Origin of the sequence: Cytobacillus eiseniae, from assembly GCF_017874625.1 — a bacterium.
In the GTDB taxonomy this organism is placed as follows: Bacteria; Bacillota; Bacilli; order Bacillales; family Cytobacillaceae; genus Cytobacillus; species Cytobacillus eiseniae.
In genome coordinates this window covers 1-57671 of record NZ_JAGIKZ010000023.1, presented here as the reverse complement: position 1 = coordinate 57671, position 57671 = coordinate 1, and the positions used below count along the sequence as shown (strand labels likewise).

The window sequence follows — 57671 nt, the reverse complement described above, 5'->3', positions numbered from 1 at the left end:
ATGGAACTGAAGTCAACTTACTATGAGAACATATCCTAAAAACTTATTAACAATAAAGCCCCTCCTGTATACTACTAAATGTATTCTCAACTATTAATAAGAGGTAAAGCAAAAATTCGCTTTACCTCTTGGAATTATATTAACGATGACGCATTAGCGGGAACAATAATACATCTCTTATAGAAGGAGAATTTGTTAATAGCATAACAAGTCGGTCAACACCGATTCCTAGTCCACCTGTTGGAGGCATTCCATATTCTAGTGCTTCTATGAAATCATCATCCATCATATGAGCTTCATCATTGCCTTGCTCTCGCTCTTTAAGCTGCGCTTCAAAGCGCTGTCTTTGATCAATTGGATCATTCAGTTCTGTGAATGCATTTGCATGCTCACGAGCAACAATAAATAACTCGAATCGATCTGTAAATCTTGGGTCCTTATCATTTTTCTTAGCAAGTGGTGAAATTTCCACAGGGTGCCCGTAAATGAATGTAGGTTGGATTAATTTCTCTTCTACCTTTTGTTCAAAGAATTCATTAACGATATGGCCATAAAGCATGTGTTCTGTAATCTCCACTCCATGCTCTTTCGCTAATGCTTGAGCTTCTTCTTTGCTCATTTCTTTCCAGAAATCGACTCCTGTATATTCCTTTATTGCATCAACCATATGAAGTCTTTTCCATTCTGGTTTTAAATCTACTTCGTACTCCCCATATTGTACTGTAGTCGTTCCTAACACTTCTTGTGCAATATGTGCAATTAAATTTTCTGTCAAGCTCATGATGTCTCGATAATCTGCATAAGCTTCATATAGTTCAATCATTGTAAATTCAGGATTATGACGTGTAGAAACCCCTTCATTACGGAATACTCGGCCAATTTCATATACCTTTTCTAAACCGCCTACAATTAAGCGCTTTAAATGAAGCTCTATTGCTATACGCATGTATAGCTCCATATCTAAAGCATTATGATGAGTAACGAACGGACGTGCAGATGCTCCACCTGCAATTGAATGCATCATTGGTGTTTCAACTTCTAAATACCCTTTACTATCAAGGTAGCGACGCATTGATTGAATGATGCGACTGCGATCCACGAATGTTTTCTTGCTTTCTTCACTCATGATTAGATCTAAATAACGTTGGCGATATCGCTGTTCGACATCCTTTAAGCCATGGAATTTATCTGGCAGAGGTCTTAATGATTTTGTTAATAGTTCAAATTCCTGAACTTTAATCGAAAGTTCGCCAACTTTTGTTTTAAAAAGAATACCTGTGATCCCTACAATATCACCAAGATCTACAGAATCAAAAATTTCATAGCCTTCATCACCGATTGCATCTTTACGTACATAAATTTGAATTTGTCCAGATAAATCTTGGATATGAGCAAAACCTGCTTTTCCTTTTCCGCGCTTAGTCATAATTCGGCCAGCAAGACTCACTTGAATGTTTTTCTCTTCGATTTCCTCTTTTTCAAGTGCAGCATATTGTTCAGTCAGTTCCATTGACTGATGCGTTCGGTCAAATCGCTTTCCAAAAGGATCTAGCCCCTTCGCTTGAAGGCTGCTCATTTTTTCCCTTCTAACTAGTAATTGGTCATTTAATTCTTCATGACTCTGACTCACTTATATCATCTCCATTATTTTGTAAATCTTTATGTAAAGCAATTAAGAGGCGTAAATTTCTTCTACTATTTATTTTACACAAAGAGAACAACACAGACACCAAAAATATAATTAAATAGAATAAAAACTGCCAGTAAACCCACTGGCAGTTCTCTTACATATCAAAATTATTATAGAAAAAGAAATTTTCAATGTCAAACGAAAGCATTATCCAGCTAGAATTTGACTCCGCTCTTTCTCTTCAACATCCATTACAAAGGCATTTAATAATGTGACAAGGTCTTCTCTAGTATTACATTCATTCACTGCATTTCGTACTGTAGCATGACCACGAATTCCTTTTAAGTACCATGCAGCATGCTTGCGCATTTCACGAACAGCAATGTGTTCGTTTTTCAATTCAATCAAGCGATCTAAATGAAGAATACAAACAGCAATCTTCTCTCGTACATTCGGTTCATCCATAAGCTCGCCTGTCTCTAAATATTTAACTGTACGATAAATCATCCATGGATTTCCTAATGCTGCCCGGCCAATCATCACACCATCACAGTCTGTTTCTTCAAGCATTCGTTTTGCATCCTGAGGTGTGTGAACATCTCCATTTCCGATTAACGGAATATTGATGCTCTCCTTCACCTCACGAATAATATCCCAATTTGCAGTTCCTTCATACATTTGAACGCGTGTGCGCCCATGGAGTGAAATAGCTTTTCCTCCAGCTCGTTCCACTGCCTGTGCATTACGAACAGCATAAATATGATCTTCATCCCAGCCCATTCGCATTTTAACTGTAACAGGCTTCGTTACAACATCTGTTACCGCTGAAACCATTTCATAAATTTTATTCGGATCAAGGAGCCACTTCGCGCCTGCATCACATTTCGTGATCTTCGGAACAGGGCATCCCATATTAATATCAATAATATCTGCATTTGTATTTTGGTCAACGAATTTTGCTGCTTCTACCAATGTTTCCTTTTCACCGCCAAAGATTTGTAGACTAAGCGGTTTTTCTCTATCATCAATATAGAGCATATTCATTGTTTTTTCATTTTTTAAAAGGATTCCTTTGTCACTAACCATTTCGGCACATACTAAGCCAGCACCGAATTCTTTCACAGTTAGACGGAAGGCCGAGTTACATACACCTGCCATCGGAGCAAGAACCACTCGATTCTTCAACTCGATATCACCAATCTTAAACATCTTGCACCTCCTTTTCAAAAAAAAGCTATCTATTCCTTATTTTCCACAGGTGGTGTTAGATCTTCAATAGGAATATTTAACAAAAAGGAAACACGCTTTAAAAATTCAATGGACGGCATTCTGTTCCCTCTTTCAACTTCTCCAAGGATTGAAACAGAAACACCTAATTCCTTTGCAAAACTTTCTTGTGTAAACCCTTTTAGTTTCCGAAAAGCGCGAATACGTCTTCCCCATTTTTCCGCTTCCATACTCGTACTCCCTCTCTATCAGGTATCTCCTCTAAAATTGCTTCAAGAGGCGTCTCCATCGTCGGAAGCTTGATGCTAGGCTGAACCTCTAATAGAGGAATGAGGACAAAAGCTCTTTCATGCATCCGAGGATGAGGAACAAATAACTTCTCTGTTTTAATATTTTCTTGATTATACATCAAAATGTCAAGGTCTATTGTTCGCGGGCCCCAACGTATATCCCTTTTTCGCCCTAGCGTTTTCTCTATCTCCAGACATTTATCCAATAATTCAATTGGTTTTAATTCCGTTCTCACAAGTATGACCATATTTAGAAATGGTCCTTGATCCTCATATCCAACTGGATCTGTTTCATATATTGAAGAAGTATTTACCACATCTACTTCTAAAAGAGCATGCAATTCTTCGATTGCTTGTTGTAAATATTCATAGCGCTCCCCAATATTCGATCCAAGTGCAATATATGCTAAATTATTCATCTTTATCTACCCCTTGTTATTTCAACTGCAACGGATTCGTAATGACCTGGAATAGGAGGGTCAGGTTTCGTTACCTTTACTGTCACCTGGGAAATAGCAGAAAATCGATCGAGCATTTCCCCGGCAATCTTTTCTGCAACTGCTTCAACAAGTTTATATGGGCTTCCTTCTACAATCTCTTTGCAAACGAAATAGGTCTCTCCATAATTAATCGAATCTTCAAGCCGATCCGATTCTCCCGCTTGTTTTAAATCTGCCTCTACTGTTAAATCAATGATAAATCGTTGCCCTAGACGTGTTTCTTCTGGGAAAACGCCGTGGTACCCGTAAAAAGCCATTTTGTTTAAGATAATTTTATCCATGATAAACCCCTTTGCCTACTAATGCATCCATCATTTTTGCCATCCTTGCAATTTCTTTCACATCATGCACACGCATAATTTGGCATCCCTTTTGAATGCCATAACAAACAGTAGCCCCAGTACCCTCGAGTCGCTCCTCGACAGGCAAATCCAACACCCCGCCAATCATCGACTTCCGGGAGGTTCCTAGTAAAACCGGATAGCCTAGCGAAACAAGCTTATCTAGATCTCTCATCATCTCCAAATTATAGGTTAAATCTTTCGCAAAGCCGATCCCAGGGTCTAAAATAATATTCTCATCCTTAACCCCTTCCCGCTTCACGATTGAAATGCTTTCAAATAAATCATTTGCTACATCACGATAAAAAACCTCGTACTCTTCATTTGTTCGATTATGCATGAGGATAATAGGAACTTGAAGATCTCTCGCTACTTTTGCCATATAAGGGTCAGCCTTCGCACCCCAAATATCATTAATAATATGTGCGCCTGCCTCAATTGCCTGTTTCGCTACCTCTGCCTTGTATGTATCAATCGAGATAGGGATATTCACTTCCCTTGAAATGGCACAAATAATAGGAACGACTCTTTCAATCTCTTCTTCAACAGTGACTTTCATATAACCGGGCCTTGTAGACTCTCCGCCAATATCAATTATATCCGCCCCATCCTTGACCATTTGTACCGCACGCTCTACTGCCCGATCCACATGATTAAATTTCCCACCGTCTGAAAAGGAATCAGGCGTTATATTTAATATCCCCATTATTAACGTCTTATTGCTATAGTCTAATGAATGGGGTCCACAATGAATAATGCTAGACACACTCTCTTCCTCCTTAAAGTTCATTTCTACTCCACAAAGATTGACAACGCTCCCGGTAATCCAATTGAAGTTTATTGACTAGCTTGCCAGCAGCTCCCGGCATCTCTTTGCCATCAAATATCGATATCGGAACCATTTCTTGAATGGAATTTGTAATAAATACCTCATCCGCTTTCTTTACATCGTCAACTGTAAAGCAGCCTTCTTCAATCGTCATTCCTCTTCTGCTTGCAAGCTTCATAACTAATTTTCTTGTTATTCCATTTAAGATCCCTGTGTCAATTGAAGGGGTATAAAGGATATCTTGATTAATCCAAAATAAATTAGAGACTATTCCTTCCGCTACATATCCCTCTTTAGTTAAAAAAATGCCTTCACAGTCTGTACGATCGCCTAGCTCTCTTTTTGCTAATATATTATTCAAGTAATGATGTGATTTTAACCGTTCCATTCCTTCAGGTGTATTGCGTTTTAAATTTAACACGACCGCTTGTTTCTCTTGAATAGGATCCATTTTGGGCAACTGCTTGGCAAAGATAATCACATTCGGTTTACAATACGGATTTATTTGCAATCCAATTTCCCCTACCCCTGCAGATACATTCAGCCGAATATAGGCATCTTGTAATTGATTTTTCTCAAGAAGCAGATGGAGGATCTTCCTCATTTCTTCTCTCTCATAACGAAGCTTTATATTCAATACTTCCAGACTCGTATTTAACCGTTCTAAATGATCATCCAGTAAGAAAGGATGGCCATTATACACTCTAAATGTTTCAAAAAGACCAAGTCCATACAAATATCCATGATCAAAGGGTGAGATTGTTGCTTCTTCCTCTGAAATTACCTTTCCATTTATATACACGAACATTATCTTAACCCCTAGCTACTTCTTTGTTCACATAATAATTTAGGAAGTTCCTCAATAGTTCTTTCCCACCTATTGTCATAATGGACTCTGGATGAAATTGTACTCCCTCTATCGGCAGCTCCTTATGACGGATCGCCATAATTTCTCCTTCTTCCGTCCAAGCAGATACTTCTAAACACGATGGAAGAGTTTCCTTTTTTACGATCAATGAGTGATACCTTGTTGCAGGGAAAGGATTAGATAAGCCTTGGAAAATTGATTTTCCATCATGAAAGATTCTCGAGGTTTTTCCGTGCATTAACCGCTCAGCTTGAACGACTTCCCCACCAAACACCTGGGCAATCGATTGATGGCCGAGACAAACCCCGAATATAGGTGTCTCACCAGCAAATGACCGAATGGCCTCCAAACTTATTCCCGCTTCATTCGGACTGCAAGGGCCTGGAGACACCATTAAAAATCTTGGATTTACCTCACGTATTTCTTGAATTGAAATTTCATCATTTCTTTTTACGATTAATTCCTCTCCAAGCTCGCCCAAATATTGTACAAGATTATATGTGAAGGAATCATAGTTATCAATCATGAAGATCATTAGCAATCCCCTTTTCCTTGTTCGGCCATTTCCTTTGCCTTCCATAATGCAAAGGCCTTTTTCAACGACTCCTCGTATTCGTTTTTTGGGTTTGAATCAATAACAACTCCTGCACCCGCTTGTACATATGCCTTCCCATCCTTTACTAGCATCGTACGAATGATAATATTCAGCTCTAGATCTCCATTGAAATTGATCCACCCAAAGGAACCGGTATACGGCCCTCTAGTTACAGGCTCTAGCTCTTCAATAATTTCCATCGTCCTCACTTTAGGAGCCCCTGTTATCGTACCGCCTGGGAACACCGAATCAATTAAGTCAAATCCATCTTTACCTTCTGCCAGTTCGCCTCTTACATTTGAAACGATATGCATCACATGAGAGTATTTTTCGATGACCATAAATTCATCGACGCGGACTGTGCCATATTTACAAACTCGCCCTAGATCATTTCTTTCGAGATCGACAAGCATCACATGCTCCGCTCTTTCCTTCTCATTCTCAATCAATTCATTTGCAAGCTTTAGATCTTCCACTTCATCCTTGCCACGGGAGCGTGTTCCTGCAATCGGACGCGTACTTACTTCCGTTCCCTTTTTCTTAATTAATAATTCAGGGGAGGCACTAACAAGCTGATATTCAGGTGTGTGAATATACCCCATATACGGGGACGGATTAAGAGCCCTCAATTGTTCATATACATCCATCGCAGCAACTGAAATGGGCTGACTTTGACGTACAGATAAATTTACTTGAAATACATCTCCTTGTGAGATATATTGTTGCACTTGTCGAACAGCCTGAATGAATGCTTCTTCACTCATAGAAACTTCCCTTTGGCTATTCTTCTTTGAGGCGATCTCCTTTTTCTGTTCAGAAAAGTCCTTGAGCCACTGCTCTTTCCATTCGTCGACCCTGCTTCCTATTGCATCAATCGTTTCATTTTCATGATAAATCGACATCAGCCATAATTCCTTTTCCTGATGGTCAAATACGAACCATTCCTTAAAAGCTAGAAAATGAACATCTGGCATTTGTAGATCATCTTCTGCTAATTGAGGAAGACGCTCAATATAACGTGCATAGTCATAGCTAATCAATCCAATGACTCCCCCTTGAAAATCAGGGAGCTCTTTGTCTCGTTCTGTTTCATATTGACGAAGCCAATCTTTTAACAAATAGAGTGGATTGCCCTCAAGTCGTTCTTTCCCATTTCTATGTATAATTTCTAACTTGGAATTTTTACCGATTAGTACAGTTTCAGGTTCAAAACCAGCAATGCTATAACGCCCGCCACGTCCGCTTTCTAATAAAAGATGGTACGGCATCCCCTTTGACATATGACGATATTGTGTGAAAAAGCGTTGATAAGTAAAAGGAATCTTTTTCGCAAATATTTTATAATTAGCCAATAACTGTCACTCCTCATGGTTTCTCTTTTTTCATCATACATGAAGAATGTTCCGCTTTCATTTCAAATTGATTAAAAAATAAAAAAAGAGCAACAGCTTCATGCCATTGCTCGATCCGATTATTCTGTTTCAAACTGATACAACGCTGTACTTAAATAACGCTCGCCATTACTTGGCAGTACGGCAAGGACTTTCTTGCCCTTTCCAAGCTCCTTCGCTATCTCTAATGCTGCAAAAATAGCTGCACCTGATGAAATCCCACCAAGAATTCCTTCTTCTTTAGCCGCTCGGCGTGCATATTCAAAAGCCTGGTCATTCGTTACTGTAATCACTTCATCATAAATTTTTGTATTCAATACCTCTGGAACAAAGCCGGCCCCAATTCCTTGAATTTTGTGCGGACCTGGTTTTCCTCCTGAAAGAATAGGTGAGTCTGTTGGCTCCACTGCATAGATTTTTATATTTTCATATTTTTCGCGGAGGACAGTACCTGCTCCTGTGATCGTACCACCCGTACCGATTCCTGAAATGAAGGCATCCAGCTGGTCGCCCATTTGCTCAACAATTTCTTTTCCAGTTGTTTGGCGATGGATTTCTGGATTAGCGGGATTATTAAATTGCTGTGGCAAGAAGTAACCGTGCTCACTTGCAAGCTCAATAGCCTTTCGAATTGCACCATTCATCCCTTCTGCTCCTGGAGTAAGCACAAGTTCTGCTCCATATGCACGCAGGAGGTTACGTCGCTCCATACTCATCGTATCTGGCATAACTAAAATAGCATGATACCCTTTTGCAGCGGCGATCATCGCTAAGCCGATGCCTGTATTTCCGCTTGTTGGCTCAATAATTGTCGCGCCCTCTTTTAAATCTCCACTTTCTTCAGCAGCTTCAATCATCGCAAGCGCAATACGGTCTTTCACACTGCTGCCTGGATTCATGTATTCTAATTTTAAATATACATCTGCACTATTCTCATCAATCATGCGGTTAAGTTTCACAATCGGAGTCTGCCCTACTAGTTCTGCAATTGAATTTGCTATACGTGCCACTTGCCCCACCTCTTATTCCGAGTATTTTTATTGGTTTAATTAAAATTTACCAACTTTCATCCTAATTGTCAATTATTTTGGAACTGGGAATGTAAAATCTCCTACTCATCTATCATACTCATTTAAGCGGAGAAATTTCCATTCATTTTAAACGAAACGCTCTGTTAAAGCTGGATGGTGATTTTACAATGTTTTAAAAAATAAGCGGAGAAATTCCGGCTATATTGGGAAATACCTCTATTTCCTTAAAAATAAGCGGATTTTTTCCGCTTATTTAATCCAAATGAATGAATTTTGTCTAATTTAAAGCAGTTAAACGGAATTTCTCCGCTTATATTCACTTTTTAAGCTTTCTTTTTTATATTAACCGGAATTATTCCGCTTATATTATGCTTCTTCCGCTCTCTGGGCAGAAATCCTCCGTGAATGAATTCTCATACATACACGGACATCAACAGTGAATAATAACAGAGCTAAACGAAAAATAAGATCCTACTGAACGGAGCACTTGCACGAAGAGCAAAGGATTAATTTTGCCGCTAGGTCAGACCTTTAGCTTATAAAAAAACACGGACAAGTCCGTGTTTTCCCCAATTTCTATTGTGCCTCTAAATCCCCATAGAACCATTCCACATTTGCGTCACTCCAAAGAGGCTTTGCAGAGACAGGTGCTTCCATTTGCTCCACAGCAATTAATCTTCGAATCTCATCCTTAACTTCTTTAAAGGCATACTCCTTGCCCTTTATATACTCATGTAGTTGTACAATTGCATAAGTATCTTCAAGCTTGATCGGCTTACTCCATTTACCAGGCTTTATATTCTTAATTGTTTGGATAAATTCTTTTGAATAACGCTCACTATCTTCATTAACATACCCTGCATCTCCACCAAGGCTAGCTGTAAATTCATCGACTGAACGCTCCATTGCTAAAACAGCAAAATTAGAGCCTTGCTCCAATTCCTTAACTGTCTGCTCTGCCTCTTCTTTGGAATTGACAACGATTTTCGAAATATGATAAGAGTCAGGTAAGTTAAATTGACTCTCATTTTGCTCAAAATACTTTTTCAATTCTTCTTCAGAAACCTTAACATCCTTCGTGAGGAGTTCCTCTAGCATTAGGCTGTTTTTTATTTGCTGCTTCCATTTTTCTTCTTCTCCAGATTGATACCCCACGGAAGAACCATACATTGTTTTAATAACCATGAGCTCACGGTCAATTGCTTGATCCGAAATTTTAATCCCATACTTCTTGCCAGCTGTTTCGATAATCTTTTGATCCACTAACTCACTCAGTATCTCTTTGCCATACCTTGCTTCCATTTCATTCAGCCAATCTTGCCGCGTAATTTTTTCCTTCCCTACTTTTGCAACCACTTCATTAAAGCCTGTATTATCTTTAGAAAGGAATAGGGCCACAGTTAGGCAATTTAGTAAAATCAGACCAGCGATTACAATCCAAAGACTCTCTCTTTTTAACCTCTCCTTCTTCAACCTTTCCTCCCCCTACTAGCTGCAGGCATTCTCTTTATTTTGCTTCCTGCTTTATCGCCTCTAACTCTTCTCTCGAATATTGGTACATCTCATTACAGAAATGACATTGAGCCTCTGCTTTGCCATCTTGATCAATCATATCCTTTATTTCATCTTTTCCAAGACTGATGATGGCATCTCCAAATCTCTCCTTCGAACATGTACAAGTAAAGGATACTGGCAATTTCTCAAGGATTTTCACATTTTCTTTTCCTAAAAGTTCCATTAATATCTCTTCTGGCGTTAACCCCTGCTGGATTAACTTTGATATCGGCTCAATCTTTTGTAAGCGATTTTCAATATCAGTAATTGTTTCTTCCTCTGCTCCAGGCATTAGCTGTAAAATAAAGCCGCCTGCCGCTAGAATTGTATTATCTGGATTCACAAGTACACCTAAGCCGACAGAAGATGGCGTCTGCTCTGACGTAACAAAATAATAAGTAAAATCTTCACCTAATTCACCAGATATAATCGGCACTTGACCTGAAAAGTTTTCTCTCATCCCAATGTCTTTAATGACTGATAATGTCCCTGTTGTTCCAACCGCACGGCGGACATCAAGCTTGCCATGTTCATTTAAATCAAAATGAGTTTGTGGATTTGTTACATATCCACGAACCTCTCCCTTTGAATTGCTATCGATAAGAATTGGACCAATCGGGCCTCCACCTTCAATTTTAATCGTAAGTTTTTCTTCGCCCTTTAGCATCGCACCCATCATCACACCTGCAGACATTGCTCTTCCTAAAGCTGCAGAAGCAGTTGGCCATGTATGATGGCGGCGCTCTGCCTCACTAATTGTTTCCGTTGTTCGTACGGCATATGCACGGACTTGTCCATTATAAGCTAATGCCTTAACTAAATAATCATTCATTCTAATACCCCTTCCGATACTCATTTCTAAAAATCACCCTTATTGTAAGCCATCCATATTGCGTTTATATATAAGCTGTAATCCTTTCAAAGTAAGAAACGGATCAACAACATCAATAATCGTTGATTCATCAGCAATTAATTTTGCTAATCCACCTGTTGCAATAACAGTAGGGTTTCCCTTTGACCGATCCTTCATTCTTTTCACAATGCCTTCTACTTGACCTACATACCCAAACAATATCCCTGCCTGCATAGCAGAAACCGTATTTTTTCCGATAATATCATCTGGTCTTACAATTTCAATCCTCGGTAACTTTGCAGCTCGTGAGTATAGTGCTTCTGTCGAAATTCCGATCCCTGGTGCGATTGCACCACCCATGTATTGTTTATGCTCATTTACGTAGCAATAAGTAGTCGCTGTTCCGAAATCAACAATAACTAATGGACTGCCATAATCATGAATGGCTGCAATGGCATTAACAATCCGATCCGCACCTACTTCCCGCGGATTTTCATATTTTATATTTAATCCTGTTTTCATCCCAGGACCAACGATTAGCGGTTTCACGTGAAAGTACTTATGGCACATTCTTTCAAGAGCATTCATAATTGGTGGAACGACTGAAGAAATAATAATCCCATCAATACTAGAAAATTTAAGGTTTACATGATCAAATAATGATTTAATCAGCATTCCATATTCATCTTCTGTTTTACTTCGGTTCGTTTCGATTCTCCAATGATATTGCAGAATATCTCCTTCATATACACCTAAAACCATATTTGTATTCCCTATATCAAAAACAAATAGCAATATTCTCACCACTTTACTTAATAAGTTTGTTTCAGCATAAGATTATTTTTCACTGAAAACATCATAACATAAGTAAGTTATTCACGTGAATTCTTAATAACTTTCGGTAGCAATGGACATGCAAACAGTGAAGCAATCAGAATGCCCTTAAAGCTAAGGCTGTTTTCATCAATTATTCTAGTAATTAAGATACAGTTGGTAAAAGTTGATTTGCACGCTAGGTTGTTCCCTTTCTGCGGGGTCTTAGCTGTCCCACGCAACCCACAGGATATTGAATAGGCTTTTTGAATTCACACCGCACGAAGGAAATGCGAATGCCTTTTCGAGGAGTCTCGCACCTTCTGCTCCAATCAACCGACCTATTTGGTAAACCATTCATTCAAATATTTGATTCAAAAGCAACAATTTTTTAGAAAAGATCCCATTTTCCATGAAAAAAAGCGCTCATTTCTGAGCGCTTTTTCAAAAGGTTATTCTTTACGATCTTCTTCCGGCTCTGTCTTTTCGTCTTCTTTCGAAGGAGTTTCCTCTTCCGATGGAACAGATTGTTCTTCTTTATTGATGTTAATATTCACTTTCACATCATTAGAAGATTCTTCTGTTTTCACAGGACGTTCAGGTAATGTGCCGTGATCGACTAAATGTTTGATTTGTTCTGCATCAAGCGTTTCGATTTCTAGAAGCGTATTTGCAATTAAATCTAGCTTATCACGATTCTCTGTAAGAACCGTTCTTGCCTTTTCATAACAATCTTTGATAATACGCTGGATTTCTAAATCAATTTCATAAGCAATCGCATCCGAATAGTTTTGATCATTATTGAAATCTCTTCCTAGGAATACTTGACCACCTTGTGACTGACCGAACTGCAATGGACCTAATTTATCACTCATTCCAAACTCGGTAACCATTCTTCTAGCAATTCCTGTTGCACGCTGGAAGTCATTATGAGCACCCGTGCTCACTTCACCGAAAACAATTTCCTCAGCTACACGTCCACCTAGTAATCCAACAATTTTGTCAAGAAGCTCAGGCTTCGTCATAAAGAAACGGTCTTCTTTCGGAAGCATAACAGCATATCCGCCCGCTTGCCCACGAGGGACAATCGTTACTTTATGAACCATTTCCGCTTCTTCAAGAACTACACCAATCACTGTATGTCCTGCTTCATGGAAGGCAACAATATTTCTTTCCTTCTTAGAAATCACACGGCTTTTCTTCGCAGGACCAGCAATAACACGATCTGACGCTTCATCTAAATCTGTCATGTCTATCTTCTTCTTATCTCTACGGGCCGCAACAAGAGCTGCCTCATTCAATAAGTTTTCTAAGTCAGCACCCGAGAAACCAGGTGTGCGCTGTGCAATAGCTTTCAAGTTAACGTCTTCATCTAATGGCTTATTGCGTGCATGTACTTTAAGTACTGCTTCACGGCCAATTACATCTGGACGGTCAACCGTAATTTGACGGTCAAAACGACCTGGACGTAACAATGCAGGGTCTAAAATATCCGGACGGTTCGTTGCAGCAATGATAATAATTCCTTCATTAGCTCCAAATCCATCCATTTCAACTAGCAATTGGTTAAGTGTCTGTTCACGCTCATCGTGTCCACCACCAAGTCCAGCTCCACGCTGACGACCAACTGCATCAATTTCATCAATAAAAATAATACATGGTGCGTTTTTCTTCGCATTCTCGAACAAATCACGGACACGAGATGCACCGACACCGACAAACATCTCAACAAAGTCTGAACCACTAATAGAGAAAAATGGCACGCCTGCTTCTCCCGCTGCCGCACGAGCAAGTAATGTTTTCCCTGTACCTGGAGGCCCTACAAGAAGTACTCCCTTCGGAATCCTTGCACCTAACTCTGCAAACTTTCGTGGATCTTTCAAAAACTCAACGACTTCTACGAGTTCTTGCTTTTCTTCATCCGCTCCTGCTACATCTTTAAAACGGACTTTCTTTTTACTTTCATCATAAAGCTTCGCCTTACTTTTACCAAAGTTCATTACACGGCCGCCACCGCCTTGTGCTTGGTTTAGTAAGAAGAAGAATAAGATAAATATAATGATGAAAGGAATAATTGAAGTAAAGAATGTTACCCAGCCACTTGTTTCCTTCGCAGGAACAAATTCAACTTCTGCATCTTGAGTTGCTAAGGCATCAATACGACTAAGGATATTGTCACTATTAATCACATAAGTAATGAAATATTTCCCTTCTTCATAACCTTCAAGCTGACCCTTTACTACATACACGCCTCTTTCAGGCTGCATCGTGATGGATTTAATTTCCCCACTTTCAAGATGGCTGACAAATTTATCATAAGACACCGGTTCAGTTGGTTCATTATTTCCATTAAAAAAACTTACAACACCAATAATCACTAAAAATATCAATAAATAAAAGATGGTATTCCGGAAGATCCGATTCATCCTTTACCTCCTCCCACGGTAAACAAACTATAATGTATGGTATCATAGAAAAACGTGAAGATACAAGAAATTACTCTTGACAAAACTAAGTCTTTTCAATTATAGGACAAGTCATTTTTATAATAGCTCATCTAATAGGATTGACTTAATTATTATTACTATATACTTCTGGCTTAAGCACTCCAATATATGGGAGATTCCGGTACTTTTCTGCATAATCAAGTCCATAGCCGACAACAAAGGCATCAGGTACAATAAATCCTACATAATCTGCATGAATATTTGCTTTACGTCCTGTTGGCTTATCAAGCAATGTAACAATTTTGATGGACTTTGCCTTACGGTAACGGAATAACTCTACTAAGTAGCTTAATGTTAATCCACTATCGATAATATCCTCGATAATTAAAATATCTCTGCCTTCAACAGATGTATCAAGATCTTTAACAATCTTTACCTCTCCTGATGAAACCGTCGATTTTCCATAACTAGAAACATCCATGAAGTCCATTTCAAGATATGTATCCATTCTCTTTAGTAAATCGCCCATAAATGGCATTGCACCTTTTAATACACCGATTGCAAGAGGAAATTTATCTTTGTATTCCTCTGTAAGCTCAACAGCGAGCCCTTTAATTTTTTCTTGAATTTCTTCTTCTGTTATAAGAATTTCTTTCATATCATTTTTCATTATTCATGTGCCCCCTAGAAGATCATTGCCTTATGTACGATAATCGAATAAAACTAGAATCAGAATGCTGCCTTATTGAGTAATGAAATTTCTTCAACCCTGGTACCCATAAAATTTGGCCATTCCCATCAGTAACAATTGGCCAAATATTTCTCTCATGCAAAGGGATCTTCTTATCAATAAATAGATCCTTTACCTTTTTTGTACCTTGCATTCCTTTTAAAGTCATACGGTCTCCATCCTCCCTTGTTCGAATAACAAGTGGCAAGAGGATATCTTCGCTATTTAAAAGAAGGGTATCTGCGTGAGTGCTCCCTTCCTGGAGGTTTGTGAATTCCATCATGATACAACTACCATTGGGCAATTCAATTTTTCCAGGTTTGGACATTTCAAAACGATAGGATTGGACTTGTTGAAGACGAAAAAGAAAATGACATTTCTCGTAAGAACGCACAACATTCAAACCGTTCGGGAAATGAAGTGTTCCGGATGGGTGAGGATTACTCATTAATGCAATCACATTCTCAATATGTATAGCAGATAATGATGTAGGTTTTTCATTATAAAGATAGTTTAATATTAGTTGAATCCCTCTTCTTTGTAAAGGAATTGGCATTGCTTGAAAGTCGTTAATTTTGATAATTATTTCCCCAGGAGCTTTCTTATCCATTACTTTATTCATTTTTGCAATCGTTAATTCCTGCAAAAAGGCCTCATCCGTTTGAATTTCCTCACTAAATCTTTGGAAATGTTCATGAACAAGGGGGTTTTCACTTTTTAAAAAGGGAATAACATTCTTTCTAAATCGATTTCGGCTATAAATTTCCTTATCATTGCTCGGATCTCTTCTTGGATTCAATTCATGCTTTACACAATACGTCTCAATGTCCTTGCGACTTAAAGTTAAAAAAGGGCGTATAATTTGTCCATCATTAAATGGCCGCATCCAAGCAATTCCAGCCCTCGCCTCCCCTGCACTTCCTCTAGTTAGTCGCATAAGAATGGTTTCAATTTGGTCATCTCCATGATGTCCTAGAGCAAGATAGTCTGCCTGATACTTTGCCATCATTTCCTCATAAAACTGATATCTGCACTCTCTTGAAGCAATTTGTGCACTTTTTCCTGACTCTGCAATATAATTTGGAACATTGACTCTAGTCATTTCGAAGGGAATATCTCTTTCTTCACAAAACTTCTGAACAAATATCGCTTCATCAAAGGATTCTTCGCCCCTGAACATATGATCCACATGTACGGCAACTAGTGAAAGTTGATAGAATGGTCTCTTCCTCCATAAATAGTGAAGAAGAGCGAGTGAATCAGGTCCACCTGAAACCCCAACTAAAACTTGTTTATGATTTAATTCTATCCCTTTACGTTGTAAAAATTCGCTAACTTTCGCATCCAGCATATGCTTCAACCTCATTAACTTAAAAAGTAATCTTATCTTTCCCTATGAGCATAGCATAAATAAAACAAGATGAAGCTATTCATTTTTACATTTAAGTTAACTGTCCGTATAAATAAAAAACATAAAGCAGTGTAATTATCGTAAAAATGAAAAGTGTTTCTAAAACCCCGCTGCTTTTCCTTCTTTTTGGTTTGGTTTGTCGAGTTACTGCTGTTTTTTTCGCCCTAATTTGTGATTGGCCCTTTTGTGATAAGGAGGAAGGCGACTTTGCTGAGGTCAGACCTCTTTGCAGGATAGATGACCGCATTTCATTCGCATCGGCAAATTTCCCTGTTAGTGCATGCAATAAAATATCCTCATATTGCATTAACTCTGCTTTTTCCCGAATGGCAAGCCTAAGCTGCTTTAGGTCGCCAGTTGTTTTACTAAATCGCTGCGGATAGCTCATGTTAATTAAAATCATGGCGACAGCAAATAGATCATAGTTTGGATCTGCTTTCCTCGTTCCAAGCCCCCAATATCCACGGTCAAAAAACTCTGTGAACTCCTTAATCGCTCTCCCTTGAATGGTTGTGCCACCAACATCAATGCAGCGTATACGTGAGGGCGGCCCTGTCACTATTAAGTTATCTGGTTTAAGATCACCGAACACCCAGCCATTTTGGTGGAGCCTATGTAAATCACTTAAAAGCTGTAAAATGAGGACCTCAGTCCATGCATGCCCGTTCTTTTTAATAAATGTTAATAAATCAGGACCCTGAATATATTCCATCGCATAGAAGGATATTTGACTCCCTCTCTGAATCCAGTCATCGACATCAAGTAAAGAAGGCCCAAGGGCAGATCCCTGGACCTTTGCAAAAGATTTAAGGACATTTACCTCAGAAGTGATAGACATCCCATTATCACTCATTTTTAATGCAACCTGCTGCTTATTATTCTGAGCTAAATAAACAATGCCGTTTGCACCAAACCCTAATTCTTTCATTATCGTATATTGCTGATGATGCCATTTCCCCTCAATTACCGTGCCAGGACGAATATTAAACTGATTCTTCAAAGAATGATTCATCATCACGAGAAAATAAACTCCTTAGTGAGCGTTTCTTCTTAAAATATGTTAATGCCTCACGAATAGCAGGACCTGTTGGGGTGATACCACCTGTCGTTAATTTACTGAATACACTAGTTAATGAACCTAGATTTGGTGTCCAATCAAGAATTCTCTCTACATCCTTCTTCTTCCCAGGAAATACATATACAGAAAATTGATTATCACCTGAACGTGAATTTAAGCTTAACGATAAATCAAATAATGCTTCTTTCACAGTAGGAAGCTTTTGTTTCATACTTGAACTCGTATCCACTAATATGAGTACTTCAAGTTCCACTGTTTCACCAAGTTCATCGACGACTTCCATCACTTCTCCCCGCTGGTCTGGGGGAAGATCCTCCACTGATTTACTTCCGCCTAGAATTTGTTGGAGCTCGCGGTTTACCACACCTTGTAATGTTTGCGTCATTGCTTTTCTAGTTACCATTTGGACGGTTTGTGATAATTGCTTCGCATAAACAACTTGACTGACGCCCCCACCTGATAGTGCGATGCCTTCAATTTCATTCATGCCCTTTTCATCAATAACATCTTGTTCCATTACACCAATGACGTTTACCGTTACCCCTTGCTCCTTAGCGAGCGCCGCCATCGCAATGGGATCCTCCCCTCGGTTTGAGCAGCCATCCGTTATGAGTAAAATCTGCTTTAACGTTCCTGTTTTCATGATACTCCCCTCCATCTTTGAGTTGTTACCATTTTCGACCTGATGGAAAGGATTTATACATACTCTTTACTACATTTGGTTAAATTAACTAGTTAATCTTTTAGATAGATCCTGAACAGGAATACTAGACCACTTCGGTGTGTTATGTTTAATATTTGCCACAATGACTGTCATATCGTCCTCAATTGAGCCCGCTCTTGAACGAATGACTTCTTCCATAATTAAATCCGCAATTGATTGTGGGTCATCCGTTTTCAGCTCTAATATTTTTCTCTTCATCCATAAATCAAAATTCTCAACATGTCTAGGCCCTTCAAAAATCCCATCGCTCATCATAATTAATAAATCGCCTGCTTTTAGCTGTTCACTAACTACATCTACCTCAAAATCCTGCAAGATGCCCATCGGCAAATTACTCGCTTGAATTTTAATTACTTTATTCCCCCTCTTAATAAAGCTAGGTGTTGAGCCAATTTTCAAAAACTCCGCACTCGCATTTTGAAGATCAATCATCGCTAGATCTAAAGTAGAAAAAATTTCATCGGTTGTTCGTAAAGACAATACGGAATTAACTGATTTAATGGCTACTTTCTCTTCAATTCCTGATTGCAAAATCTGATGCAGCAATTGAAGCGTTTCCTTGCTTTCCACATGCGCTCTCTCCCCATTTCCCATCCCATCACTTATAGCAATGGCATATTTCCCGCATCCTAGTTCCATCGTTGAATAGCTATCCCCTGAAAGAAATCCCCCATCTTTGGCCGCATGGGCAACAGCACTTTCAACAGTAAATGCCTTGGATGATCGAAAAGTAAAATGACAGAAGCCATTTGGATAGGTTGAACATTCCTCAGAAATAACGACTATCGTCTCTCCTAGTATGTCGGATAGCATTGGGGCAATGAGCTTCTCACATTCCCCATGACCATTGCAATATGGAATGGTTATATCAATATCCACATTTCTTTGTTCTAAGCTATAAATTTCAACTTGTTCAATGTGAATCCCGAACTCTTGCAGCGCTTCAAGGATCAGCTCCTCTTGCTTATGGTGATTTTCCCTTTCCCGTTGAATTTCCTTCGCAAAATCTCCCATCACCTCGGATACACCTAATAATTGTTCTGCTACTAGTCTTCTGCTCTCCTGCACTTGTTTTTTCAATTTTTGATTCGCATGATAATAAGTTAGTTCCTGCTGAATTGTATCAGTTACCTTTTTAGCGCGTGTACAATGTTTTTCCCATTCTCTTGAAAGCTTGGTTGATAATTCTCCCTGATTGTAATCCATTTCATTCATAATCTCTTTCATATAATCATATGTTGTATCAAAGTTCCTTGCCCAGCAATGATCTTTCTTGAAACATGTTTGGCAAGTCTTCTCTGTGACATTGCTTAGAAAATAATCTAACTCTCTAGAGTCTTCATCATCCTCCCATTCAGATGGTTCATCATAGGATGAGAAGCTTTTCGAAAGTGCCTGAAAGACAGTAGAAAATTGGGCGACCCTTTGGGCTGTAACATCTCTGACCTTTCGCATATACTGCTGCTGTTCTGCCGCATGTTCAGCTGTACCTGGAATATATTTTGCAAGCTTTGTAAGAAGTGCATTCGGTGTAAGAATGAATAAAAGAATGGCTGCAGCTGTTTCTAATAAGGTTTTTGAAAGTGTGCCGTTCCCTTCTCCATACATCCCAATCAAAAGAGTAGCAATTAACAAACCTGCTGCAACACCGACTTTTCTTCCATCCTTTAGAAGACCGCCAAGCAAACCTGCAAAGGCGAGCAAGCTCATATGATAAAAGCTTGTGACATTCGCAAGACTGAAAATCAAACCTGTCAGCACTCCGACAGTTGATCCCATCGTTGCACCTGCAACGAAAGCAAAAAGAAGGACCAAATATCTCGACATAATATATTCAACAGATAAATCATATAATGACCAGCCAATTGTTCCCGTCATAACAGAGGCTAGCATAATGATTAAACAAACAATTTCTTCTGTCTTTAACGGCTGCCTTCGTTTACTATTTGACAATAACGGAAGGCTTTGAACAAAGATAAGCGTTAAAATAAAGCCTAAGCTCGCTTCTACTCCTGCCATCATCCCATCATATAAAGAAAGCTTAGTCGTTAAAATAACATCCTCTGCTATTTTTCCAGCAAGCAAGGTGAAAAACACGAAAAATGGCAAAGCCTTCATTTCATTCTTCAGCCATTTCTTAGCAATCCGAAAGGCAAATAGAAATAGAAAGATAATCGCAAAGACCGATCCTGCCTTTGTTAGTGAAATCGTTGCAGCACCGGCAATCAATCCGATCAAGGCAATAGGAGCCTTTTCCTTTCTAATAAAGTAAACGGCCGCAAAAAACGGGAGACTAAAAGGGGTGAGCTGAGCTAAAATTAAGGCTCGTCCAAGTAAAAAGCCAAGCAATAAAAGAAGGTAGCCCTTTTTCAGAAAAACAGTTTCCAACAATAGGTGAAATTTATTGATCCCTCTTGAGAGCTCCAATTTAGGTTTTTCTAAATTTACTTCTCCGAGCGGTTCAATTAAATTCCTTTCTACATTTGCCATGTATACTACACTCCCCATTTTTTATAGCCTATTATAAGTTTGAAACGAGAAAAAGTTTGTCAAAATAGTGGACAAGCTTCTTATTTTCGTTCGACTCATTCCTCTGAAATCCCCAAAAAGAAAACAAATTCCTTTAATTACTTTGCTTAAATGACATTCCAGAAGCAGAAGTAACTTCTACTTTGCTATAGAGCAAGGCAATAAAAATCTTATCAATCATTAAAAAAAGGACAAAAAAAGACAAGTCCGATTAAAGACTTGTCTTTGGCTATGGGAATAATAAACGGTAAACCCTGCTATATATAAATATATCAATTCTGCAGCAAGTTAACCTCGTCTAGCGCCTCTTCCCCCACGTTTTGATTCAGTATTGCGTTTTAAAGATGATAAACGATCTTCACTATCCTTTAAGAAACGAGCCATTTTAGATTCAAAGTTTTCTCTTGTAGGACGATTGTCGTTTGATCTACCTTGACGTGGACGTTGAGATTGTGAATGTCCCCTTGACTCTCTTCTGTCGCCTCTTTCAGGACGCTCCGTTCTTTCAGGACGGTCTTTTGCCTTTTTGATGGATAAACCAATCTTTCCATCCTTTTCGACATTAATGACTTTAACCTCAACCTCGTCACCGACTTTAAGGTGCTCATTAATATCCTTTACATAATTGTCTGCGACTTCACTAATGTGTACCAGACCTGTTGAGCCTTCCGGTAACTCCACAAACGCTCCGAAATTTGTAATACCTGTTACTTTACCTTGTAACTTGCTGCCCACTTCGATTGACATAAAAAGAAATTGCCTCCTTGAGTGATATAAAGTCAAACTTACTTTATATTATACAGAATAAGAAAAAAGAGTTCAATACAAGGTCTAATTAGTTACCTATTCCTTTTTCGACTTCTTTTCCTTTTTCTCTGGAATCGTAAAGATTACTTCATCGTTTTCAGAAAGGAAATAATCCTTCCTAGCTAGCTTTGCAATGTACTCATCGTCATTCAATTTAACAATTTCTTCTTCTAGGAAAACTTCCTTTTGTTTTAATTGAGCTAAATCTTGATCCAGCTGTTCCTTTACCATCCTTTTCTCATCTAACGTATTGGCTTGCGAAACGAGTGTTGAGATCATGAAAATAGAAAGAAAGAGTGCCCCAATAAAAAAGACCGTTAATCTTCTATATAGACGCTTTCTTTTACTGCTCCCTTTAATCTCAGCTGCTTCTTGCTGCTTTGCATAGCTCGTTTGGATCGTTGCTACTTTTCTCTTCTGGATGGCACCCACTTCGCACCCCTCCTTACTTTTTATCCTTTTTCCATTTTGATATTCCCTTAAGAATGTAATTCTTTATTTTTTTAGAATATCCTGCCAATCTATTAAAAATCTTTTCGATCATTTTTTTACTATTATTCGGCATTATTTTCCACATAATCCAAAGTACCCATTTAATAGGGAGAAATATAAGCTTCAATATATATAATACTATCTTTTGAAGCATCTTCAACAGTGACAAAAGAACCCTTCCGAAAAAAAATAAAAGCGCAATGAGTGCAACGACAAGACCATTAATGGGTTTGTAGATTAAATAATAAAATAACTTTTGCAAAAAACGCAGAAATCGGATGATCATTGATATTGTTATTTCCAGCAAACGTAAATAAATGTCTTTAAATAAACTTTGATATGCTGCAAATCCACATAAAAGGGCGATGAAAATATAGAATCTGAGTTCACCACGATTAACTAAAAATAAAATATAAAAAATCGCTAACCCTTGAACGATCCAGAAAAGGATATCATTCAAAAAAACGATTAAGCGATTTCGCTCCACTCGCTTTAAAAAACGATTATACGTATCAAGGGAAGCGCCAAATACACTTCCCATGCCAACCATGGCCAGCATGGTTATAAATTGAGTAGTTAATGTCATCGGAAAAGTTTGCTAAAGAACCCTTTAGCTTTATCTCCTTGTTGATCATCAAGATAAACAAGATCAAATATTTTCCCTTTAATCGAGACAACACCCTTATCTACATCCAAATTTTTCATTTGTAAATTCTGCCCTTTAATTGCTAAAAAGCCCATCACTGTGTCTAGCAAAAATTCCTCATTATCAAAGCTCTCCACTTGTTTTACCCCTGTAATATCCAAAAGCCTTCTGCTTCGCATAATGACATCATGTTCCTGGACAGTTGTCTTCGGTGTTGAATTCGTCTCATAATAATTGCTCATTGTACATCCCTCACATTCACATAGTACAAGCTTTTGTTTTGTACATGTTTATGAATGAAAAAGGTGAATTAGAACAAAGAAAAGCGAAAGAGAGATCAGTCTCTTACGCTTCTACATCTATCTTTTCCTCTTTTATAATCGTATACATAGAGGCCGCATCTTCTTTTTTTGTTGTTTCCTGCAAACGATCAATTTTTACTGTAACAAGCTTCTGCCCAAATCGAACAGCAAGCTCATCTCCTACTTTTACAGTTGTGCTTGCTTTTGCCTGCTGTCCATTAACGGATATCCTCCCTTGATCCGAAACTTCCTTTGCTAGTGTTCTTCTCTTAATTAATCTAGATACCTTTAAAAACTTGTCTAGTCTCATTCATCTCACTCCTATAACCCTTTTTCTTTTGCTTCATCCCAAAATTGGTCTAATTGTTCTAAAGCAAAGTCTTCAAATTTTTTCCCGCTCATTTTTACTTTTTTCTCTACATACGAAAAACGACGTCTGAACTTTTGGTTTGTCTGAAATAAAGCCTCTTCCGGATTAATCTGATAAAAGCGCGCAATATTGACAAAGGCAAAAAGAATGTCGCCGAATTCATTCAGCATTTGCTCACTTTTCATCTGTACCTCTTGCTCAAATTCGTTCATCTCTTCTTTTACTTTCTCCCAGGCAGGACCGACTTCCTTCCAATCAAAGCCAACTTTTGCTGCTTGTTTTTGAATTTCTGCAGCTGCCATCAAATTGGGGAGTGATTTTCCTACCTGATCGAGAAGGGATTCATCAGCTAACCCCTTTTCTTCATTTTTAATTTCCTGCCAATTTCTCAAGACATCTTCTTCTGTTTCTGCATTAACCTCTCCAAATACATGTGGGTGTCGACGGACCATCTTCTCGGACAGACCTTGAATGACATCTTCAATCGAGAAATAACCATCATCTTCCCCAATTTGCGCATGAAGGAGTACTTGAAGGAGAACATCCCCAAGCTCTTCAATCATATGATCGATATCTCCTTCATTGATTGCTTCAATTAGCTCATATGCTTCTTCAATTAAATATTTCTTTAATGATTCATGTGTTTGCTTTTTATCCCATGGACAGCCATTAGGTCCGCGGAGCTCAGCAATAATTCTACGTAAATGGGGAAAATTCTTATATAAAATACGGTCATCTGTCACTGGCGGGATATAAACAGAAGTAAGATTATTTAACTCCACTTCCCTGTCCAATTCATGTAATGGAACTTTTTTAATCTGCTCCATCTGGCTTCCCGCTGCCGTAACAATATATGTATCATAATCATAAGGAAGAATTTCCATGAGTGTAAGCTTCACTTCAGAAGCAATAAATGAATCATATACTTGTCCGATAATCAGATGATGCTTTACTTCAATTTCGTCCTTATTTAAGCAAGTGCCATCAAGTAGCTGAAATCCATCGATCGGATCCATTTTCAACGCTTGAAATAATGCATCAAGGAAACTTTGCCCACCAACTATTTCAATTGCTACCTCATTTTCTGCTGCTTGCTCAAGCAATAACTGCACTGTTTGCTCAGCAACGAGCGGATGACCAGGCACCGCATACGTGATCACTTCCCTTGATGCAGCTTCTATTAGAAAATTGCTTATTTCTTCATATACGGCTTGAAATTGCTCGTGTTTCTCATAAATAGCATCAAATGACGTAAAATTGATTCCTTCTTCAGCCAGTTCCTTCACGACTGGATGCTCCTTCGTTCGCAAATAAAGCCTTTCAGCATTTTTCATTGCGCGATAGACACCAAGCGGAAGCTGTTCCAAATCTCCAGCACCAAGCCCGAGAATACGTATCTTTTTCAATTCACCTTCATCTCCTTTTTCTTTTTGGCAGGAATAAGAGCAATTTACTTCCAAATGGCAACATCATAAGCTCTTCCTCCTTAAAGGTTCTTCCTTTTAATACGATCCATAAATAAGTAATACCTCCTATAACAACTGCACTGATTGCTTGAAACCCTGCAAACAAACGACCATACCCGTTATGCGGCAAATGCCCTGTTATGAATAAATAAACCTTTAAAACAATCATCATGACAATTGCTGCCACAATGACAATAAAAATAAACCGGATATTCATAAATCCCTTTTTCAAAAAGACCTTGAGCCTATAAAGTAAGACCATCATTATTACACATAAAGCAATCGCCGAAGCAATCGCCGCACCTAATGTACCAAATGGTGGAATAAGAATAATATTCAGCAAATATTTGAATCCAAACCCTAAAATAACCATCATGGCTGGAAAATAAATAATCCCTAACCCTTGAAGAATGGCCATCGTCGTTATAATAATGGAAGTAAATAAAATCAATAAACTTAACACACCAAGTACATTTGAACCATCGCTATTTTCAAATAGCATTGTGTTTGTCTGCTTCATAATACTCCATAAGCCGACTGTAGCACCTACGCCAATAAATAAGCCAATTTGAAGAGCTAGACGGATTTTGTCATGGATAAGCCCCTGTTTTTCTTTTAATTTTTCACTCGTAATCAATGGAACAAGGGATAAAGACATGGATGTGGCAACAACCATTCCTAATTGAATAAGTGGTTGTCCACGATCATATATCCCTTTCAATTCTTTAGCCTCTTCACTATCTAGACCTGTCGTAACAAGGACCGCATAAAGATTCAATGAATCAGCCAATTGCATAAGAATCAATAGCATGCTGCTAATACAAATAGCGAGCCCTTGAGTAAGAAGGGACTTTACAATCTTTCCGCTGTCTTTGAAATCCCCTAATTGAATCTTTGTAATCGGCCTTTCCTTCCCCATCCAATAATAAAGAAAGAGAATAAGTATAGAGACAATCCCGCCGATTACTGAGCCAAGCACTGCGCCACTTCCTACTATGTATAAATCATATCCCTGATGAATGAGAACAAAAGCGGCAAGGAAAATAAGTAATACCCTAACTAACTGTTCACCCACTTGCGAAACAGCTGTTGGAACCATATTGCCAACCCCTTGAAAATAGCCTCTAAACAGCGCAATAACGGGGATAATTAGAAAAGTGATGGATACCATTCTTAATAATGGAGCCAATTGGGGATCATTCATTTGAACGGCAAGCCATTCCGCTCCTAAATAAAGAAAGGCGAAACAGGAAAGACCAATTGCCATTAGCACCATTGTGCAAATGATAAAAAACGATTGAATGTCTTGCTTCCCCTTCTTCGCAATATGCTCCGTATACATTTTAGAAATAACAACAGGAAAGCCGCTTGTTGCTAATACGAAAGCCACACCATAAAACGGATAGACTTGTTGATAAATATAAAAGCCGACATCCCCAACCATATTTTGAAAAGGCACACGATAAATCGCACTTAATACTTTTATAATCAAGGCGGCTACAGTCAAAATAAGTGTGCCTTTTAAAAAGTCACTCGAACGCTTTTCGGGCCGCATAAGCCCAACTCCTCCCAAAAAAAACACAATTCAGCATAATTCAGCAGTATTATACCATAACACGAAAAAAGGCAGCATTTTGCTGCCTTTTTCAAAACGATTCTTCTGACATGATTGGATAAGCTTATGACTCCATTTGTCTTGCTAAGAAACTTGCCGCCGTTTCCACTGCCTTTTGTTCTACATCGCCTAATGAGCCTTCCTTTGCGTAAATAATAACTGCTCCTATTGGATCGCCATTTGCAATGATAGGTCCTATCGTATAGGCAGCTGTAGCCTCTGAATTCCCATCTACAAGAGCAATTTCACCTTGTTGATTCATAATGACAGAGCTGCGGTCCTCCATTGTTTTCTCAACTAATTCGCTGATGCTTTTATTTAGATAATCTTTTTTGGAGCCTCCAGCAACAGCAATGAACGTATCTCTGTCACAAATGAGTACAGGATTGCCGAGGCTATCATACAATGCTTCAGCATACTCTTTTGCAAAATCACTTAGCTCACTGATGGGTGAGTACTTCTTTAGAATGACTTCTCCATCGCGATCCACAAAAATTTCTAGTGGGTCCCCCTCACGAATACGTAATGTTCTACGTATTTCCTTAGGAATGACCACACGACCTAAATCATCGATTCGACGAACAATACCAGTTGCTTTCATCTAATGTTGCCTCACTTTCATCTGATGATTTTTGAAAAGCGGAAGTGCTTAAACTTCCTTTAGCAATGTTCCACCTTTGGGAGAAAATGAATGCATCGCCATGTTTGAACTTAGTATCTTTCATCTGGAAAGTTATATACACGTTCAACTATTTTTTCTCATGATTATAATGAATACCAAAATTGGATAAACATCCCATCTCTATCTTTTCAAATACCCTCAGTGAGACGAAATAAACCTTTTCTATTTCGATGCTTGGCCTTGTTCTTCCTTTTTTGACTCTTCTAGTCCACGGATCATTTCAAAGGCAATATTCAACCACTCATTTTGTTTGATCCCCTTAATATGGAGAACAATTTTTAGCTTTTTCCCTTCCATGCCTAGCCCAACTGTTCGTCCATATTTACTTGCCTTCTGGAAAATTTGCTGTCCATCAATATTTGCACTCATCTTTTCAGATAAAAGAATCAATACTTCATTTTTGGACTGCTTGATGATCTCAATCCCAATTTGTTCACCAATTACTTTCATTTCTGTCATTTGGAATAAATACGATACTTCATCTGGATATTCACCAAATCGATCAAGCATTTCTTCATTCAATTCTTCGATATCCTCTAATGACATTGCCCCTCTAAATCGCTTATACATTTCAATCTTCAGATGGCCATCAGCAATATACGTATCTGGAATATAGGCATCCACTTCAAGGTCTACTTCTATCCGCTGTTTTTTCTCTTCCTGTCTATTCTCTTTGCGTTCTTCAATCGCTTCTTTAAGCATTTGGGAATATAAATCAAATCCAACTGAATCAATGAAACCATGCTGCTCGGCACCTAATAGATTCCCAGCTCCCCTAATCGTTAAATCACGCATCGCAATTTTAAATCCAGATCCTAACTCTGTAAATTCCTTAATAGCTTGAAGTCGCTTTTCAGCCACTTCTGTGAGAACTTTATCTTTCCGATACGTGAAATAAGCATAGGCAACCCGATTCGAGCGGCCAACCCTTCCTCTTAGCTGATACAGCTGGGAAAGACCCATTTTATCAGCATCATGGACAATTAGAGTATTAACATTCGGAATATCTACACCTGTTTCAATAATCGTCGTACTTACAAGCACATCAAATTCACCCGCAAGGAAACCAAGCATCACAGATTCCAGTTCATTTTCTGTCATTTGCCCATGTGCATACGTAACTCTTGCATCTGGAACAAGCATCGAAATTTCCTCTGCCTTCCTCTCAATATCTTCTACTCGATTGTAGAGGAAATACACCTGTCCATCCCTAGCCAATTCCCGTTCAATTGCTTCACGAACCATGACACCGTTATATTCCATCACATATGTTTGAATTGGAAAGCGATTTTCTGGTGGTGTCTCAATAACCGATAAATCTCGTACTCCTAACATAGACATGTGAAGAGTTCTTGGAATTGGTGTCGCAGTCAGGGTTAATACATCCACATTAGTTTTTAGTTGTTTAATCTTTTCCTTATGTGTGACACCAAAGCGCTGCTCCTCATCCACGATTAATAATCCTAAATCACGATAAATGATATCCTTCGATAGCAGTCGGTGGGTACCTACTACTACATCCATTGTTCCAGCCTTTAATGCTTTAATCGTTTCCGTTTGCTGCTTTCTTGAACGGAATCGGCTTAATAGGCCAATTTCAATCGGGAAATCCTGAAAACGCTCTCTTAATGTTTCATAATGCTGCTGTGCAAGAATGGTCGTCGGAACAAGGATGGCAACCTGCTTGCCATCTGAAATTGCCTTAAAGGCTGCTCTTATCGCAACTTCTGTTTTCCCATATCCAACATCTCCACAAAGCAAACGGTCCATCGGCCGCTCCCTTTCCATATCCCGTTTAATCTCATGAATGGAACGGAGCTGATCTTCTGTCTCCTGATAAACAAAGGCAGCTTCGAATTCTCTCTGCATTTCACCATCAGGGCTAAACGCATACCCTTTGGCCGCTTCTCTCTCTGCATAAAGTTTAATCAGATCATCCGCTATATCCTGAACAGAGGATTCAACCTTTTTCTTTACCCGCTTCCAGTCGTTTCCGCCTAATTTATAAATCTTTGGTTCCTTTGATTCGGAGCCAACATATTTTTGAACAAGATCAATTTGGTCAACTGGGACATAGAGCTTATCACTGCCTTGGTAGCGAATATTGAGATAATCCTTATGCACCCCATTGATTTCTAGTGTTTCAATTCCTAAGTATTTTCCTACTCCATGGTTAACATGAACGACATAATCTCCTATTTTGAGCTCAGAATAATTCTTAATTCGTTCAGCATTTGATAGCTTTTGACGACGAGGTTTCTTTTTAGTTCGTTTATTAAATAGCTCTTCTTCAGTAATTACAACTAATTTCTGGGCTACGAGCTCAAATCCCGTATGCAGATTCCCATCAACAATTTGAATTTTTCCTCTATGCGGAGACTGTTTTTCATCTATTAAAGTAGCCTCTATTTCATAGTCTTCTAACACGCGTTGGAGCTTCTTTACACGTTCTTCTCCTGCCCCTAGAAAAACAACCGTATAATTTCCCTTTCGAAAGCGATCCAATTCCGCTTTCAGTACATTCATTTGACCATGGAAATTCTGCATTTGCTTGCATGTCACATTAATAATATTTTCTGGATTTGTATTTGGAACATGTCTTAAGAATAAGGACATATAAATAACGGACTGCCTTTTTTTACTCAAAAATTCCCGTAAATCATGGGATATTTTCACATCATGGATCATTTGTCCTTCACTTAATAGACTCGTATACCATTCTGCTTCTTCTTTTTCCAATGAATCATTCATTTCTTGAACGCGGCTAATTTCATCAATAAAAACTAATCCATTATCCGGAAGATAGTCTACTAAACTATTTCCTTCCTCATAGATAAAAGATAAATATTTGAATAATTGATCTGGTTTGCTGCCTGTTTTTAACTTTTCTAGCTCAAATCCAATATTTTGTGCAAGCAAAGTCTTCGTTTTTTCACTTTTTATTTTTTTTAAGCTCGCTGCCAAGCCCTGTTCAAGCTTTCGAATTAATTTGTCGAAATCCTCTGCTTGTAGCGGAAACTCTGTTGCAGGTCCGATCGTTACTTCAGATAATTTTTCCTTTGATCGCTGATCTTCCAATGAAAAAGAACGGACGGACTCTATCTCTGTATCAAATAACTCGATTCGAATAGGGTCTGTTTCCGTTAATGGATAGATATCAACAATTCCGCCTCTAACACTAAATTCACCTGGGGATGAGACCATCGACACACGTGTATAGCCCATTTGAATAAATTGGATAAATTGTTCTTCAAGTAGCTCTCCACCCACCTTCAAAGTCAATTGACATCGTTGCCAAAGCTCTGCAGGAGGAAGAACTTTTCGTAAACCAGCCATCGGTGCAATCAAGATGCCTTCTGCACTTTTGCTCCAATGGTTTAATACTTCAATTCTCTGTGCCTTTAATTCAGGACTAGCAACGCTAATCTCTGCAGCAATTAGCTCATTGGCTGGGTACAAAAAGACTTTCTTTTCCCCCGCCAAATTTACAATATCATCATATAGCTTCTGTGCTTGAAGGAGATTATGTGTAATAACAAGCATCGGCTTTTGTGTCTCTTCATAAACTGAAGCTAAAAATAATGTTCGTGCAGAACCCGATAAGCCAGATATTAGCTGTTCCTTCAGTCCCTCTTTAATGCCAGACAAGACCGACCTTACATCCTCTTCCTGACTTATCATCTGTTTAAGCCCTATCATGGCTACCCTCCTAATCGAAAAGCGTAAGCGCCTTGGTCATCGCCGTACAAACTGGAAGGACTCTTCCTTTCGATAAAGGAAACACGGTAAGCGTAAGCGAACCGATGTTGACTTATCGTAGGGAGGAGTACTGAAGTTTGGTAGGCGATAGGCGCTGAAGCTAGACAGTTATCTAATGCATATTTACTACACTATTATATTTCTTAAAAAGCTCAAGCGGCTTGGTCAGCCCCGACAAGCATAAGGCAAGCTGGCTAGAAGGTTGGTCTTTAACCTTCTGGACAGATTGACTTATGACCTCGAGGGGCTAGCCGCTGGAGCTAGACTGTTATCTAATTGCATATTTACTACACTTTATATTTCTGAAAAGCGTAAGCGCCTTAGCCATCCCCGTACAAACCGGAAGGACTCCCCCTCTAGATAAAGGAGACACGGTAAGCGAAAGCGATACCGTGCTTGACGCAATCGCTGCGGAGGAGTACTGAAGTTTGGCCGGCGATATCCGCTGGAGCTAGACTGTTATCTAATGCATATTTACAACACTTTATATTTCTTAAAAAGCGCAAGCGGCTTGATCAGCCCCGACAAGCTTCTCATAACTAGCGCCACCTTTATAATTAGGCTCTGTTATAACTAGGTGTTGATTTTACTGTGATTGGAAAATAGGCGGAGAAAATCCGGTTAAATTGGGAAATACCTGTATTTCCCTAAAAATAAGGGGAGTTTTTCCGCTTATTTGATCAAAATCGATGGATTTTGTCTAATTTAGAGTAGTTAAGCGGAGTTTCTCCGCTTATTTCTGCTTCTTTAGCAAGCTTTTTATGTAATAGGCGGAAATTCTCCGCCTATTACTACTTATACATGCATGAAAATCAACAGTAAATAATAACATGGCCTATAATCAAAAACAGAAAAACGCTTTGGATGGTCGTCCAAAGCCTGTTACTGAATTAGAAAATCATGTTGGTGAAAGTCAGGATTACGCTCCAGCAACTCCTGACAATCCTCACAAATTGCTTTCACCCTAAGATCTCCAGACTGATCATATGCAATCATTTCCTGTCGCTCTGTATGATTTAAAAGATGAAATCCTAAATTTTCCGTATTTATTGCTGTATCTTCAAGCGTCCCTATGTTCACACCACAATGACGGCAATGATAATGGATAGCCATGCCTGTCCCTCCCAGTATTACGGTTCATTGCCATTATTATGAACGAATTACACCGAACTTATTCATCAGAAGAACAGAGACATCAACTATAGCGACTCTTTAAAAATATATAAAAAATTATTGATTATATTCATTCATAATTTGCAAAAATGGTTTCGAAATCCAATCCTCACATGCATTTGCACATTTTTCGATCACTTCACCCATCGCTTCCTGTTCTTCCTTCGTGAATCGGCCTAATACATAATCAGGTACCTTCATGCCACTTGGAGGCCGATCAATCCCGACTCTTATTCTGTTAAACTCTTGTGTAGCTAAATGAGCAATAGTAGACTTTATTCCATTATGCCCACCTGCACTTCCTTTTTGCCGTAATCGAATTTTTCCGACAGGCAAATCTAGATCATCGTAAATAACGACAAGCTCTTCATCCTCTATCTGAAAGTAATCCATTATAGCAGCAATCGATTCGCCTGATAAATTCATATATGTAAGTGGCTTTAATAAAAATACTTTTTCTCTGTTTACTTGACCGACTCCGTATACTCCTTGAAACTTTGCTTGATTCAGAGGAATGTTTAATCGCTCAGCTAATCGGTCCACTACTTCAAATCCAATATTATGTCTAGTTTTTTCATATTGTTTTCCTGGATTACCAAGACCAACAACTAGTTTCATCTTCTCACCTCAATTTAAGAAAAGCATGGCACCTATAAGAAAAAAGGGGTGGACCAATGTTACTATCAGCCTAGCCCCTTTTTCCATTTACAAGGCATTTGCCTCTTTACACTTATTCTTCACTTGATTCCGTCTCTCGGCCTTCCTCGTTTTCAGGCGTTCCAGCCTCTTGCTCTTCCCCACTATTGATTTCCTCTTCTTGTTTAGGAGGAAGAATGGAAGCGATGACTTCTTCAGTGCCTTCATTTATTGTATACCCTTGATTTGATTGGATATCAGCAACTGTGATCGTTTCATTTACTTGAAGATTAGTTACATCAATATCAATCGACTGAGGAATTTGATCTGGAGTAGCAGTGATTGAAAGCTCATGCATGGATTGCTGCATCACACCGCCATCCTTCACACCAGCTGCATCGCCAATTAAATTAACACGTACACTTGCCGTAATATCCTTCGTCATATCTACAGCAAGCAGGTCCACATGTAAAACCTCATTTTTGATCGGGTCTGCTTGATAATCACTTAAAACGACATTATGCTTATTTCCACCAAGTTCTAATGAGATAACACCATTCCTACCTACTTTTCGGATAACCTTTGTGAAGTCAGCCTCGCTAAAATAGATGGATTTATTCTCTACCTTTGCTCCATAGACCACAGCGGGGATATTTCCACCCCTACGTAAACTGGTTAAAGCAGATCCTCGGAATTCTGTTCTTTCCTGTGCTTGTAATATAGCTGTCATCAATAGATCCCCTTTCTCATTTTAAATCTAGGACACTCTTTATAAAAAATGCCCTAAAACAGGGGAATCTAAACGTATGAAATAATGCAATTACAGGCTTGCTTTTTACGGCAAGCCTGCTTTATATATTAAAGCTATTAATCGAATAATGTACTTACTGACTGCTCCTCGTGTACACGAATGATTGCTTCGCCAATAAGTGGTGCAACAGATAGCTCAACAATTTTATCTGTTTTCTTTTCTTCTGGTAGCGCAATTGAATTTGTTACAACAAGTTCTTTAATATTTGAATTCTGAATTCGTTCAATTGCAGGACCAGATAGAACTGGATGCGTACAGCAAGCATATACTTCAGCTGCGCCATTTTCTACTAGTGCATTGGCAGCAAGTGTAATCGTACCAGCTGTATCAATGATATCATCGATTAAAATTGCCACTTTCCCATCAATATTACCGACGATATTCATTACTTCAGCAACATTTGGCTTTGGACGACGCTTATCAATAATCGCAATTGGTGCCTTAAGTCGCTCTGCCATTTTACGCGCACGCGTTACACCGCCATGGTCAGGAGAAACGATAACAACATCACCTTCAACTGCTTTGTTCTTAAAGTATTCAGATAGAATCGGCACACCCATTAAGTGATCAATTGGAATATCAAAGAATCCTTGAATTTGAGGTGCATGCAAATCAAGCGTAATTACACGAGTCGCTCCAGCTGTCTCAAGAAGATTTGCTGCTAATTTAGCAGTAATTGGCTCACGTGCTCTTGCCTTACGGTCTTGACGTGCATAACCATAATAAGGCATAACAATATTAATCGTTTTTGCAGATGCACGCTTTAAAGCATCAATCATAATTAATAGTTCCATTAAATGTTCATTCACTGGGGAACTTGTTGATTGAATAACGTAAACATCACACCCACGAATACTCTCTTCAATATTAATTTGAATCTCGCCATCACTAAAACGCTGAACAGAGCATTTTCCTAATTCTACACCAATTACACTTGCAATTTCTTTTGCTAAATCACGGTTTGAATTCAGACTGAAAACCTTTAAATTAGGATCTAGATATTGATTAGACATGTTGAGCCTCCATTACTTTATTTCTTACTATTCATTTTATCAATATAATTCTCTTTATTCACTTGTCTTGCTCTTGCTATTGATAGCGCTTTCCCTGGTACATCCTCAGTAATCGTTGAACCTGCAGCAACATATGCATTTTCTCCAATGGTCACTGGTGCAACAAGATTTGAATTACATCCGACAAAAACGCCATCCTCTATCTTTGTCAGGAATTTATTTTTCCCATCATAATTAACCGTTATTGTGCCACATCCAATATTTACATCACGGCCGACTTCTGCATCGCCGATATAACTTAAATGAGAAGCTTTGCTTCCTTCACCAAATGTAGACTTTTTCACTTCAACGAAGTTACCAATCTTCACATGACCGTGAATATCAGATTTTGGTCGAATATGTGCAAATGGACCAATCTGTACGTCTGAGCCAATTTGACTATCAAAAGCGGCTGATTGACGAATAACAGTGCCATCTCCTACTGTACAATCAACAATTTCACTATTAGGACCGATCGTACAATCTGTCCCGATCGACGTTTGACCAGATAGAATTGTTCCTGGGTAAAGAACTGTATCTATTCCAATTATAACATCTGGACCAATGTACGTATTCAATGGGTCAATAATCGTTACGCCATTTCTCATATGCTCTTCATTTGTCCGCTTTTTCATAAATTGCTCTGCTTCAGAGAGTGCTACACGATCATTCACACCAAGCGTCTCTTCAAACTCATCTGTTTGATAAGCTGTCACAATTTCTTGATCATTCTTCAAGATTTCAATCACGTCTGGCAAGTAATATTCACCTTGAACATTGTCATTTTTCACTCGATTAAGTGCATCGAATAAGGCTTTGTTATCAAAGCAGTACGTTCCACTGTTAATCTCCTGAATCGTACGCTCCTTTGCCGTTGCATCCTTATGTTCGACAATCTTTTCTACATGACCATCTGCATCTCTGACTATCCGCCCGTAACCAGTTGGATTATCAGCTATTACCGTTAGGACAGTCGCCTTCGCCTTCGTCTCTTCATGATGTTTAAAGAGCGCTTCCATTGTCTCATGCTTGATTAATGGTGTATCTCCACATACAACAATCGTCACTCCATCTTTTCCATCAAGCATTTCCTTTGCTTGCATAACAGCATGAGCGGTGCCTAGCTGTTCCTTCTGTAATGCATATCGAATTTGATCACCAAGTTGAGCTTTTACCTTTTCTGCTCCGTGCCCAATAATCGTAACAATTTCATCTATATTAAGCTTCGAAACTTGATCAACCACATGTTGAACCATTGGTTTTCCGCATACAGGATGAAGGACTTTATATAGTTTTGATTTCATTCTTGTCCCTTGGCCTGCAGCCAATATGACCGCATAACGATTAGACATAGACAGACCTCCACTCCAAAAAAATATCAAAGCCAACATAATTATACCCTTTTTATCCATTAAAAATATATCTTAAATACGCGCCTATTTCAAGGAAGGACTAAAAACTATTTATTTTTGTCAAATTCATGAACTTTTTTAAAAATTACGTTTATCGTATCGTTTTAGCGGGAATGGAAGATTGAGAGGTTAATAGGAAATAGGAAAAAGGAAGGGGCATTCAAACTGCGACAGTCATTCCTTTTGCAAATAAAGGAGTTAGAGAGTAGCATTCATTTTTTTGCATTCTATTAAAAAGAGCCATACTTCAGAAGTAGGCCCTTGCTGTTTATTATTTATTATTTTAGGAAGCTCCAGCTTCTTCAAATTCAACTTCTAATTCTCCTAAGCGGTGGTATTCTGATAATACAGCCTCCTGGATCTTGCCTCTTGTACCTGAATTAATCGGGTGGGCAATATCTCTAAATTCACCATCTGGAGTGCGTTTGCTTGGCATTGCAACAAACAAGCCGTTATTTCCATCAATGACACGAATATCGTGAACAACAAATTCATGATCCAAAGTGATGGATGCAATAGCCCTCATTCGGCCATCCGTATTAACACGGCGTAATCTTACGTCAGTTACTTCCATTCTGTTCACCACCTTTGCAAGAAGATACAAACCTAGTTTTATAAATTCAACATAATTCTTTTTATTCCTTCTTTATGATAAAAAATTTTTCGAATAATTCAGTTGATAGGAATAAGTTAATAGAATATCCTTCTATTCCCTCATCCATTATGACTATATTTTCTACTGAATATACTTTAAAAATGAAAATCCCCTTAAAAATGACTGCCATTTGGACTATTTTTAAAATTCCTTAATGATCACATCTAATCATGCCTTTAATTTTTCCACTTAATTTTATATGTGCCTTAAATCCATGGACAAAAAAAAGCCCGTTGCTAAAACGAGCTTGCTGCCTTCACTTATTTTACAAGAGCGATTACTTCGATCTCTACTAAAGCATTCTTTGGCAGTTTTGCCACTTCTACACATGAACGAGCTGGTTTATGTGTATGGAAATATTCCCCGTACACTTCATTTATCGAAGCGAAGTCATCCATGCTTTGAATAAATACAGTTGCTTTTACAACTGTTTCAAGGGATGCACCCGCTTCTTCAAGTACAGCTTGTAAGTTTTTGAAAACTTGATGGGTTTGAGCCTTTACATCCCCCTCAATCATAACGCCCTCAACTGTAAGTGGAATTTGCCCTGAGCTATAAAATAAATTATTTACAACAATTCCTTGCGAATATGGCCCTATTGCTGCTGGTGCCATATTTGTTTGAATGGTTTTCATCCTCACTTCACCCCTAGATTGATCGTTTAAAGTAATTTCCCTCGCTTACATTAATTTTCTTCTCTTTCACATCAACATCAGATAATCTTACCAATGATAAATACTCATCAACAAGTCGTTCCTCTGCCTTTTCCGCTTCAACTAACACGGCAATGCCAGCAACATATGCTTTAAATTCTTCAAGCATACTAACCATCCCATTAACCGTCCCACCAGCCTTCATGAAGTCATCAACGATTAATACTTTTGAACCCTCTTCTAAGCTTCGTTTAGACAGCAGCATCGTTTGGATTCTTTTTGTCGAACCCGATACATAATTAATACTAACAGTTGGGCCTTCGGTTACTTTGCTGTCCCGACGAACAATAACGACGGGAACATTTAAATAGTTAGCAACCGCGTAGGCTACTGGAATGCCCTTTGTTGCCACAGTCATCACAACATCAATAGGAACATTTGCATAGGCTGAAGCAAACAGACGTCCTACCTTCTGAACAATTGCCGGATCGCCCAGTATATCTGTCATATACAAATAGCCACCAGGCAACAGTCTCTCTGGATTTGCGATTAACTCACAAAGCTCATCAATGATTGGCCTTGCATCCCCCTCTGACACCTTCACATGGAACCTAACGCCTCCTGCTGCCCCTGGTATCGTCTGCAATGTACCAATATGCCTTTGTTCAAATGTCTCCTTGATAATAGCTAGATCCTCACTAATCGAAGACTTGGCTGAGCCATATCGTTCTGAGAAAAAGGTTAAAGAAACTAATTGACGTGGATGTTCTAGTAAATAATTCGTCATATCAATTAAACGTTCGCTTCGACGAAATTTCATCTTAGGACCCCCAAATAAATCCGAATAATTTAACGATAATATATCACTAATATACGGATTTAATCAAGTTTATGTCTTTCTCCAAGCATTCTAACAGCAAAAACCTGATCACAGAAACCTCGTAGCCCGTTATATATCCGTTGCATTCTTGAATCATGATGGACAAGTCCGAACACAGTTGGTCCACTGCCACTCATTAATACCGCATCCGCACCGAATCGTTTCATTTGATCTTTTATTTGGGCAACCTCTGGATGTAATGAAAAGGTTACATCTTCAAGAACATTGCCAACATAACTGCATACTCCTTCATAATCCCCATTTTCAATAGCTTCTATCATTGCCCTTGTATTCGGGTGTGTGATTCTATTTAATTGGAGTCTGCGATAAACATCTGCTGTCGAAACACCAATAAAGGGCTTTGCTAGTATAATCCAGCAGGTCGGTGCTGCTGGGAGCTCCTCTATTATTTCACCACGTCCTGTTGCAAGGGCTGTCCCACCGTAGACACAAAAAGAAACATCCGAACCTATTTCTGCGCCAATCTCAGCAAGCTCATCAATCGTTAATCCGAGATCCCATAACTGATTTAAACCTCTTAGAACAGCAGCTGCATCACTGCTTCCCCCCGCAAGGCCTGCTGCAACTGGGATGATCTTTTCAATCGTAATGGCTACTCCTTTATTTACTTTAAATCGTTCCTTCAAAAGATAAGCAGCCTGATAAGCAAGGTTGCGCTGATCATCTGGGACAAAACGATTATGCGAGATAATTTTGATTTCATCCTTCTCTATCAGTTGTAATTCGATGCGGTCCGCTAAATCAATCGTTGTCATAATCATTTCAACTTCATGAAAGCCATCCTCACGTTTATGTAATACATCTAATGATAAGTTAATTTTAGCCGGTGCCTTCACCAAAAGCTTCACATTTCCACCTACTTTATTTATTTCAACGTCTCCATTTTTTGTCCTATTTTACCACAAAACAACAAAAGTAAGACCTCTGAACTGATTTTCGTCACAAATTATTTATTTTGCGGAATCCTCAAGAAATAAAAATAGGATGAAAAATGCACTTATTAGTGAATATCACTGAACTTATAACGGGACTATTGGATCGAATGCTGATTGACTCTTAAGCTTCGGAAGTACAGATTAAAAACAATAATCTTTTTGAAAAGTGTTTATAAATTAAAGGCCGGAGGAATTTCCCCCGGCTTCCCGCAGTGTCTCCACAATCATTATTAATCAAGTGTAAAAGCATCAAAAGGTTATTTGCTTTGCAGATTTTGTTTAGCGATCTCAACCGCTCGTTTGACCATATTGCCGGCATCGCTCGCCTTAATGCCGCCCCAGCCCTCTTTTTGGACGACATCATAGAAGCCTAACTCCTTCGCTAGTTCCTCTTTAAACCCTTCTGACATAACCCCTCTTCTTCTTCCTATGATTAACATCCCCTTTCACACTGCAGTACCTATAGTATGAGACAAAAGGAGATTTTTTAATAAGGCTGTTTTTGTAAACATTGTTGCTAATTAAGATAAAGTTGGTCAACCACATCCACACAAACATTTGTTTCAAAAGCAAAAATCCTTTAGAATTGACCCTTTAATAAAAACGAATCACGGTTGTTAGTTTAAGCCCATAAAAAAGAACTGCTAGTCATTAGCAGTTCCAGGTAATAAAGTATCTATTAATTTAAAGCAATTTGTCCTGTTGTATCTTCGTAGAATGTAATTTGAACCGTTTCCGTTAAGACATCTGCATAGCTGTAAGATACGCGTTCAAACGCATTTTCTTCCTGATCTAATTCAATAACAAATACGGAAGGATATGTTTCGGCTAAAACACCAGAACGTTCAATCGTTTTTCTCCGTCCACCATTTGCCTTAAGCAAAAGCCTTTTCCCAAGGTTTGAATCAAGAGCTTTTTTGATATCATTTAATGTTTTTCCCATTCGGTCCACCTCACTATGTTAAGTATAACACATTGACACAACAGAGTCAAACAAAAACATAAATTATAACAGGAATCAAAAAACGTTGTCAATATATTTTCTTCTTCAATTTCTACTGTTTTTCAACATTTTTATTCTACCCCTACTCTTGAAGGATTATGTACTTGTTAAAATAACTGTATGAAACAATCAAAAAAGGAAATTCAAAAAAAATAAACCGTAAAAAAAATAAACGGCTTATTAATAATATTCATCATTTTGATCCTTATTATAGGGCATCCCTGTTCTTAATACCCCTCTTGTATCGATTCCTCCCAGTCCTTTTTCCCCTGTTAATGTATTTCTTAATACATCCCATACATTAATTCGTTCCATGAATGGAGTAAAGCTAATCTTCGCTACAATATAAACAGGATCTAGGGCATGAATATTCACTCTATAAGGCGAACTTGCAAAATTGGCACCTGCATGAATGATCGATTCAAAATGCGACTGACAGGCACCAGCAAAGATAACTAGCTGGTCTAAATGCGGAATCCTTTTCCTTGCCTCTTTGACCGTTTGTACAAAATGCTTGGAATGCCTATATGCATTAATATCGCCTTTCTTCCCTTTTGCCTTAGAATAAGCATCATGACCTGTTATTACTAAAATATCAGGTCTGTAATAATCAATAAGCTTGCCAATTTTCAAAGGCATTTCCTTTTCATCGCAATGAATACCAATAACCGGGACACCTATTTTCTCATATAAAGTTAAACACTTTTCTAAATAGGCTGGGTCGCCATCCAAATGGAGAACCCTACCTGGTATTTGAAAGTAATTAGATGATTTGCTATATCCATCTGTTGCTTCATACTCTTGTCTTTGTTTTAATAGGTCAACATCCTGGCGAAATAATTGCAGTGACTGTTCTTCCATCGAAACAAGTTCCTTCGTTACTCTCTCCCTTGTGGATTGACTTACGATCACCAAATCATCAATCGGGGCATCCGCTATTAAGCGCATATCCTCGCCATATAAAATAGCGATCTCTTTGCCATCCTCTTCCTTTTTATCAATTACTCGAAAGATAATATCACAATGATAAGAAACTCTACCGACAATATCCATGATGTTTATACTCACTTGCCACACTCCAATAAGCCCTTTTTACACTTTAGGCTATCTAATCGATTTCAGTTATCTTTTAAAATATGCATTTGTCCATCAATATGTGTGCAAATTAGCAAGTAGAACTGCCTTAGAGACTATCTTTATTCTCTTTTAAAAATGCTAAAGCACAAGTGCCCTAATCCCCGATCAACTAAAGTTTAATAGGCGATAGCACTTGTGCTTTATAAAAAGACCTGCATGATACAGACCTTATGAGAAACTCGTATAAAGATGATCACTTAAACGGGCAAATTCCTCCATTGATAAAGTTTCCCCTCTTCTTCCAGGGTCAATTTCTGTCTGTTCCAATGCAGAAAGAATCTCTTCCTTCCTCTTTTTGCCCTCAGGGAGCCCATTTGTTAAGTTGTTCAGCAATGTTTTCCTTCTTTGAGCAAAGCTAATTTTAATTAATTGAAAAAAGAACGCCTCATCTTTTACTAATACAGCTGGTTCTTTTCTCTTTGTTAAGCGAATAACAGCTGAATCTACATTAGGCTGAGGAACAAATACAGTTTTCGGGACAATCATCACTGTTTCTGCTTCAGTATAGTACTGAATCGCAATCGAAAGGGAGCCATAATCTTTTGTACCAGGCTTTGCCGCTATCCGATCAGCCACTTCTTTTTGAAGCATACAAACAATGCCTCTAATCGCTAGCTTTTCCTCAAGTAATTTCATTATAATCGGTGTTGTCACATAGTACGGGAGATTAGCAACAACCATGACATCCTCTATATCACTTAAGTCGTTTTCTATTACCTCTTTTACATTAGCCTTTAATACATCTTCATGGATTACTTTTGTATTCGGATAGGGTGCCAATGTTTCAGCTAAAATAGGCAGGAGCCGCTGATCAATTTCAAATGCAACGACCTTTTTGCTTCTTCTTGCAAGCTGTTCAGTTAACGCACCGATACCCGGACCAATTTCAATCGCCGCGGAATTTTCCGTTAGTTCTGCATGATCAACGATTCGTCGCAATATATTTGTATCAATTAAAAAATTTTGTCCTAAGCTTTTTTTAAAGGAGAACCCGTGTTTCTCTAGAATTGTCCGAGTCCTTATTGGAGTAGCAATATCTTTATGCATGTTCTTCCTCCTGACGGATTGATTGGATTGCCTCTGCAAATGCCTCTCTACTAATTTGGAACATCATTAGCCTCTTATGTAGCTGCTTTCCATTTGCAAACCCAATTTTCAGCAGCTTACCTAATTTCTCTCTTCTCTCGCGTGCCCCATCTCCACCGATCAAACCAGCAGTCAGCAAATCCTCATGTGTGATCTCCTCCACTACCTTCTCATGCATGATTTGGGCATCGCTTAATGCCTTTCTGATCGTTTCAGAAGATGCATGCTCAACCCCGACCCCTTTTCCATGCTTATGAAGTGCATCCACCTTTTCAATAAATGCATGTTTGCAGCCTGGGACATGCTCTTTAATCGTATTACGAATTTTTTGTCCAGGATAATCAGGGTCAGTAAGGACGATTACCCCTCTTGTCTTCTGAGCAAGCCTTATTTTTTCAATGGTTTCTTGATTAATTGCTGAACCGTTTGTTTCAATTGTATCAGCATCTAATGCCCTCTTAATTGCCGTGGTATCATCTTTTCCCTCGACAACGATAATTTCTTTAACTTTCATATTTCCTCCTTAGCCTGCTGAACCTCACCATAAGTAATGACTTATAATCCATATGTGAATGAATATTGTCGTCCATAAAAAAAAGAAATAAATTGATAAATATTTGAAACATTTCTGTAATGTGAATCGTCTATTTAAGTGAACAATAAATAATGATTTTTATTATATATGAAAAATCATAAAAAGAAAAAAATACAGAGGCCTTTTCGACCCCTGTATCTTAGAATACATCCATTTAATTTAGAATTCTTATTTTAACCGTTTTACGACCCCAACGGTAAGCTTCTGCTTTTGTTGCAAAGAATACATCTATTTTATTCCCTTTAATAGCAGATCCGGTATCAGCCGCAACCGCATATCCGTACCCTTCGACATACACCTTCGTTCCTAACGGGATGACTCTAGGGTCCACTGCAATTACTTTTACGTTTGGATTTGCCTTCAAGTTAATTCCAGTAGCAGTCTTTCCTGAGCAGCCATTACAAGAGGCAGTATAAGCAGTCGAAGAGACATAAACTTCTTTGCCGCCAGATTCATTACTACGGGATACAACCTGTTTAACAACCTTTGTTCCCACAGCAACGACCTTATCCGTCTTTTCCTTTACCTGCTTTTCACTGATTAGCTTTCTGGATACTTCTTTGCCATTTTCTAAAGTAACTTCATATTCTTTATTTAAAAGGCCATCTTTCCCTTTAGTAACGACCTTTTCTGTTCCTTTATTCAGTTGATCGTCTTTCTTTGTAACAACCGCAAATTGAATTGGTTCTTCCACTACATCGGTGACTTTTTCTACACGAATAACATTTATCATATCATTCTCTTTGACTTTTTCTTCAGCCCTTGGCTCAACACGATCTAATTCACCTAGTGTAATTCCTTGATCTTCTAAAAAGTCAGCGACCGTAGTCGAAGTTGACCATACTTGCTTCTCATTTCCACCATCTGACAATGTCAATGAAAAGGCTGTATTTATCTCTATTTCTAAATCATTTTTAATGGATTCTTCGAGATTTGGGTGAACTTTATCATGATCAGATAAAGATATCTTCTGCTCATTCAATAGCTCATTAACTGTTTCAGATACTGTCCAAATCGTTTTCTTCTCGTTGTCTTTGACAATATGAACCTGTTGTGCCGGTTTCCAAACAACTTCTAAATTGTTCTTCACCTTCGTGTCCTCAGAAGGGAACACATAGTCTTCTGAGTGTAAAGAAATATCTAACTCAGCGAATAGCTCGTTAACTGTTGCTGCATGTGTTTTAATATTTTTTACTTCTCCATCTAATGTAAGTGCAACTGTTTTTTTAGTAGTTTCAAAGATTAAGAAGCCGAAAGAAGCTGCAAAAACGATGAAACTCACAGTAATAATCGCTAATTTCTTCTTACTCAAAGACTTGGATAACAGGTTTTTCATGTTTGGGATTACGATGAAAAACGCCTCCTTTTCTCTCGGAGTGATTATATAGACAATCTTGAATACTGTCAACTCCTTAATCCTCAGATCGTCTCCTACTACTTGATCATACAATCGAACAACTAGATTTCTAATGAATCATCAAACTATTCATTTGAAATAGAATAACCAACCTCCTTCTCAAGCATATTCCCTATTATGCAAAAACTTCAAGAATAAGGAAAGAGAGACTTATCGACATGGTTATCCTATGAATGGAGGAAGAAATGTAGAACTTTTTAGAATTAGAAAATAATCGGACAAGCTCTCTAAAAAAACGACACGATTCCTTATCATTTTATGCCGAATAATTTATTTGCATTTGCTGTTGTTGCATGGGCTACTTCTTCTAAAGTAAGTCCTTTAATTTCTGCAATTTGTTCCGCAACTAATTTCACATAGCTAGGTTCATTTCTTTTCCCCCTATATGGATGAGGGGCTAAATAAGGGCAATCCGTTTCAATTAATAACTTCTCTAAAGGAATGGCCTCTGCTACTTCTTTTGGTTTTTTTGCATTTTTGAATGTGACAGGTCCACCTAAAGAAATATAGAAGTTCATATCTACACATTCCTTGGCAGTCTCTGGGCTTCCGCTAAAGCAATGCATGATCCCACCAACTTCCTCTGCTCCTTCTTCTTTTAGAATCTCAACAATGTCAGCAGTTGCCTCTCGGTTATGAATAACGATTGGCAGCTTCACTTTCTTTGCCAGTTGGATTTGCCTTCTAAATACTTCCTTTTGGATATCCTTTGGGGACTTGTCCCAATAATAATCCAATCCCATTTCGCCAATTGCTACTACCTTCGGATGGCTAGATAGCTCCTCAATCCATTGCAGATCCTCATCCTTCATATCAATTGCATCAACAGGATGCCAACCAATACTTGCATATATGCATTCATATCGATCCACTAATTCCATTGCCTTTTCAATGGTTGGACGGTCAAAGCCAACTACGACCATTCGGGAAATTCCTTCGTTTAATGCCCTATTTATTACTTCTTCTAAATCATCTGCAAATTGTTCCGCATTCAAATGTACGTGGGTGTCGAATAACATGGAATGAACTCCTTCTTTACAAATATTATATTTTGATTACATTATTAACTTTTTTATTATAAATAGGAAAAATGCTTATCTCATGGAAATGCTTTTCAAAAATAACATTGAGTATAACTTAAAATTATAATGAGATATCGAATTCCCACTCATAAATCCCTTCAAATATGGAATTAGCAAAGGAAATTTACTCAAGAAATAATTCTATAAAAGAAAAACATAGAAATGCCTGACGTTTAATGTTACACGTGAAACATTTCTATGTTATTCATCTGTTTTAAACAAATCGTTTTCGTTCAACTAAGCGATCGGACATTTACATTTGAACGTTTCGTCGATTCGCTTTTCTTTGTCCAGCTACAGCTCCTTGCCCCTCGAGGTCATAAGTCAGACTGGCCTGAAGGTTAAAGTGCCAACCTTCCTGCCAGTCCGCCTTATGCTTGTCGGGGCAAAACAGTCGCCTTCGCTTTTCTTTGTCTAGCTGCAGCTCCTTGCCCCTCGAGGTCATAAGTCAGACTGGCCTAAAGGTTAAAGTGCCAACCTTCCTGCCAGTCCGCCTTATGCTTGTCGGGGCAAAACAGTCGCCTTCGCTTTTCTTTGTCTAGCTGCAGCTCCTTGCCCCTCGAGGTCATAAGTCAGACTGGCCTGAAGGTTAAAGTGCCAACCTTCCTGCCAGTCCGCCTTATGCTTGTCGGGGCAAAACAGTCGCCTTCGCTTTTCTTATTTCACTCTCGATCCTAATGGTAGAGCTTCTGCAATTGTTGCAAGTGATAGTTCTCCATCTTTGCTGCCTGCTAGAATCATTCCTTCTGAAAGCTCTCCACGGAGTTTGACAGGCTTTAAATTGGTTACACAAACGACTTTTCGTCCAACTAAATCTTCTGGTTTATAAAACTTCGCAATGCCTGAGACCACTTGACGTTTTTCATAGCCAAGATCTAATTGCAGCTTCAAGAGCTTATCTGCCTTTTTTACTGGTTCAGCATGGATGACCTCTGCTACTCGAAGGTCTACCTTCATGAAGTCATCAATAGAAATTTCTTCATTTTCTGGCTTCTCTTCCACTTTTACTTCTTCAACCTTTGGAGCAGCGCCTTGCATTTTCAACTTGATATACTCCACTTCTTCCTTTAAATCTAAACGTGGAAAAATTGGATCGCCTTTTGCAATTTTTGTTGCCTCCGGAATTAGACCAAAGTTCTCGAGGCTTTCCCATGAGGTCAATTCTGCTTTATTGACATTTAGCTGTGTAAATATTTCAATTGGTGTTCTTGTTAGGAATGGCTGTAATAGAACAGCAATTCTTCTTAATGACTCTGCTAAATGGGACATTACATCGCCTAATTCACCAATTTTTTCTTCATCTTTTGCTAAAGTCCATGGCTGCGTCTCATCTATATATTTATTCGATTTACTTACTAATTGCCAAATGGCTGTTAATGCAACAGAGAACTCCATATTTTCCATTGCTTCTTCGTATTTAGTAAAGGTTTCTTTATTCACTTGAAGCAATTGCTGATGATATTCTCCATTTGACTCTCTATACGCAGGAATAACCCCATCGAAATACTTATCCACCATCGCTAATGTTCGATTTAATAAGTTTCCTAGGTCATTTGCTAAGTCAAAATTAATTCTTTCAACAAATCCCTCTGGTGTAAATACACCGTCAGAACCAAAAGGCACTTCACGCAATAAATAATAGCGCAATGCATCCAAACCATATCTGTCAATTAAGGTAACAGGATCCACTACATTTCCTTTTGATTTAGACATTTTTCCATCCTTCATTAATAACCAGCCATGACCGAATACTTTTTTCGGAAGTGGCAAATCAAGCGCCATCAACATAATTGGCCAATAAATGGTGTGGAAACGGATAATTTCCTTCCCTACTAAATGAACATCTGCAGGCCAGTATTTTGCATACTTTTCATCCTTTTCCGTCCCATACCCAAGTGCAGTAATATAATTAGATAAGGCATCAATCCAAACATAAACGACATGCTTAGGATTTCCAGGTACCTTGACACCCCAATCAAATGTCGTTCTTGAAACAGCAAGATCCTCTAATCCCGGCTTAATGAAGTTATTGATCATTTCGTTCTTGCGAGATTCTGGTTGAATAAAGGAAGGGTTTTCTTCATAATATTGAAGAAGTCTGTCTGCATATTTGCTTACCTTAAAAAAGTAAGACTCTTCCTTCACTTTATTTACCGCTCTGCCACAGTCAGGGCAATTCCCATCAACTAACTGACGTTCAGTAAAGAATGATTCGCATGGAGTACAATACCAGCCTTCATATTCTCCTAGATAAATATCTCCCTGATCGACTAATTGAGCAAAAATCTGTTCAACGATTTGCTTATGTCTACCTTCTGTTGTTCGAATAAAATCATCATACGAAATATCCATCTTTCTCCAAAGCTCTTGTATGCCGCTCACAATCTCGTCTACATAGCTTTGTGGAGTGACACCTTTTTCCTCTGCCTTCTCCTGAATCTTTTGGCCATGTTCATCCGTTCCAGTAAGGTACATTACATCATATCCACGCAGCCTTTTATATCGAGCCATTGCATCCCCTGCAACAGTAGTATAGGCATGCCCAATATGTAAATTCCCACTTGGATAATAAATGGGTGTCGTTAAATAGAATGTTTTTCTTTTTTCCACCACAGAATCCCTCTCCTTATTCATAAGACTATCCTTATTGATATTCAAATTTCTCTACCTATCAGCTTTACCGCTTATACCATCAAAATATACCTAAAATTTAGTATTTGTGCAACAAAATGCAGGTAAACGTATGGAAAATTAAAGGGGAATAATCAATAAATCAACTGAATAACCCTTATGTAACCATTTCCATTTAACGGAAAACCGCACCCTTGTTTATTACAAATATGTCAGTCATATAACAAAAATAGGTGTTATTAATCTAGGAAAATATTTCTATTTAAATCCAAAATAAAGTAATTGACGTTTTTGGGAATGGCTGGTATTATTGAGATACAAAGAATTTTGTCGAATTATGACGAATCTATAAGAAATACAAAATATAAATTTACTAATTTTAGGAGGACAAAGTTAATGAAATCTACTGGTATTGTTCGTAAAGTTGATGAACTTGGTCGCGTTGTTATCCCTATTGAATTAAGACGTACATTAGATATTGCAGAAAAAGATGCACTTGAAATCTATGTGGATGATGAAAGAATTATCCTTAAGAAATACAAACCAAATATGACTTGCCAAGTAACTGGTGAAGTTTCTGATGATAATATTACTTTAGCTAATGGCAAATTAATTGTTAGCCGCGAAGGTGCAGAACAATTACTACAAGAAATCCAAAATCGATTTGAATTAGTTTAATTCATTTATTCTCAACATGATTGACTTCTTTTTTAAGAAAAAGCTTCTCAACTTTTGAGAAGCTTTTTCTTATTCCTTAATATGAAAGGCATGATAAACCTCTCTTTTGGTTAAACCACGATCATTCGCCGTTTGCTTAATTGCATCCTTACTCGACATACCATTCAATGAAATGTAGTGATTGACATGTTCTTCGATCGATCGATCCAGCCACCAGGCTTCTTCGCCTTCATTCTGCTCGTCTTGGGATCCTTCAATGATTAAACAAAACTCTCCCCTTACTTCTTCCACTGTTGCCCAATGCAATACCTCTCTTACTGTTCCTCTAATGAATTCTTCATATTTCTTAGTCAATTCCCGACAAAGTACAATTTTCCTGTCACCCATTTGCTCCTCCATGAGTGAAAGCGTCTCTTTTAAACGATGTGGAGCTTCATAGAGAATCGTTGTTGCTGACATTTTTGAAAGGACTTCAAGCTCTTTTCTCTTTACTTTCTTTTGTCGATTTAAAAATCCATAAAAATAAAAAGGCTGTGGATTTAATCCTGAAGCAATAAGGGCAGTTAATGCCGCATTTGCTCCGGGAAGTGGAACCACCGTTAATTGTTCTTCCATTGCTGCAGCAACTAGTTCATAACCAGGGTCAGAGATTGTCGGCATACCAGCATCACTAACAAGTGCAATTTTTGCACCTGCATGTAATTTTTCGAGAAGCTTTTGTCCGCTCACGACCTTATTATGCTCATGATAACTTATGATTGGTGTTTCTATTTCAAAGTAATTGCAAAGCTTCTTCGTATTTCTTGTATCCTCAGCAGCAATGTAGTCTGCTTCCTTCATCATTCGTATTGCACGAAAGCTCATATCCTCCAGATTGCCAATTGGCGTAGGAACTAAATATAATATTCCCTTTTGTTCCTCATTGCTAAAGCTTTTTTGCTGCCACATATTCTCCACCTGTTTCCTTTATTAGAAAATTGTCCTTCTGCTTTCTTCCCCATTGTTTAAATGAATATTCTGCTCTCAATGCCTCGCCTTTCGTCTCAAAGGTCTTTGAATAGACTAACTTTACGGGGCCTCTTCCTCTCGTATACTTAGCCCCTTTTCCTTCATTATGAAGCTTTATTCGTCTTTCTAGATTATTCGTATACCCCGCATAAAGCGTGTGATCTTTGCAAAGCAGCACATAAAAAAAATGGCTATTTTCCATATAAAATTTCCTTAACCTCTTCGGTATATTCATTTTCTTCATTATATACAAATAGAGGGGGCAGGATTTTCAAATCTGGATGACCATCCTTCGTCGCTTCAATTAGTAAAGTATTTGCTTCCTTTCCTTTCTTCGGGTATACAAATTGAATCTTCTTCGGTTCTAGTTTATATTTACGCATAATGGTCACAATATCTAAAAGTCTTCCTGGTCGATGGACAAATGCTACCTTTCCACCTTGTCTGACTAATTGGCTAGATACTTGGATCGCATCCTCCAATGTACACATAATTTCATGTCGAGCAATAGCTAAGTATTCATTCTCATTCACTTCTTCTATAGAAGGGGTAGTGAAATAGGGGGGGTTGCATGTTACAACATCGTATTTTCCATAGCCTAATTTCTTTGGCATTTCCTTTATATCTCCATGTATCATATGTAACCGTTCAGAAAGAGCATTATACTCAATGCTTCTTATTGCCATATCATACAATCTTTCCTGAATTTCAACACCTGTTATCTGGCCCTTCGTTCTTGCACTCAGAAATAAAGGAATCACGCCATTTCCACTGCATAGATCAATGATCTTCCCTTTTTGTATCGGTACATAAACAAATTTTGCTAAAAGAACAGCATCAAGTGAAAAGGAAAAAACGGATGGACTTTGTATAATTCGTAATTCCTCTGCTAGCAAATAATCTAATCGTTCATCTCCCTTTAAAACATCCATGTACCTTCCTCCAAATAAAATAAAGTAACAACTTTCTTTAAAAAGACTATTTTCGTAAACATTTGATTTAAAAACAACAAACTTTTAGAAAGGCTGTTTTCGCAAACATTGTTGCTATTTTTCACATAATTAGGTAAGGGTTGATTTCCGCGTACGTGTCCTCCAATCAACCGACCTATTTGGTAAACCATTCATTCTAACAACTATTTTAAAGACAATAAACTTTTAGAAAAGAGTATTCTGAAAAGAACCTATCTAAAAAATAGCCCTCCTTTTCAGGAAGGCCATCACAATTATTTCTTATTTAAGAAGGACAAACAGAACAAGCAGTCTCCTTCTTTTCTCGGGCTTCCAAAATGGAGATTACAAATGTGGAAGCCTTCTTGATACAATCGAGCAAGGTTGTCATACCCTTCTCCGATATCAATTAGCTTAGGGGCAGGCTTTGCCTTCACGTTGGCTGATTGATTTTTTTCTCTCTGTTTTTTTTCAGCTTCATCAAGTAATTCTAAATGCTGCCTTAAATGATTATTTTCCAGCTTTAAAGAGTTATTCTCTTCAAGTATTTCTGCCAAATGCTGTTTCAACTCACCAAGCTGTTGATATAAATGTCCAATTTGCTCCTCCATACTACTTACTGAGTCAAAGATTTCTTTTTTATCCACGTATTCCACCTCGTTAATCTGTGGATTGAACTGATACAGCACCCTTTTTTAATATTTCATCATGCGTATATTCAAGTATGCGCTCCTGAGAGGTTACATTCACTTGAAGTACTCTTTCTAGAATATTTAATCCTACTACTTTGCCAGGACCATCAGGTGTTTCTACCCATTCACCTACATCTGGCAATTGCTCCTTAGCTGCTTCATATTCATCATTCTCGTACTTTAAGCAACACATAAGCCGCCCACATAGGCCTGATATTTTCGTTGGATTTAATGAAAGATTTTGATCCTTTGCCATCTTGATGGATACAGGATCAAAGTCACCTAGAAAGGTAGAGCAGCATAGCATCCTTCCACAAGGACCTATTCCACCTAACATTTTTGCTTCGTCTCTTACCCCGATCTGACGCAATTCAATCCTTGTCCTGAAAATAGCTGCTAAATCCTTTACTAGCTCCCGAAAATCGACTCTTCCATCAGCAGTAAAGAAGAAAATCACTTTATTACGATCAAATGTATATTCAACATCTACTAGCTTCATATCTAGTTGATGAGTATTTACTTTTTCAGAGCAAACTTCATATGCTTCCTTTGCCGCTTGCTTATTTTCCTCGACGATCATTCGATCCTTATGATCGGCAATTCGAAGAACTTTCTTTAGTGGAAGGACAACATCATGTTCATCGACCTTTTTAGGAGCAACGACAACCTTCCCATATTCAACCCCTCGAACTGTTTCAACAATAACAAAGTCATCCTTTGCAATCGTTAATCCGCCGGGATCAAAGTAATATATTTTGCCCGCTTTTTTAAAGCGCACTCCTACAACATCATACAAATGAGGACCCCTCCTGCAATTTCAATACAAGCTGTTCCATTAACAGCTGCGGATTCATATTTGCCTGCAATTTTCTTTTCGCTTCAAAAATTGCCGCCATTTGTTCTGATAGACTTTTGCTAGAGGATTGCAGAGCAAACTGCTCTAAACGTACCTTTTCACCTTGGTAGACAATCTGCTCTTGTTTGCCTAACTGAATATATAGTAAATCCTTAAAGATAAGTAATAATAGATCTAGTCCTTGATTAATTTGCTCTTTCTCTTTAAAGTGATAAAACCAATCATCTTGAAGAGTGACCATGGCTTCTAGTGGATTTTTTTTAATCACCTCATATAATTTTAACACTATTTTTTGCGCTTGTACAAACCAATCATTTCGACTATATTCGAGCGCCTCATCTAAATTATTGGTAAGCTGGGCAAGAATTGGCGCTAGATGTGTATCTACCCCACTTGATAGAAGTTTATCAATCATTTGATTAGGTGAAAGGGCATGAAATGAAATCGCTTGACAGCGAGAAAGTATTGTTGGGAGAATTTGCTGCAACTGTTCTGTCATCAAAATGGCAATCGTGTGAGGATGTGGCTCTTCAAGAAATTTCAACAAACTGTTTGCCGCATTGACTGTCATTCTGTCTGCATGGACAATCATATATATTTTCTTTTTGGATTCAACACCTGTTTTAGAAAACTCTTCTTGTAATAATTGAATTTGCGCTTTTTTAATCGATAATCCATCTGGTTCAATCATGTGGACGTCCGGATGATTTCCCTTATTAATTCTTTTACAGTTCACACAAGATTCACATGGAATGTACCCATTGTCAGGTGATAGGCATAAGATACTTTTTGCTAAGAGAATACTAGCCTCTCGTTTCCCCGTCCCCTTCATTCCTTCAAATAAATAAGCATGGGCAAGTCGTTCCTTTAATATGCTATTTTTAAACATTTTTAAAACGACAGGCTGTAACTCTTGAAGCTGTTCCCATGTTTTTGACAAAATCATCACCACTTATATCAATAAATTTATTAAAACTGAAGGAAATTTTCAATTGGCAATACAAATACAGTAGCGCCACCAACTGCAACCTCAACAGGATACGGCACATAGGAGTCAGCATTCCCACCCATAGGTGAAATTGGAGCAACAAGCTGATCTCTTGATTGACAGTTTTCTTTAATGATTTGCAGCGCCTTATCTATACGAATATCCTCCGTACCAATCATAAATGTCGTATTACCAGACTTCAGAAACCCTCCTGTACTTGCCAATTTAGTCGCACGAAAGTTGTGGTCTACCAATGCCTTTAATAATTTTTGGCTGTCTTGATCTTGAATAACCGCTATTATTAATTTCATATTTTCAACCCCTTCAATTTCTCAATATACTCTTCTTTCCATTATACCAATTAAAATCGGTTCAAACATAGAGAATTCATTGTTGAAAAATGGAAATCTATTTCATGATGACACTCTTTTTCTAATGCTCTTTGGCTGAGAACCTCAGCATATACCTATTAATACGAAAAAGTTACTTAACAAAAAGCATATATCCTCGTTCAATCCGTACATTGCCAAGTTTTTCTCTACACCTCCTAAAGAGCATTCAAAAAAGAAGCCTTAAAGAATAATTCTTTAAGGTTTTCTAATTTCCTTCTTTTGAATGATCTCTTTTAGCTTTCCTTCTGCCTCTGCACAAACATCATCTATTAGCTGTGATGCATCTATTTTATAAATTCGCTCTGGATAAAGATCCATTAATTTAATATAGCCTTCTCGAACAAGCTGATGGAACTTTAGGTCCTCCAAATCAAGCCGATTGATTTCTCTTTCATTATGCTTATTAATTCTTTCCAGTCCTAGTTCTGGCTCAATATCAAAATATAATGTTAGATGAGGCATCATATCCTTAATGGCAAAGCGATTGATCATATAAACCTCATCCATCCCTAATCCTCTAGCATACCCTTGATAGGCTAAGGAACTATCTATAAATCGATCGCATAATACAATATAGTCTTTTTCAAGTGCAGGAATGACCTTCTCAACGAGATGCTGTCTCCTTGCAGCTGCATACAATAATGCTTCTGTTCTAGCATCCATTTTGGTATTTTCCTTATCGAGAATCACACTGCGAATTTGTTCCGCAATCTCAATCCCGCCAGGCTCTCTCGTATGCAAAACACGATACCCTTCAGCCTCTAACCTTTGAGCAAGCATATGGATAACCGTTGTTTTCCCTGCTCCCTCAGGACCCTCCACAGTAATAAAAATTCCCTTGTTCATTTGTAAACCTCCAAGATGATCCAATTATAGTTATATTCATTTATGTTAAATATATGTCTATCTTTCCATGCTCAAAGTCCTCATCACCTTGAAACTTTGCTCCTGACTTTTTAAGCAATCGAATCGTTTCGATATCTTCCTTACTTATTAGCTCCCCGGGAAATAATAAAGGGATACCTGGCGGATATGGAATAATAAGCTGAGCACATACTTTCCCAACAGCATCTTCCAATGGAATGGTTCCTATCTGAAAAGTTGAACGATCTTTTATACTTATTGCTAGACTAGAAATATCAGGTTTTCTAAAAGTTGACTTTATTTTCGTCTTACCTACAATCTGATCTGGCTGTAAAGCTCTTTTAAACCGACTGATGATTTCTTTTATTGGATAGGTCATATCCTTTTTCAGCAATGGAAAAACTAATAGCACATTAAAGGGATCAGCCATTTCTGTATAAATCCCTTCCTTTTCTAATAACTTTTGAATATCATAGCCACTTAATGAAGTCGTAGATTGGATCGTTATTTTTAAAGGATCCCCACTGCCATTATTATAGGTTAGAACTTTTATTCCTTCTATTCCTTGAAGCTCCTGCCTAAATTTAAAGATTGTTTCTCTTAAAGCATCACCATCCTCCCTAGTAAATGAAGCCAAATACTCTCTTGCAATATCAAGTGAGGCCAGAATTGGATAAGAGGGGCTACTTGATTGCAATATTTGGAGGTGATTACTTAATTCATTTACAGAAAGAAATTGACTATTAAAATGGAGATATGCCCCCATCGTCATTGCTGGGAGTGTTTTATGGGCAGATTGAACAACAATATCTGCTTTTAAATGGACAGCAGACTGCGGAAATAGTTCTCCCCCGATAAAATGCGCCCCATGTGCTTCATCAATTAAAACAGGTATATTACTTTCATGAGCAAGTTCAATAATCCCCTCAATATCATCTGCCATTCCATAATAATTTGGATAGGTTAGAATGATTGCCTTTGCATGAGGATACCTTTCAATCGCTTGTTCTATTGTATGTACGGGTACTCCACCAGCAACTCCCCAATCCTCATCAAAAATTGGCCCTAAGAAAATCGGATGAGCTTTAACAAGTTGAATGCCATTCATAATCGATTTATGACAATTTCTCTGTACAAGGACCGTATCATTTTCCTTAAGTGCAGTCATAATCATCGCCAGGTTTCCAACTGTTGAACCATTTACTAAGAAGAAACTTTTTTCCACGCCATATAATTGAGTGAGAAGCCCTTCAGCCTCTTTAATAACCCCCTCTGGAGAATGAAGATCATCCAATCCATTAAGCTCTGTTGCATCAAGTCTAAGCATTTCCTTATAATAACTCTCTCCATCCGCTTGAATGAGTTCTCCATATTTATGTCCTGGCACATGAAATGATATTGGATTTTTCTCTGTATGCCTTTTTAATTGTTTAAATAAAGGTACGCTATTCTGATTCATTTTATCATCACCAAATCGTATTGTTCAGAGTCATATTTATTTTATCATTTAGCTTATAAAAAGGCATTCTTTCGCAAAATTCCTTTTTATATCAATCAGACAGCAAAGATTTCTTTATAGACATACAACCAATTGAAGTTTATATCATACATTAATAATTAAGCAGGCATTCTCATGGATGAATTTTCTAAAAATTGTATACAATATAACAGAACCGGACAGACTAGTTGTGTGGAGGTGGATTATTTGGGTATGCTCATGGCAAAGAAGAATATTGGGGAAGAGTGTGTCATTTGCGAGGAATCAAAAATAAAAGGAATACATCTATACACTGCTTTTATCTGTACTGACTGCGAAAGTGATTTAATTTCAACAGATATGAATAATCCTAAGTATAAATATTTTTTAAAACAATTAAGAAAAGTGACGAATCCAGAAATTTCATCTTAACGGGCTCCGCATGTGGAGTCTTTTTATTTTGGTCTTAGCTGCTATTTGCTTGTCATTCATAGCTGCTCTTATAAAGGTTCAAACCACCTGTGATAATGGGCGATTATCTCTACGCTGAATAAAGCCTTTGTTATTGGATATTCCATCATGCTTAATTGCTCTGTATCTATATCAGCTTGTATTTGATTACGTATATTCCCCTCTATCACTTTTATATTTCTTCTCACCCTATCTTTATCATATCCCCAGTCATAATCGAGAAAACGGGGTACTCTTCGTATATTCACTTACTCTTAAATAAGATATTATTTTCTTAAGTTGTACAACGAGCAAAAGTAAAATAAGGGGAGTTTTTCCGCTTAAATGCAAAATAAAGATCGAATTGGGGTGAATAAGCGGAATATTTCCGGTTATTCAGTGCAAAAGCGCTCTTTTTTGAACTTCCCGAGCCAATAGGCGGAGTTTTTCCGCTTATTTAGGCCTTTTTTATTAAAAATTTCAAAATAGGCGGAATTTTTCCGTCTATTTATCAACTCCGGTGCTCAACCTACTCTCCAACTGATAAGTGCGGACCTTCTTGATCCTAGATAAGGGGTTAGCTTCTTTCCATCCCTTCCCTAAATATTGATTATAATTAATTACACTGTTTACACCGTTTTTTCCATTACTTTTCATACAACTATGTGTGACCAATTGCTATTGCTTACTCGTTAAAACCTATGCCAAATCTGTAACTATTTTTGATAGTAAAAATAGTTAACCTTGTTCATACCAATAAACAGAAGCAAGCGGATTTATATGCTAATTCACTTGCTGAAGCACTTGTTCTTTTTCTTTTTACTTTTCTACCTCTGAACCGAACTACTTAGTATTTCTCCAATATCCTTTTTAATTTCTCCATATTTCTATACTTTAGGAAAAACACGATGTGAATTTTACAATTGCATGCTGATATTTTGGTTGACGAACTAAAAATCTGTGAGCACCAGAGGGGCCTTTTTTTAATACCACTCTAAAAAAATTTTAGAACCCTCGGCACATTTTACAACAAAAAAAGAGTACCAATCCGGTACTCTTTTTATTTGCCTAGCGACGTCCTACTCTCACAAGGGGACAGCCCCTAACTACCATCGGCGCTGAAGAGCTTAACTTCCGTGTTCGGGATGGGAACGGGT

The 57671-nt window shown here is 38.1% G+C and carries 56 protein-coding genes and 1 rRNA gene; 2 read left to right on the top strand and 55 right to left on the bottom strand.

What is annotated here, in order from left to right:
• Positions 1–139: 139 nt before the first annotated feature.
• The 45 genes from lysS to metG form a co-directional block, all read right to left on the bottom strand.
• Positions 140–1630: a lysine--tRNA ligase gene (lysS, locus tag J2Z40_RS15605; RefSeq protein WP_083953990.1), complete on the bottom strand. Its 1491-nt coding sequence runs from the start codon at positions 1628–1630 to the stop codon at positions 140–142.
• A 207-nt stretch (positions 1631–1837) separates the two neighbouring features.
• Positions 1838–2839, bottom strand: coding sequence for a tRNA dihydrouridine synthase DusB (dusB, locus tag J2Z40_RS15600; RefSeq protein ID WP_066399065.1), 1002 nt, complete (start codon positions 2837–2839; stop codon positions 1838–1840).
• Between the two features lie 29 nt (positions 2840–2868).
• The gene (locus J2Z40_RS15595) at positions 2869–3087 is read right to left on the bottom strand and encodes a helix-turn-helix domain-containing protein (protein ID WP_066399062.1); all 219 of its coding nucleotides are present in this window, start codon (positions 3085–3087) and stop codon (positions 2869–2871) included.
• On the bottom strand, positions 3039–3566 hold the full coding sequence (gene folK / locus J2Z40_RS15590) for a 2-amino-4-hydroxy-6-hydroxymethyldihydropteridine diphosphokinase (protein WP_066399056.1): 528 nt from the start codon (positions 3564–3566) through the stop codon (positions 3039–3041). Before folK ends, J2Z40_RS15595 begins: the two co-directional genes overlap by 49 nt.
• A gap of 2 nt (positions 3567–3568) precedes the next feature.
• Positions 3569–3928 (bottom strand): dihydroneopterin aldolase, encoded by a 360-nt coding sequence (gene folB, locus J2Z40_RS15585; RefSeq protein ID WP_066399054.1) that lies wholly within the window; start codon positions 3926–3928, stop codon positions 3569–3571.
• Positions 3921–4694, bottom strand: coding sequence for a dihydropteroate synthase (gene folP, locus J2Z40_RS15580; RefSeq protein WP_425351424.1), 774 nt, complete (start codon positions 4692–4694; stop codon positions 3921–3923). Before folP ends, folB begins: the two co-directional genes overlap by 8 nt.
• Before the next feature lie 73 nt (positions 4695–4767).
• Positions 4768–5625: an aminodeoxychorismate lyase gene (pabC, locus tag J2Z40_RS15575; protein WP_066399048.1), complete on the bottom strand. Its 858-nt coding sequence runs from the start codon at positions 5623–5625 to the stop codon at positions 4768–4770.
• 4 nt (positions 5626–5629) lie between these two features.
• Positions 5630–6220 (bottom strand): aminodeoxychorismate/anthranilate synthase component II, encoded by a 591-nt coding sequence (gene pabA, locus J2Z40_RS15570; RefSeq protein WP_066399045.1) that lies wholly within the window; start codon positions 6218–6220, stop codon positions 5630–5632.
• Entirely contained in the window at positions 6220–7632 is a 1413-nt protein-coding gene (pabB, locus tag J2Z40_RS15565; protein ID WP_066399043.1) for an aminodeoxychorismate synthase, component I, read from the bottom strand. The genes pabA and pabB overlap by 1 nt, the downstream gene beginning before the upstream one ends.
• A gap of 119 nt (positions 7633–7751) precedes the next feature.
• Positions 7752–8681, bottom strand: a complete 930-nt coding sequence (cysK, locus tag J2Z40_RS15560; protein ID WP_066399041.1) for a cysteine synthase A — start codon at positions 8679–8681, stop codon at positions 7752–7754.
• 597 nt (positions 8682–9278) lie between these two features.
• The gene (locus tag J2Z40_RS15555; protein WP_066399039.1) at positions 9279–10175 is read right to left on the bottom strand and encodes a peptidyl-prolyl cis-trans isomerase; all 897 of its coding nucleotides are present in this window, start codon (positions 10173–10175) and stop codon (positions 9279–9281) included.
• A 34-nt stretch (positions 10176–10209) separates the two neighbouring features.
• Positions 10210–11088 carry an Hsp33 family molecular chaperone HslO gene (gene hslO, locus J2Z40_RS15550; RefSeq protein ID WP_066399037.1) on the bottom strand — a complete coding sequence of 293 codons (879 nt, stop codon included), beginning with the start codon at positions 11086–11088 and terminating at the stop codon, positions 10210–10212.
• 39 nt (positions 11089–11127) lie between these two features.
• Complete coding sequence (locus J2Z40_RS15545) at positions 11128–11904, bottom strand: type III pantothenate kinase (RefSeq protein WP_162840507.1); 777 nt, start codon at positions 11902–11904, stop codon at positions 11128–11130.
• 470 nt (positions 11905–12374) lie between these two features.
• The gene (gene ftsH / locus J2Z40_RS15540; protein WP_066399035.1) at positions 12375–14348 is read right to left on the bottom strand and encodes an ATP-dependent zinc metalloprotease FtsH; all 1974 of its coding nucleotides are present in this window, start codon (positions 14346–14348) and stop codon (positions 12375–12377) included.
• A 145-nt stretch (positions 14349–14493) separates the two neighbouring features.
• Positions 14494–15039, bottom strand: coding sequence for a hypoxanthine phosphoribosyltransferase (hpt, locus tag J2Z40_RS15535; protein ID WP_180316788.1), 546 nt, complete (start codon positions 15037–15039; stop codon positions 14494–14496).
• 22 nt (positions 15040–15061) lie between these two features.
• Positions 15062–16450 carry a tRNA lysidine(34) synthetase TilS gene (tilS, locus tag J2Z40_RS15530; protein ID WP_066399026.1) on the bottom strand — a complete coding sequence of 463 codons (1389 nt, stop codon included), beginning with the start codon at positions 16448–16450 and terminating at the stop codon, positions 15062–15064.
• A 91-nt stretch (positions 16451–16541) separates the two neighbouring features.
• Entirely contained in the window at positions 16542–17525 is a 984-nt protein-coding gene (locus J2Z40_RS15525; protein WP_066399023.1) for a protein kinase domain-containing protein, read from the bottom strand.
• Positions 17494–18246 carry a VWA domain-containing protein gene (locus J2Z40_RS15520; protein ID WP_083953989.1) on the bottom strand — a complete coding sequence of 251 codons (753 nt, stop codon included), beginning with the start codon at positions 18244–18246 and terminating at the stop codon, positions 17494–17496. The genes J2Z40_RS15525 and J2Z40_RS15520 overlap by 32 nt, the downstream gene beginning before the upstream one ends.
• 69 nt (positions 18247–18315) lie before the next feature.
• Complete coding sequence (spoIIE, locus tag J2Z40_RS15515) at positions 18316–20802, bottom strand: stage II sporulation protein E (RefSeq protein ID WP_066399019.1); 2487 nt, start codon at positions 20800–20802, stop codon at positions 18316–18318.
• A gap of 327 nt (positions 20803–21129) precedes the next feature.
• Complete coding sequence (locus tag J2Z40_RS15510; RefSeq protein ID WP_066399017.1) at positions 21130–21588, bottom strand: S1 domain-containing RNA-binding protein; 459 nt, start codon at positions 21586–21588, stop codon at positions 21130–21132.
• A 96-nt stretch (positions 21589–21684) separates the two neighbouring features.
• The gene (locus J2Z40_RS15505; protein ID WP_066399014.1) at positions 21685–22080 is read right to left on the bottom strand and encodes an FtsB family cell division protein; all 396 of its coding nucleotides are present in this window, start codon (positions 22078–22080) and stop codon (positions 21685–21687) included.
• 13 nt (positions 22081–22093) lie between these two features.
• Positions 22094–22726, bottom strand: a complete 633-nt coding sequence (gene yabQ / locus J2Z40_RS15500) for a spore cortex biosynthesis protein YabQ (RefSeq protein ID WP_066399012.1) — start codon at positions 22724–22726, stop codon at positions 22094–22096.
• Entirely contained in the window at positions 22723–23028 is a 306-nt protein-coding gene (gene yabP, locus J2Z40_RS15495) for a sporulation protein YabP (protein WP_066399010.1), read from the bottom strand. The genes yabQ and yabP overlap by 4 nt, the downstream gene beginning before the upstream one ends.
• 103 nt (positions 23029–23131) lie before the next feature.
• Positions 23132–23398, bottom strand: a complete 267-nt coding sequence (locus tag J2Z40_RS15490; RefSeq protein WP_066399007.1) for an RNA-binding S4 domain-containing protein — start codon at positions 23396–23398, stop codon at positions 23132–23134.
• An 11-nt stretch (positions 23399–23409) separates the two neighbouring features.
• On the bottom strand, positions 23410–24864 hold the full coding sequence (gene yabN / locus J2Z40_RS15485; RefSeq protein WP_066399657.1) for a bifunctional methyltransferase/pyrophosphohydrolase YabN: 1455 nt from the start codon (positions 24862–24864) through the stop codon (positions 23410–23412).
• 7 nt (positions 24865–24871) lie between these two features.
• On the bottom strand, positions 24872–26479 hold the full coding sequence (locus J2Z40_RS15480) for a putative polysaccharide biosynthesis protein (RefSeq protein ID WP_066399002.1): 1608 nt from the start codon (positions 26477–26479) through the stop codon (positions 24872–24874).
• A 124-nt stretch (positions 26480–26603) separates the two neighbouring features.
• On the bottom strand, positions 26604–27140 hold the full coding sequence (spoVT, locus tag J2Z40_RS15475; RefSeq protein ID WP_066399000.1) for a stage V sporulation protein T: 537 nt from the start codon (positions 27138–27140) through the stop codon (positions 26604–26606).
• Between the two features lie 243 nt (positions 27141–27383).
• Positions 27384–30920, bottom strand: a complete 3537-nt coding sequence (mfd, locus tag J2Z40_RS15470; RefSeq protein ID WP_066398996.1) for a transcription-repair coupling factor — start codon at positions 30918–30920, stop codon at positions 27384–27386.
• Positions 30921–31862: 942 nt separating this feature from the next.
• Entirely contained in the window at positions 31863–32093 is a 231-nt protein-coding gene (gene fin / locus J2Z40_RS15465; RefSeq protein ID WP_066398993.1) for an anti-sigma-F factor Fin, read from the bottom strand.
• A 117-nt stretch (positions 32094–32210) separates the two neighbouring features.
• Positions 32211–32771, bottom strand: coding sequence for an aminoacyl-tRNA hydrolase (gene pth / locus J2Z40_RS15460; protein WP_066398990.1), 561 nt, complete (start codon positions 32769–32771; stop codon positions 32211–32213).
• Positions 32772–32883: 112 nt separating this feature from the next.
• The gene (locus J2Z40_RS15455) at positions 32884–33519 is read right to left on the bottom strand and encodes a 50S ribosomal protein L25/general stress protein Ctc (RefSeq protein WP_066398987.1); all 636 of its coding nucleotides are present in this window, start codon (positions 33517–33519) and stop codon (positions 32884–32886) included.
• 137 nt (positions 33520–33656) lie between these two features.
• On the bottom strand, positions 33657–34613 hold the full coding sequence (locus tag J2Z40_RS15450) for a ribose-phosphate diphosphokinase (RefSeq protein WP_066398984.1): 957 nt from the start codon (positions 34611–34613) through the stop codon (positions 33657–33659).
• 17 nt (positions 34614–34630) lie between these two features.
• Positions 34631–36004, bottom strand: coding sequence for a bifunctional UDP-N-acetylglucosamine diphosphorylase/glucosamine-1-phosphate N-acetyltransferase GlmU (gene glmU, locus J2Z40_RS15445; RefSeq protein WP_066398978.1), 1374 nt, complete (start codon positions 36002–36004; stop codon positions 34631–34633).
• Between the two features lie 343 nt (positions 36005–36347).
• Positions 36348–36638 (bottom strand): septation regulator SpoVG, encoded by a 291-nt coding sequence (gene spoVG / locus J2Z40_RS15440; protein WP_053479353.1) that lies wholly within the window; start codon positions 36636–36638, stop codon positions 36348–36350.
• Between the two features lie 341 nt (positions 36639–36979).
• The gene (locus tag J2Z40_RS15435; RefSeq protein WP_066398972.1) at positions 36980–37354 is read right to left on the bottom strand and encodes a RidA family protein; all 375 of its coding nucleotides are present in this window, start codon (positions 37352–37354) and stop codon (positions 36980–36982) included.
• A gap of 13 nt (positions 37355–37367) precedes the next feature.
• Entirely contained in the window at positions 37368–38192 is an 825-nt protein-coding gene (gene purR / locus J2Z40_RS15430; RefSeq protein WP_066398971.1) for a pur operon repressor, read from the bottom strand.
• Between the two features lie 59 nt (positions 38193–38251).
• Entirely contained in the window at positions 38252–39121 is an 870-nt protein-coding gene (ispE, locus tag J2Z40_RS15425; protein WP_066398967.1) for a 4-(cytidine 5'-diphospho)-2-C-methyl-D-erythritol kinase, read from the bottom strand.
• A 344-nt stretch (positions 39122–39465) separates the two neighbouring features.
• Positions 39466–39639, bottom strand: a complete 174-nt coding sequence (locus J2Z40_RS15420; protein ID WP_083954035.1) for a small, acid-soluble spore protein, alpha/beta type — start codon at positions 39637–39639, stop codon at positions 39466–39468.
• Positions 39640–39887: 248 nt separating this feature from the next.
• Positions 39888–40151, bottom strand: a complete 264-nt coding sequence (veg, locus tag J2Z40_RS15415) for a biofilm formation stimulator Veg (RefSeq protein ID WP_066398964.1) — start codon at positions 40149–40151, stop codon at positions 39888–39890.
• 240 nt (positions 40152–40391) lie between these two features.
• Positions 40392–41279, bottom strand: coding sequence for a sporulation peptidase YabG (gene yabG, locus J2Z40_RS15410; protein ID WP_066398961.1), 888 nt, complete (start codon positions 41277–41279; stop codon positions 40392–40394).
• Between the two features lie 237 nt (positions 41280–41516).
• Positions 41517–42395, bottom strand: a complete 879-nt coding sequence (gene rsmA, locus J2Z40_RS15405) for a 16S rRNA (adenine(1518)-N(6)/adenine(1519)-N(6))-dimethyltransferase RsmA (RefSeq protein ID WP_066398959.1) — start codon at positions 42393–42395, stop codon at positions 41517–41519.
• Positions 42388–42948 carry a ribonuclease M5 gene (gene rnmV / locus J2Z40_RS15400; protein ID WP_066398957.1) on the bottom strand — a complete coding sequence of 187 codons (561 nt, stop codon included), beginning with the start codon at positions 42946–42948 and terminating at the stop codon, positions 42388–42390. The genes rsmA and rnmV overlap by 8 nt, the downstream gene beginning before the upstream one ends.
• A 235-nt stretch (positions 42949–43183) precedes the next feature.
• Positions 43184–44365, bottom strand: a complete 1182-nt coding sequence (locus J2Z40_RS15395) for a G5 and 3D domain-containing protein (protein WP_066398954.1) — start codon at positions 44363–44365, stop codon at positions 43184–43186.
• 332 nt (positions 44366–44697) lie between these two features.
• On the bottom strand, positions 44698–45465 hold the full coding sequence (locus tag J2Z40_RS15390; RefSeq protein ID WP_066398952.1) for a TatD family hydrolase: 768 nt from the start codon (positions 45463–45465) through the stop codon (positions 44698–44700).
• Between the two features lie 720 nt (positions 45466–46185).
• Positions 46186–48141, bottom strand: coding sequence for a methionine--tRNA ligase (gene metG / locus J2Z40_RS15385; RefSeq protein WP_180316787.1), 1956 nt, complete (start codon positions 48139–48141; stop codon positions 46186–46188).
• Between the two features lie 414 nt (positions 48142–48555).
• Here metG and J2Z40_RS15380 point away from each other — a divergent pair, with 414 nt between their 5' ends.
• Positions 48556–48837, top strand: a complete 282-nt coding sequence (locus J2Z40_RS15380; RefSeq protein WP_066398948.1) for a transition state genes transcriptional regulator AbrB — start codon at positions 48556–48558, stop codon at positions 48835–48837.
• 69 nt (positions 48838–48906) lie between these two features.
• Here J2Z40_RS15380 and rsmI read toward each other — a convergent pair whose 3' ends face one another.
• The 9 genes from rsmI to J2Z40_RS15335 form a co-directional block, all read right to left on the bottom strand.
• A complete protein-coding gene (gene rsmI, locus J2Z40_RS15375) occupies positions 48907–49785 on the bottom strand; it encodes a 16S rRNA (cytidine(1402)-2'-O)-methyltransferase (RefSeq protein WP_066398947.1) in 879 nt (292 codons plus the stop codon).
• Complete coding sequence (locus tag J2Z40_RS15370) at positions 49763–50047, bottom strand: GIY-YIG nuclease family protein (protein ID WP_066398946.1); 285 nt, start codon at positions 50045–50047, stop codon at positions 49763–49765. The genes rsmI and J2Z40_RS15370 overlap by 23 nt, the downstream gene beginning before the upstream one ends.
• A complete protein-coding gene (locus J2Z40_RS15365) occupies positions 50037–50777 on the bottom strand; it encodes a tRNA1(Val) (adenine(37)-N6)-methyltransferase (protein WP_066398945.1) in 741 nt (246 codons plus the stop codon). The genes J2Z40_RS15370 and J2Z40_RS15365 overlap by 11 nt, the downstream gene beginning before the upstream one ends.
• Positions 50778–51070: 293 nt before the next feature.
• Positions 51071–51442 (bottom strand): DNA replication initiation control protein YabA, encoded by a 372-nt coding sequence (yabA, locus tag J2Z40_RS15360; RefSeq protein ID WP_066398942.1) that lies wholly within the window; start codon positions 51440–51442, stop codon positions 51071–51073.
• 13 nt (positions 51443–51455) lie between these two features.
• Positions 51456–52283 (bottom strand): PSP1 domain-containing protein, encoded by an 828-nt coding sequence (locus J2Z40_RS15355; RefSeq protein WP_066398932.1) that lies wholly within the window; start codon positions 52281–52283, stop codon positions 51456–51458.
• Positions 52276–53283, bottom strand: coding sequence for a DNA polymerase III subunit delta' (gene holB / locus J2Z40_RS15350; protein ID WP_066398930.1), 1008 nt, complete (start codon positions 53281–53283; stop codon positions 52276–52278). The genes J2Z40_RS15355 and holB overlap by 8 nt, the downstream gene beginning before the upstream one ends.
• 29 nt (positions 53284–53312) lie before the next feature.
• A complete protein-coding gene (locus J2Z40_RS15345) occupies positions 53313–53642 on the bottom strand; it encodes a cyclic-di-AMP receptor (protein WP_066398929.1) in 330 nt (109 codons plus the stop codon).
• 276 nt (positions 53643–53918) lie between these two features.
• Complete coding sequence (tmk, locus tag J2Z40_RS15340; RefSeq protein ID WP_066398928.1) at positions 53919–54569, bottom strand: dTMP kinase; 651 nt, start codon at positions 54567–54569, stop codon at positions 53919–53921.
• A 40-nt stretch (positions 54570–54609) separates the two neighbouring features.
• Positions 54610–56046, bottom strand: a complete 1437-nt coding sequence (locus tag J2Z40_RS15335; protein WP_066398925.1) for an aminotransferase class I/II-fold pyridoxal phosphate-dependent enzyme — start codon at positions 56044–56046, stop codon at positions 54610–54612.
• A 252-nt stretch (positions 56047–56298) separates the two neighbouring features.
• On the opposite strand from J2Z40_RS15335, the gene J2Z40_RS15330 reads away from it, so the two are divergent.
• Entirely contained in the window at positions 56299–56496 is a 198-nt protein-coding gene (locus tag J2Z40_RS15330) for a sigma factor G inhibitor Gin (RefSeq protein ID WP_281064492.1), read from the top strand.
• A gap of 1084 nt (positions 56497–57580) precedes the next feature.
• Here J2Z40_RS15330 and rrf read toward each other — a convergent pair.
• A 5S ribosomal RNA gene (gene rrf / locus J2Z40_RS15325) occupies positions 57581–57671 on the bottom strand; the annotation flags it as partial.

Coding starts and splice junctions, on each gene's coding strand:
- dusB (WP_066399065.1), bottom strand. CDS start 2,839: ATGTTTAAGATTGGTGATATCGAGTTGAAGAATCGAGTGGTTCTTGCT.
- J2Z40_RS15595 (WP_066399062.1), bottom strand. CDS start 3,087: ATGGAAGCGGAAAAATGGGGAAGACGTATTCGCGCTTTTCGGAAACTA.
- folK (WP_066399056.1), bottom strand. CDS start 3,566: ATGAATAATTTAGCATATATTGCACTTGGATCGAATATTGGGGAGCGC.
- folB (WP_066399054.1), bottom strand. CDS start 3,928: ATGGATAAAATTATCTTAAACAAAATGGCTTTTTACGGGTACCACGGC.
- folP (WP_425351424.1), bottom strand. CDS start 4,694: ATGGGGATATTAAATATAACGCCTGATTCCTTTTCAGACGGTGGGAAA.
- pabC (WP_066399048.1), bottom strand. CDS start 5,625: ATGTTCGTGTATATAAATGGAAAGGTAATTTCAGAGGAAGAAGCAACA.
- pabA (WP_066399045.1), bottom strand. CDS start 6,220: ATGATCTTCATGATTGATAACTATGATTCCTTCACATATAATCTTGTA.
- hslO (WP_066399037.1), bottom strand. CDS start 11,088: ATGAATGATTATTTAGTTAAGGCATTAGCTTATAATGGACAAGTCCGT.
- ftsH (WP_066399035.1), bottom strand. CDS start 14,348: ATGAATCGGATCTTCCGGAATACCATCTTTTATTTATTGATATTTTTA.
- hpt (WP_180316788.1), bottom strand. CDS start 15,039: ATGAAAAATGATATGAAAGAAATTCTTATAACAGAAGAAGAAATTCAA.
- tilS (WP_066399026.1), bottom strand. CDS start 16,450: ATGCTGGATGCGAAAGTTAGCGAATTTTTACAACGTAAAGGGATAGAA.
- J2Z40_RS15525 (WP_066399023.1), bottom strand. CDS start 17,525: ATGATGAATCATTCTTTGAAGAATCAGTTTAATATTCGTCCTGGCACG.
- J2Z40_RS15520 (WP_083953989.1), bottom strand. CDS start 18,246: ATGGAGGGGAGTATCATGAAAACAGGAACGTTAAAGCAGATTTTACTC.
- spoIIE (WP_066399019.1), bottom strand. CDS start 20,802: ATGGCAAATGTAGAAAGGAATTTAATTGAACCGCTCGGAGAAGTAAAT.
- J2Z40_RS15510 (WP_066399017.1), bottom strand. CDS start 21,588: ATGTCAATCGAAGTGGGCAGCAAGTTACAAGGTAAAGTAACAGGTATT.
- yabQ (WP_066399012.1), bottom strand. CDS start 22,726: ATGACATTAACTACTCAATTTATAACCATGCTGGCCATGGTTGGCATG.
- yabP (WP_066399010.1), bottom strand. CDS start 23,028: ATGAGCAATTATTATGAGACGAATTCAACACCGAAGACAACTGTCCAG.
- J2Z40_RS15490 (WP_066399007.1), bottom strand. CDS start 23,398: ATGAGACTAGACAAGTTTTTAAAGGTATCTAGATTAATTAAGAGAAGA.
- J2Z40_RS15480 (WP_066399002.1), bottom strand. CDS start 26,479: ATGCGGCCCGAAAAGCGTTCGAGTGACTTTTTAAAAGGCACACTTATT.
- spoVT (WP_066399000.1), bottom strand. CDS start 27,140: ATGAAAGCAACTGGTATTGTTCGTCGAATCGATGATTTAGGTCGTGTG.
- mfd (WP_066398996.1), bottom strand. CDS start 30,920: ATGATAGGGCTTAAACAGATGATAAGTCAGGAAGAGGATGTAAGGTCG.
- fin (WP_066398993.1), bottom strand. CDS start 32,093: ATGGCTATCCATTATCATTGCCGTCATTGTGGTGTGAACATAGGGACG.
- pth (WP_066398990.1), bottom strand. CDS start 32,771: ATGAAACTAGTTGTTGGTCTTGGTAATCCAGGAAAACAATATGAAAAA.
- J2Z40_RS15455 (WP_066398987.1), bottom strand. CDS start 33,519: ATGACAGCTATATTACAAGCACAGGAAAGAACAGAATTCCGAGGATCT.
- J2Z40_RS15450 (WP_066398984.1), bottom strand. CDS start 34,613: ATGTCTAATCAATATCTAGATCCTAATTTAAAGGTTTTCAGTCTGAAT.
- glmU (WP_066398978.1), bottom strand. CDS start 36,004: ATGTCTAATCGTTATGCGGTCATATTGGCTGCAGGCCAAGGGACAAGA.
- spoVG (WP_053479353.1), bottom strand. CDS start 36,638: ATGGAAGTAACTGACGTAAGATTACGCCGTGTTAATACGGATGGCCGA.
- J2Z40_RS15435 (WP_066398972.1), bottom strand. CDS start 37,354: ATGAAAACCATTCAAACAAATATGGCACCAGCAGCAATAGGGCCATAT.
- purR (WP_066398971.1), bottom strand. CDS start 38,192: ATGAAATTTCGTCGAAGCGAACGTTTAATTGATATGACGAATTATTTA.
- veg (WP_066398964.1), bottom strand. CDS start 40,151: ATGGGAAAAACATTAAATGATATCAAAAAAGCTCTTGATTCAAACCTT.
- rsmA (WP_066398959.1), bottom strand. CDS start 42,395: ATGCATAAAGATATTGCTACTCCAATAAGGACTCGGACAATTCTAGAG.
- rnmV (WP_066398957.1), bottom strand. CDS start 42,948: ATGAAAGTTAAAGAAATTATCGTTGTCGAGGGAAAAGATGATACCACG.
- J2Z40_RS15395 (WP_066398954.1), bottom strand. CDS start 44,365: ATGAAAAACCTGTTATCCAAGTCTTTGAGTAAGAAGAAATTAGCGATT.
- J2Z40_RS15390 (WP_066398952.1), bottom strand. CDS start 45,465: ATGTTATTCGACACCCACGTACATTTGAATGCGGAACAATTTGCAGAT.
- J2Z40_RS15380 (WP_066398948.1), top strand. CDS start 48,556: ATGAAATCTACTGGTATTGTTCGTAAAGTTGATGAACTTGGTCGCGTT.
- rsmI (WP_066398947.1), bottom strand. CDS start 49,785: ATGTGGCAGCAAAAAAGCTTTAGCAATGAGGAACAAAAGGGAATATTA.
- J2Z40_RS15370 (WP_066398946.1), bottom strand. CDS start 50,047: ATGGAAAATAGCCATTTTTTTTATGTGCTGCTTTGCAAAGATCACACG.
- J2Z40_RS15365 (WP_066398945.1), bottom strand. CDS start 50,777: ATGGATGTTTTAAAGGGAGATGAACGATTAGATTATTTGCTAGCAGAG.
- J2Z40_RS15345 (WP_066398929.1), bottom strand. CDS start 53,642: ATGAAATTAATAATAGCGGTTATTCAAGATCAAGACAGCCAAAAATTA.
- tmk (WP_066398928.1), bottom strand. CDS start 54,569: ATGAACAAGGGAATTTTTATTACTGTGGAGGGTCCTGAGGGAGCAGGG.
- J2Z40_RS15335 (WP_066398925.1), bottom strand. CDS start 56,046: ATGAATCAGAATAGCGTACCTTTATTTAAACAATTAAAAAGGCATACA.
- J2Z40_RS15330 (WP_281064492.1), top strand. CDS start 56,299: ATGCTCATGGCAAAGAAGAATATTGGGGAAGAGTGTGTCATTTGCGAG.